The following is a 54,656-nucleotide window of genomic DNA, read 5'->3' as shown; positions in this document are numbered from 1 at the left end:
GGTGACGGCCGCCCTGGCACGAGGTTTGCCAACCGGTGTGCTGCCGCCGTACTCGGCAGCGGGCGCGGCCGCAGAAGAGACGGGATGCTGGTTGAACGTCGCCGACATCGACGACTTCGTGGTTGCCCAGCCGTGGTTGAAGGGAGTCGAACAGGCACATGCGGTGTCGAACCCGAACTCGCTGCGGATCGCCGCGCTTACGGTGGGTTGATGTCTGACAATTCCAAAGGCTCTACGTCTGCCAGATTTTCCACGTCTTCCAAATTCTCTAAGGTTCGCCGCATCGTACTGCTGACCCTCGGCTGGGAGGAGCTGCCGAAATCGGTTTCGGTCTACGGCGCTCCGCCCGACGAGCGGCTGCGGGAGCCGGTGCCCGGTGTGCTGCTCCAGACCGACGGCGGCTGGGTACTTCTCGACACCGGTTTCAACACTGCCTTGGTGCGAGACCCTGCGCTTCACCGCCGGTTCTTCCCGACCGTGGAGTACCGGCCCGTCCTGCCGGGATCCGGCGAACCGATCGAGGAATCGTTGGCCGAGATCGGTGTCGACATCGACGATATCCACGCGGTCGCGGTCAGCCATCTGCACCACGACCATGCCGGCGGTCTCAAGCTGTTCGCCGGCAACGTTCCGGTGCACGCTCAGCGCCGAGAGGTCGAGTACGGGCTGTCGAATCATCCTGAGCCCGAACACAACGCGATCGTGCGGGTGGACTTCGACGATCCGCGCATCGACTGGCATCTGGCCGACGGCGAGGCGGAGATCGGCCCGGGAATCACCGCGGTGCCCACGTATGGACACACGCCCGGCCACCAGAGCTTCGTCGTCGAGCTCGACGAGTCCGTCGGTGGGGGCGGATTCGTGTTCGCCTTCGACGCGGCGGATCTGACCGAGAACATCGAACACGAGCTTCCGATCGGGGGGTTCATCGGCGTCGAGCCGGAGGAGACCGTCGAACCGATTCGACGACTCAAGAAGCTGGCCAACGACAAGGGATACCTGTTGATACCGGGACACGACCCGCACGTCTGGCCCGAGATGACCCGCCACTTCCACGAGCGGTTCGATCCGGTGGCGGAGCGGTAGCACCGGTCATGGACCTGGTTGTCCGCGCCCGGCGCACGGTGATCGACGGACGGATCTGCCCCGCCGCGGGCATGTCGCGCTGTGGCCGACATGGCGGACGAGCGCATGACCGATGTGCTGATGTCCGAATGCGCCGGACTGTGGCGGCGCACATTGCTGATCGAGGCCGACGGGTCCCGCGACGCCGGCGGCAATGTGGGGTGGCTGCAGGGAATCAGCGCGTACGTGGATACACGCGGGTTCGCAGGTCGGTTGACCCAGCGCGACGACGTCTTCGAGTGGAGTCGGCAGATCGACGTCGAACCACCCGGTCCGCATCCGGATGCCGGCCGGATGCATTGGGAAAACGGCGCTTTGATCGAGGTCGGTGTCCACGCCGACTATGTCGAGCATTGGGTTCGCGACGACGCCCAGGCAGCACCGTCGTGGGCGCTGTTCCTGCGCTCCGGCGATCTCGGTGACGCGATCCTGCTTCGTGTGGGCGCCAAGTACGGCTGGGCCGACCGAAGCGGAGTGCGGGTGGACAACGTCGCCACACCCGAGTTCAGCAAGCTGAAGCCGGTTCGCCATAGAAATGAGCTCGAGGCCAACGGTGCCCAATGGAGCGTTGTGGATTACGAAGGAGATGTGGATCTATGAGTCGCGCAACGTCATTCAGGTTGATACCGGTGGTCGATATCACTGGCCTTCAGTCCCCCGCACGGGCGGACCGGGAACGGGTGGCCGACGAGATCGGCAAGGCGGCCCGTGACGTCGGCTTTCTCTACGTGAGCGGCGCAGGCGTCGATGACGCACTGTTCGAGCGCATGCTCGCGGCGACGAAGGAGTTCTTCGCGCTGCCGGTGGAAGAGAAGATGCGTTCGTACATCGGGCTGTCGACGTGTCACCGCGGTTATGTGCCGGTCGGGGAAGAAGGCGTCGAAACCGGAACACCGGACCTGAAGGAGGCTTTCGACACCGCACTGGATCTTCCCGACGACGACCCCGACTATCTCGCGGGGAATCCAATGCTGGGTCCCAACGTCTGGCCCGATCTGCCGGGTTTCGCCGATGCGGTCACCGCGTATTACCAGGTGGTGCTGGAAGTGGGTCAACGGCTCTTGCGGGCGTTCGCCTTGGCCCTCGGCGAGGACGACCCGGAAACGTTCGCCCGGCACGCCACCAAGACGCCCAGCTAGCTGCGGTTGGTGCACTACCCGTACAACCCGGACGCCGTCGACGGCCAGGGCATTGGGGCACATACCGACTACGAGCGCTTCACCCTCCTCAAGCCCACCGCACCCGGACTCGAGGTGATGAACGGCGCCGGCGAGTGGATCGGTGTTCCGCCGATTTCGGACACATTCGTTGTCAACATCGGCGACATGCTCGAACTTTGGACGAACGGGACGTTCGTGGCAACCAGCCATCGGGTTCGGAGGGTGAAGGAGGAGCGCTACTCGTTCCCGTTGTTCTTCAACGTCGACTATCACACCGAGGTGAAACCGCTCCCGCGGTTCGCCGATACCGGGGGCACGCAGCGACCCGCCTTACGCGCGGGTGAGCACCTGTTCGCCCAAACCGCTCAAACGTTCGCGTATCTGCGGAAGCGCCTCGGCAGCGGCGAACTGGTCCTTCCGGACGGGTCACTCGAGACCGGTCAGTTCGGGCAGCAGGCGCTGTACAACCGTGTCTGAACGGCTTACCAGACGCGCACGTAGTCGATGAGCATGTCGGCGGGGTAGGTCCCCGCCCCCGGATCGCCGCCGCCGGAGCCTGCGATCGCAAGGTCCATCACCGGAAACAGCTGGTAGCCGGGTGCGTTGAACTGCCAATCGGGCAGCGAGTTCGCCGGAACGTTGAAGTATGGTTGCGCGCCGTCGACGTAGTCCTTCCAGAACCGCATACCGGCGTCATCCCACTGGACTCGCCACGTATGCCAACCGCTGTCGACGGTGATCCCCTGGCTCACGTGTTCTCCGCCGTTCAGCTTCGCGTGGACCGCCGTTCCGGCCGCCCACTTGCCGTTGCCGTACCACTCCATGATGTCGACTTCGCCACCGTTGACCGGGCTGTTGTTGGCCAGATACCAGGCCGGCCATGCGCCGGGGGTCAGGCAGTTGCACTTGATCCGGGCTTCCCAGTTGTGGCCGATGCCGCCCCGCCACTTGCCGAAGACTTTGCCGCTGTAGTAGGTGTTGCCGTCTTTTGCGGCGTGAAAGACGAGGTTCGACTTGCCGTCGACGAACACGTTGCGGCGATCGTCGCGATACTGACCCACGTTTTCGGGAAGCTCCCAGAACGTCGGGTCCTCCATGTCTTCGCGGGCCAGCGCCACCTCCCACTTCGCCGGATCGGGGGCTGAACCGGCTGGTCCGTCGAATTCGTCCTGGAAGATGTACTGCCCATTGGGCGGCGGCGCGGCCGGCGGTGGTGCATCCAGCGGCGAGGCGTTAGCCCGGATCTCCGGGACGGTGATCGCGGCGGCGAACAGGCCGATCCCCGTTGTCAGCATCATTCGGCGACGATCCATTTCAGGCATGGTTACTCATGAAAGCCGCAACGTCCGGCCCGGCGCAAATCGACTGGGCCCACTTTCTCGAGAACAGACACCGCGCCGCCGCTCACGGGTCGTCTTCGTCATCATCGTCGGGGAGGTTCCCCGGGGTCGTCGGGTATGAGGTAGCGCTGGGGGTGGTGGTAGTTGTTGATCCGGGTTTGTCCGGTGTCCAGTTGTGGGGGTGGGAGCCATTCGGTGCGGCCGTCGTTGCGTTTGCGGGTGTTCCAGCCGCCGGGTTTGACGCGGCGGTTGTCCGGGCCGCAGGCCAGGGTGAGGTCGGTGATGTTGGTTTGGCCGCCCTGGCCCCAGTCGGCGGTGGCGTGGTGGACCTGGGAGTGGTAGGCGGGGGCGGTGCAGCCGGGGAAGGTGCAGCCGCGGTCCTTGCTGTAGAGCACGATCCGTTGAGCCTTCGACGCCAGGCGCCGGGCCCGGCCCAGATACAGCGGCTCTTCGGTGTGGTGGTCGAACACCGCCAGATAGTGGTGGGCGGCGCCGGCTTGGCGGATCACCTCCGACATCGGCAGCAGGCTGCCCCCGCCGGTCACCGCGTGCCCGGCCGCTGATTGCAGCTCTTGGAGGGTGGTGGAGATGACCAGGGTGACCGGCAGCCCGTGGTGGCTGCCCAGCTGCCCCGAGGCCAGCAGCGCCCGGCCCATCGCGGTCAGCGCGTCGTGGTTGCGTTGGCCTTGGGTGCGGGTATCGCCCTGGGTGGCCTCGATCGAGGGGGCCCCGTCCACACACGGGGTGTCGTCGTCGGGGTGGCACATGCCGGGGGCGCCCAGTTTGGCGATCACCGCATCCAGCACGGCGCGGCCCTGCGGGTCCAGGCGGCCGCGGACCTCGCTCATCCCGTCGGGCTGCTGCGGGCCCAGGTGCAGGTAGCGGCGCCGGGCCCGGTCGGCGTCGGACAGTGTGCCGTCCTGATCCAGCAGTGCCGCCAGCCGGTCGGCGGCCGCGCGGAGTTCGTCGGGGTTGACCTCGGCGGCGATGTCGGCCAGCTGCGCTTCGGCCAGGCCCCGGGTTTCGGGGTCGACGAAGGACGGCAGCGTGGTGAAGAACTTGCGAATCTTTTTGACGTGTTCGGCGCCGATGCGGCCCTGCTGCTGGGCGGCGGCCGTGGCCGGCAGCACCGGGGCCAACACCTCGCCGGTCAGGGTGTGCCGCGGCGCCAGATCCCGGGCCAGCCGGACCCGACCGGCGGCCTCGTCCTTGGTGATCCGCAACAACGTGGACAGCGCGGCCGCGGGCGTCGGCGCCCCCAACTCGGCGACCGGGGCCGCGGCCAGCACCGCCACCAGCCGATGCCCCAGGGCGGCTTGGCGGCGGACCAGGGTCTCCCACTGATACGTCAGGGCCAGCTGATCGGCGGTGCTGAGCATCTCCAGCGGCTCGGCCAACAACGCATCCAGCTCAGCGCTCATCGCCGCGATCCGCTTGGCCACCACCCCTGACCCCATACTTCGAACACTAGTACGAGCCACCGACAAATCCGGGCCCCACCGACCCCTGAAACCAAAGTGACACAAGTGAATTGATACTGGAGCACTAAGCTGACGTCGATGCCGAAACTCAGCGCGGGCCTGTTGCTGTACCGGATCACCGTGGACGGTGTCGAGGTGCTGATCGGACATCCTGGTGGCCCGTTCTGGGCACGCAAGGACGACGGCGCGTGGTCGATTCCCAAGGGTGAATATCTCGACGGCGAGGACCCGTGGACGGTGGCGCAGCGCGAGTTTCGCGAAGAGTTGGGCAAGATACCACCGGACGGCCCCCGCATCGACTTCGCACCGCTCAAGCAGCCCAGCGGGAAAGTCATCACGGCGTTCGCCGTCCGCGGCGATCTCGATCTCGAAGGCACCTTCAGCAACACCTTCGAACTCGAGTGGCCGAAGGGCTCGGGCAGGGTCATGGAATTCCCTGAAATCGACCGTGTCGCATGGTTTCCGGTGTCTCGAGCGGCCGAGAAGCTGCTCAAGGGCCAGCGCCCCCTGCTCGACTGTCTGTTGCGCGCCCTCGAAGGCGACGAACCGGCTGGGTCTCGATAGCGTTGATCGTCAGCGCGCGGCCATGTATGCGCCAACCCGTCCGCGTGCGCAGATATTCGTCGTCGTAGCGCAGGTGCCACACCAGGTCACTGATCGTCTGTCCGGCCACGGTCCAGTGATGGGCGATGCACGTGATGCGACCCAGTGCATAGTTCGCGTCGTCTCCAGCCGCGTAGACCTCGCCGACGATCGCATGCTCCGTTCGGGTAACCGTGGCCAATGTGGCCATGGCGGCCCGGACGCCGTCGCGGCCATGGTGGCGGCGAACCGGTTCCAATGAATGCGGCGGATCTGGCAACCGCAATTCCGCTGCATCGGTGAATAATTCGATCACATCATCGAAACGGCGGTCATCGACGGCCGAGGCGTACAGGTGCACCAGGTCGGTCAGCGCTAACCGGTCAGGCAGGTTGAGCCTCATAGTCGCGGACGACCGTTACTGCGCCGGATCGCCTCCCAGCACTGCAGCCGCGTCATCCCGGTCTGCTGCATGCAGACTCGCGTCGGCGACTCGTCCTCGGTGGGCAGCGGCGCGTCGGTCGCTTCGGTCGTCACCGTGGGGCTCGGGATGTCGCCCTGCTGCAATGACCAGACGGTCGTACCGCTGGGCTGCAATGCGGAGCAGTACGTGGTCGAACCACCTGCCGTGGTTCCTGTGCTGCCTTCCGGAGTGCAGTTGGCCCCGATCACCACCGTGGCCGCCGCGGCCGACGTGGTGGTCGCCGTCGTCGTCGGCGAGGGTGGGGGCTCGGGCGGCGGCGGTAGCGGGGTGACGCTCGCAGACGTGGCCGTCGGCGGTTTCGCCGTCGGCGTCGGTTGCGGCCGGTCGGCGCGACGAAATTCCTCGGCCGCAATGGCAATTGCGACCACGAGGAGCACCGCCAGAATTGCAGGCACGATGACAGCAGGCCGCATCAGCGTGGATCGCGGCGGCTGCTGGACCGGCGTGACAGCGGTCGCCAGCCGGGTGCCACCGTCGTCATCGAGCGCGGCGCTTACGCGGTGGGCGAAGGCCCGTGCGAAGTCGGCGCACCGTTCGTAGCGGTTTTTCGGGTCCTTCGCCATGGCCTTGGCCAGCACCGCGTCCAGGCCCGCGAGCTCGGGTCGTCGCTCGCCGACGGCGGGGGGCGCCGCCGACAGGTGCTGGCTGATGACCACGGCCGGGTTGGCGCTCGAGAACGGGGGCGAGCCCGTCAACAGATGAAACGTTGTCGCCGCCAGCGCGTATTGATCGGCGCGGCCGTCCAGAGGTTCACCCATCAGTTGCTCGGGCGCGGCGTAGGACACCGTACCGACGGTCATGTTGGTCGCCGTCAGACCGCTGATGTCGTTTACCCAACGGGCGATCCCGAAGTCGGCCAATAGGGTTCGCTGATCGCCGGAGTCTGGGTGGGCCAACAGGATGTTCGCCGGCTTGACATCGCGGTGAAGCAGGCCGCGTTCGTGCGCGTAGTCCAGCGCGTCGGCGACGGCGGCCACGATCCCGGCGACTTCCCGCTCCGGCAGCCCGTTGGGGCGTTCGCGCAACATCTGCGCAGCATCGGTGCCCTCGACGTAGTCCATCGAGATCCAGATCTGGCCGTCGCACTCGCCGCGATCATGCACGCCCACGATGTGGGGATGCCACAGCGTGGCCGCAATGTCGGCCTCGCGGTTGAACCGCTCGCGATACTCGTCATCGGCCGACACGGTCGCGGGCAGGACCTTGAGGGCATCGCGGCGGGGGAGACGGGGATGCTGCGCCAGATACACCTCGCCCATACCGCCTGCGCCGAGCAGTCGCACGATGGTGTAGCCCGCGAACGTCGCACCATCGGCCAACGGCATGGGCGAATAGTACAGACGCGGCTAGAGATCCAGAGTGAGACGCGAGCCCTCGACACCCCGGGAAGTGCAGATCAGCATCATTCCGCTGTCGCGCTCGGGGTCGGTGAGCAAGGTGTCACGGTGGTCGACGATGCCGTCGAGAACCCGGATTCGGCAGGTATCGCAGAATCCCTGCCGGCAGGAGTACGGCGCGCGCACCCCCGTGCGATTGAGCGCCGACAACAGCGTCTCGTCGGCGCTGACCGCGACCGTCTGGCCGGTGGAGGCGATAACCGCCGAGAACCTTCTCCCGTCGACGACGGGCGGCGCGGCGAACCGCTCGAAATGCAATTCGACGTTGTCCCGGCCGGCCAGTTCGGCCCGGATGGCGGTCAGCATCGGCGCGGGACCGCACGCGTACACGGCGGTACCGTCCGGACAGTCGCCGAGCAGCTCAGGCGCCGTAGGCAACCCGCTGACATCGTCCGTACGGATCGCGACGCGGCCGCCGAAACGCGCCACCTCGTCGATGAATGGCAGGCTGTCGTGGCTGCGCCCGGCGTAGACCATCGACCAGTCAACGCCCATCCGCTGGGCCGTGGCCAGCATCGGCAGTATCGGAGTGATGCCGATGCCGGCGGCGATGAACCTGAACCGCCGCGCCGGTGACCCGTAGCCGGGGACCGTCAACGGAAACGCGTTACGCGGGCCGTGCGTCGTCAGGCTCGCACCGATCCGAAGGGTGTCGTGTACTTCGACGGACCCGCCACCACCGTCGGGGATACGCCGCACGGCGATCCGATAGGTCGCCCGGCTGCGCGGGTCACCGCACAGCGAGTATTGCCGGATCAGACCGCTGGGCAGGTGCACATCGATGTGGGCACCGGGATGCCAACACGGCAACGGGCGCCCGTCCGACGCCGCCAGCGTGTAGGCGACGACGTCCTGATCGTGCGCCACCACGTCGCGGGCCGCCACTGTCAATGCGATCGGGTGGTCGCCGTCGGACGGCGCGGCCATCTTGCGCACCGCCCCGGACAACGCCCACATTCCGTTGAGTGCGACATCGGCGATGCCGAGTGTGACGTCGTGTTGAAAGCGCCCCGACGCACTGGGCGGCGCCTGGTGGTACCGGTCGAACAGTCCCATCAACGGAGGGCGGTCCGCGCCGCCGGAGAACTCGCGAGATAGGCGACGGCCTGAGCCGTGGAGCCCATCTCCTCAGGAGAGAACCCCGGCCGGAAGTACATGAACGTGTTCGCGCCGAAAAGCGTGCGGTACTTGGGCAACAGGCCGAGTTTCGAGTCGCGCATGCGGAGCCGGTTGAATCTCCACCAGCCGATGTCGGTGTTCGGATCGCTCTTGACCAGGTACCAGGCGGCCCGCTGGAAGAACACGAAGATCATCACCACCGCCGACGCCATCGCGCGGATCCGGTCGAGATAACTGTCGTGGAAGTAGACGGCCACGTCGTGGGCCACGGTGCGGTGCTCGACCTCCTCGCTGCCGTGCCAGCGGAACAGGTCGACCATCGTCGGCGCGGCGCCGTGGTCATCCCAAGCGCAGTTGAGCGCGAAATCGCCCATCACCGCGGTGTAATGCTCGATGGCCGCGATGAGCCACAACCGGTCGCACAAGTGGTTCAGCCGGCGGGTCGGATCGGCGGAGGTCGTTGGTGCGAGCACCTTTTCGAAGACGAACTCGATCTGGTCGAGAACCGGCGCGGGGTCGATGCCGTGCACGGTCATGAACTCGTGCAGCATCTGCTCGTGCACGTCGGCGTGAATGGTCTCCTGGCCGATGAAGCCACGCATGTCGTCGGCCAGCTTGGGGTCCTTGACCAACGGCAGGGCCTCGTTGAAGGTGTCGACGAACCACCGCTCGGCCGCCGGCAGCACGACGTTGAGCAGGCTCACCACGTTCGAGGCGACCGGGTGGCCGGGAATCCAGTGCAACGGGATGCCGGTGACGTCGAAGTGCACCTTGCGAGCCTGGATCTGTACCGGGCCCGGATCGATTTCCTGTTCGAAACGGTGCGGTCGCAACATCGCGGGCTCCCTCCGGAAGGAACGGTGGGCAGAAGTCTACGGGTAGTACGTGCGAACGCGGGTTTCAGATAGCCAGGGCGCGTCAATACGACCCGGCATGGCGGGCTTCGACGACGCGCTCGGTTGGGTCAAGCACCAGGTGGCGTCGCGTGTTCCCAAAGCCGATCTGGACCAGCGCGATCCGGACTACATCCGTGAGCAGTTGCCCGGCACCTGGCTGCTGGCGTCGCTCTACTTCCGTGCCGACGTCCGCGGCCTGGACCGGATTCCCGCCGAAGGTCCGGTGCTGCTGGTCGGCAACCACAGCGGTGGCAATGTTCCACCGGACACGTTCGTGTTCACGCTGGCGTTCTGTTCGTATTTCGGGGTCGAGCGGCCGTTCTACCAACTCGCCCACAACCTGGTCGTCTCCGCACCTCCGCTGGGATGGCTGCGCAAGTTCGGCACCGTGGCGGCCAGTCACGAAAATGCCAGGATGGCACTGGAATCCGGGGCCGCACTGCTGGTGTATCCCGGCGGCGACTATGAGGTTTTCCGGCCCTCCTGGGAGCGGCACAAGGTCGACTTCGGCGGTCGCAAGGGGTATGTCCGATTGGCCCGCGAAGCGGGAGTGCCGATCGTGCCGATCGCCAGTGTGGGCGGCCAGGAGACCGCGCTGTTCCTCGACCGGGGTCAGTGGCTGGCCAAGCTGCTGATGGTCGACAAGCTGCTGCGCCTGAAGAGCGTGCCGATCTCGCTGGCACTTCCGTGGGGACTGAACATCGGCGACCTGGGCGGCCACTTCCCGCTGCCGTCCAAGATCGTGGTGGAGGCTCTCGACCCCATCGATGTGGACGGCGACGACGACATCATCCACGAAAAGGTCGAGGCCAGCTTGCAGGCGGGCGTGGATGCACTGGCGGCCGAACGCCGGTTCCCGGTGATCGGCTGATGCGATGAGACTCGAGCGGCGCGTCGTCGTCGACGCCGATCGGGACGCCGTGTGGAAGCGGGTCAGCGACCCGGCCTGCTATCCCGAGTTCATGGCGAACATCGAACGCTGGGAGACGATCACCGATGGCCCGGTCACGGTGGGGTCGCGGTTCACCGTGCACTGGAAGGTCGGATCCGTACCGGTGGGCGGCACGGTCGAGATCGTCGAATTCGACCACGATCGTGACCTGGCGTTCAACGGCATCACCGGCGTGACCGTGCGCGGCCGATTCCGGTTGCGGGACACCGATGACGGGCGAACCAAGGTGGTGTTCCGGCTGGCGTACGAGGCGCCCGGCGGGTTGCTCGGGGTCGTGGCCGACTGGGTGGCGGCGCGCCAGGTCGGCCGCATCATGGAGACCACGCTGAAGAATCTGCGCGAACTGGTCGAGTCGTAGGCGAATCGCACCTTCCCGCAATTCGTTGATACCAGGCGATAGCAGGTGAACCGTCGCGTTTTCGAGCAGGAGTACGCAGATGCCGGAAATTTCCCACCCCGTTGCCAGCCACCACCTCGAGGTCATCGACAAAGGGCGCAGTACGGCCGAACACCCGGCACCGCTGCTGTTCGTCCACGGCGCATGGCACGCGGCGTGGTGCTGGGACGAATACTTCCTCGACTTCTTCGCGGACAGGGGTTATCGCGCGCTGGCCGTGAGCCTCCGCGGACACGGCAACAGCTCTGCCCCAACGCCTTTGAGCGCCTGCTCGGTGCGGGATTACGTGAGCGACGTGGCCTCTGTCGCGGCGAGCCTAGATACCGCCCCGGTGGTGCTCGGCCACTCGATGGGCGGGTTCGTCGTACAGAAGTACCTCGAATCTCACGACGCGCCTGCAGGCGTGCTGCTCGGATCCGCACCGCCGAAGGGCGCTCGCAGTTTCCTTGTCCGGCTGTTCACCCGCTACCCGCGACTGATGGTCAAAGTTACCTTCACCGGTAGCTCGCTAGCCCTGCTGAACAGCGCTGGGTTCGCCAAAGACAACTTTTTCAATGCCGAGACGGCCGAAGCGGACATCGCCCGATGGGTGGCGCGGCTGGGCGAGGAGAGCCGGCGTATCTCCGTCGACTCATTTCTGTTGGACCGGCCGAAACCTGCGCTCGTGACGGCTCCGATGCTCGTACTCGGGACGGAGCCGGACCACTGTGTCAGCGGCACGGAGTTGCGCGCGACGGCGCGCGCCTACCGGACCGAGCCGGAGGTGTTTCCCGGTATGGGTCACAACATGATGTTGGTGCCCGGATGGGCGGCGGTCGCCGAACGGATTCACGCTTGGCTGGGCGACCGAGGACTGTGACCGCGGGTTCTGAGTCAGTTGTAGGAGACGGGCGTCAGGCGGGGGGCGGCGTACCTGCGCCAGGAGCGCCCTGGATGGGCACCACCGGAGTCGGGGTCACCGTGGTGACACCGTTGGAACCGACCGTCGGCCCGCCGGACGGGGCTTGGTCCGCGATCTGGTCGGCGGCCTTCTGGCTGCAGTCCAGCATCAGCAGCATCCTGCCGCCGCCGGTGACCTTCTGCTGGTCGACGAGGCACGCGTTCTGCGGCAGCACACTGCCGAACGAGCCGCCGAAGTACGCCTTGACACCCTGGCTCTTCAGGATCTGCAGTGCCTTGCCGTACTGCTCGCCGACGACGTTGTACGAACTCATGTCCTGTCCGGGCTGAGACAGGGCGACACCGGCGCCGATCAAGGCCACCGAACCCGCCACGACAAGACCACCGCTGAGCACAACGAGCTTCTTCACGCCACTCTCCCCTTCGTCGGTGCGGTGCGAACATATCGCAGCCGTGACAAATGTGAAACCGGTGAAGACGGGCTGTGCGTTACATCGGGGGATTGACCTCCGCACGCATCGCGTCCGCCAGACGGACCGCACGGGGGTCCGAGAAGACGTCTTCGAGCAGCAGTTTTATACCGTCCGGGCCGCTCAGCGGGATCCGCCAATTCGGATATTCGTCGATGGTGCCCGGCTGGTTCTGGGTGCGGAGGTCGCCGACGGCATCAGCCAGCGACAAGGCCAGCAGCTTGGACGGTGTGCGGCCGAGATATCGATAGAGCGCCAGTACGATCTCGTCGTCATCGGTCTCCTCGGCACCCAGCAGCCCGACCCGCCGTAATTCGGCCAGCCATGCCGCCTGCTGCGCCTGGTCAGCGGCGAGTTCCTGGTCGGCGGGCCGGGTCAGCAGCCCGAGTTCCTCGCGCAGCCGGACATGCTCGCCGGCCAGATAGCCGGCGGTCGGCGGTAGGTCATGCGTGGTCACCGCCGACAGGCAGAACTCGCGCCACTTGTCGGCGGGCAGCGGACCGCCATCCCCGTCGCGATCCAACTCGAACCACAGGATCGAGGTGCCGAACAGTCCCCGATCCCGCAGATAGCGGCGCACCCACGGCTCGACGGTGCCGAGATCCTCGCCGACCACCACGGCGCCGGTCCGGTGTGCTTCGAGCGCGACGATGCCGATCATCGCCTCGTGGTCGTAGCGCACATAGGTGCCCTGCGTCGGCGGCATCCCCTTGGGGATCCACCACAGCCGGAACAGCCCGATGATGTGGTCGATACGGACGCCGCCCGCATGCCGAAGCACAGCGTTGACCAGAGCGCGGAATGGCGCGTAGGCCTGGTCGACGAGTTCGACGGGCCGCCATGGCGGTTGCGACCAGTCCTGGCCCAGCTGGTTGAACTCGTCGGGCGGGGCGCCGGCGGTCACGCCGAGCGCAAGGACGTCCTGCAGCGCCCAGGCATCCGCCCCGTTGGGATCCACACCGACCGCGAGGTCGTGCATGATGCCGAGATTCATCCCGGCCTGCACGGCGGTCGCCTGGGTCGCGGTCAGCTGGTCGTCGAGCTGCCACTGCAACCAGCGATGGAAGTCGACGGCATCGGAGTGTGCCGCCCTGAACTCGGCCACTGCATCAGTGCCCGGATGCCGCAACTCCTCGGGCCACTCGTGCCATTCGCTGCCGTATCTTTCGGCGAGCGCGCACCAGGTGGCGAAGTCGTCGAGGCTGCGGCCCTCCCGGTCGCGATAGGCGGCGTATGCCAGCTCGCGGCCGGCGGACCGCTCGACGCGGTACACCCTCTCGAGCGCGGCACGTTTGGTCTTCCAGACGGCATCGCGCTTGATCAGGTCGGCGCGGTCGGCTCGGGTCTGCGCCTCTGCTTGTAATTTTGCGATCCGGGTGCGATGCCGCATGTAGGCGAACTCGGGTATCGCCTCCACGCGCAGATACATCGGATTGACGAAGCGGCGCGACGTGGGCAGGTACGGAGACGGCTCCATCGGCGCGGTCGGAGCGGCGGCGTGCAACGGGTTGATCAGGATGAAGCCTGCGCCGTACCTGGCCGCCGACCATACGGCGAGGTCCGTCAGATCCGTCAGATCGCCGATGCCCCAGGATCTTTTGGACCGCACGCTGTAGAGCTGGGTGGCCAGACCCCAGGCGCGGTTCGAACCGAGTCGCGGCGGTAGCTCGAGCGAGGCGGGCGAGACGATGACGAGGGTGGAGGTGTCGAACGCGCCCACCTGCAGATGGAGTCGATGATAGCCCAGCGGCAGGTCGGCGGGCAGTTCAAAGGTGGCTTCACCTACCTGCCGATCGCCGAGATCGTAAGGGGGCCTGTTGTTTTCGAGCTGCCGCAACCCGGTCCTGAGGCCTCCGTCCTCCAGTCGGACCCACAGGCGGACAGGATCTCCGTGGGTGACGTGCACCCAGAACGGCGTCGCGACGCCGGCGCGGCCGACGATCGTGGGCGGCAGCGAGCGGGTCCAGTAGTCGCGGTCGTGAGCCGCCAGCGCGGCGTGTCGCTCGTCCTCGGCCGCCGCTGCCACGCCGAGTGCGTCCAGCACGGCGACGAGGGTGGATTCGGGGACGACCGAATGCCGTCCGGTCCAGTCCTGGTATTCGGTTGCGACGCCGTAGCGGGTCGCCAGTTCGACCAGCGACGCTGGCAGGTCACTCATGCCGCCAATCTTGCCTGCTGACTAGTCGACGTCGCGCACCAACAGGTCGTCCCACGTGTCGCGCCGCACCACCAGCCGGGCCGCTCCGCCGCGGGTGAACACCACCGGGACCCGTCGCGCGCCGTTGTATTGGTTGGACATCGTGTAGCAGTAGGCGCCCGTCACCGGCACGGCCAGCAGGTCACCCACGGCGGGGTCGCGCAGCGAAACACCGTTGACCAGTTCGTCGCCCGACTCGCAGTGCCTGCCCACCACGCTCACCGTCTCACCACCGCCGAGCCGGTCGGCGATCGTCGCCTCGAACCGCTGTCCGGTCAGCGAAACCTCGAGGTTGTCTCCCATCCCGCCGTCGACCGCGACGTGGACGACGACGCCACGTTTGATGGTCGTCACCCGGTAGACGGTGCAGGCGCTGTTGGCCACCATGCTGCGACCCGGCTCGACGATGATGCGACTGTCCTCTGGCAGCAGGGCGCGGGCCTGAGCGACCATCGCCTCCGCGTAGTCGTCGAGGCTCGGCGGACGCTCCTCATAGGTGTAGCGGACACCCAGCCCGCCGCCCAGGTCGTACACCTCGAATGTGCCGAGTCTGGCGATGGGCTCGACGGCGGCCGCGAGCTGTTCGACGTTGAGCAGTTGCGAGCCGACATGGGTGTGCACGCCGTCGAGGCGCATCTTCGCGCTGCGCTCGATCCTCATGATCGCCTCGCGGGCATCGCCGGGCATCAGGCCGAACTTCGATCCGGCATGTCCGGTGGCCTGCGAAGCGTGCGTGGCAGCCTCGACCCCGGGGATCACCCTGACCAGACATGGCTGCTGGTGACCGACGGGGACGATCCGTTCAAGGCGGTCGATGTCGTCGAAGTTGTCCACCACGACGAGCCCGACGCCTTTCTCGACCGCAAGCTCGAGTTCCTCGTCGCTCTTGGCGTTGCCGTGCAGAACCAGCCGGGCCGGATCGGCGCCGGCCTTGAGCGCGGTCAGGATCTCACCACCACCCGCGACGTCGAGGTGCAGGCCCTCCTCGACCATGACGCGCTGAACGCCGGTGCACGGGAACGACTTCGAAGCAAACGCCACGTCACACCGCGGCCATCGGCTTCGGAACGCGGCAAGATAGTCGCGGGCGCGCCGATGCAGCGCATCCTCGGAGACGACGATGGCCGGGGTGCCGAACTGCTCGGCGACATCGTCGAGCCGGCAGCCACCCACCACGAGGGTGCCGTCGGTGTCGAGCCGGGTGCCGGGCGGGAACAGGTCGATCAGCTCTGCGGCCGCGGCTTCTGGGTGGAGCGTCGCCTTGGTAGACATCCGTTCAGCGTCCCACCGGGGCGCCCGGCGTGAGCCCAGTGCGACAAAGTCGAGGAAAACCGACGAATGGCCACCCCGGACTAAACCGAGGCCGTCGGCGCGAACCAGTAGTCGAACTCGTCTTCGGCGCGCCAGCGGCCGTCCTCGTCGGCGATCGCCGTGTAGTGCCCGTGCCCCCTCAGACCTTCGAGTTGGTCTGTGCCGGAGCCGGATTGCACAACCCAGGCACCACTGACCTTTCCGGGTGCGATATCGCGGCCGTGCGCGGTCAGGATGAATGCGCCGCTTCGCCCGGCGACGGCGCCTTCTATGCGTTCGATACCCGTGGAGATACCGCTGCCGTCGGGATATATCAGTCGAAGGTGGTCGGCACGGCCGATCCCTTCGATCGCGCCGGTGAACCGCTCCGTCAAGACGGTCGAGATCAGCATGCTGCCGTCGTCATGACGGCTGATCTCGTACCGGTCGTAGGCGACGACCTCGATGCTGCTGCGTGCGTGTTCGGCGTCGGACGGCGGTGGCTGCAGCGCATCGCCGCTGTCTGTCAGTCCGCCCCATCGGAACGTCATGCTGTCCTCCTTCCGGGGTCGACCTCGTCGAGCTGGCTGCGGATCGCCGCGGCCGTGTTTTGCGGATCGGTCGCATACGGCATGTGGCCACCAGGTAAGTCCCGCAATGTGATGCCGAGGCGCTCGGCCAGTGTGGCCGCGGCACGAAACGGCGGCGTGCCCCGATTCTGTGGGTCCGCCATCACCGTGAACGGCAGATGATCCTCAGGCATCGCATCCAGCGCGCCTGTCAGTCGGTGCCGGTAGCCGGCAAGAGCCGGGATCTCGAAGTCGAGAAAGACTTCGGCGTTGGCGACCATCCGGGATTTGGACTCCGCGGCGAGGGTGTCGAACGAGCTGCCGACCGACTGGTGGACATGCTCGAGGAATCCTTCTGTCACCCGACGGCGGCGAATGGCGGACGCGGCCGACGCCACCAACCCACGAGCCAGTTCGTCACCGTCGGTGAGGGCACCGAACAAGGGCGGTTCCTGCACCATCGCCACGCGCACCAGGCCGGGGCGGCGAGCCAGAAGTTCCAGCAGGATCACCCCGCCGAGACTGCCTGCCACACCGCGCACGGCGCCAGCCCCACCGCTTCGATGAGACCCGCGGCGTCGTCTGCTTGTTCGGCGATGTCGGTGGCATGCCAGGTGGGTGGGCGCGGACTTCGCCCGTTACCCCGGCGGTCATAGGTCACCACGCGGAAGTCTCGGGAGAGGATATCGGCGACCGCGGCGTAATGCCATGCATCGACGCTGCCGCCGGGATGAAAAGCAGAGAAGGCCCCTCGCCACGCTCCTCGTAGTACAGCCTTGCGCCGTTGACGTCGGCTTTTCCAGTGTGAAGCTGCGGATCAACCGTGATGTCGGACATCTCGCCAAAGTATGCCTATGATAGGCGAATGTCAATGAAAGGCACTTCGGCGCATGCGGCTGCCCCGGCCGGCCTCCGCGAGCGCAAGAAGGCGATGACCCGCGCCACCATCGAGGCGACGGCACTGCAACGGTTTCTTGCCGACGGCTACGAACGTGTCCGCCTGGAGGATCTGTGCGCCGACTGCCTTGTCTCGACGCGCACGTTCTTCCGGTACTTCTCGTCGAAGGAGGACCTGGTTCTCGGCCGGTTGCAGAAACACCTCGGCGTCGCGGCGAACCTGCTGGCCGCCCGGCCCGTCCACGAGCCGCTGCTGACGTCCGTGCGGGAGGTGATCGTCGCGACTGTCGCGGATTACTCGGCCGAGCCCGAACGCGAACTGGCGCGCCTCCGGCTGGTCGCCATGACGCCGGCGCTGCAGCCGGCCCTGGCCCGCGTGTTTGCCGGCTTCGACGAACTCATCCGACGATTCGCCGGCGCCCGTGAGGACATCGAAAACCATGGCGCCGCAAAGCTTCTGGCGGTTGCGGCGGTGTCGGCGTTCAGGATCGGCCTGGAGGACTGGGTTGAGAATGACGCGCGTATCGACCTGGCCGGCGCCATCCTCGGAAACCTGGACCAACTCACCGCGGGGATCGCCGGCCTGGGAAGTGGCACTGTCCGTCTGTAGCAATCCTCGCAGTGATGGAGCGCGGCGCCGAGAGGTTCTTCGCGGCGATCCCGAGGGAAGGCAGCACCTCCCGGCGGCTGGAGGTGGCGGCGGCGTTGCAGTCACAGCACCCGGATTTCCTCCGGCTGTTCTACCTCCTGTCGCTCGAGCGCAGCGACGACCCAACAGTCGCCCCGGTGGTCCGCCGGGTCCGCGATACCGCCATCGAGCGCTTTCGCGATGCCATTGTCGACCTGATGCCGGGGATGCGCCACCATCGAGAGCCGAACGCGTCGTCGCCGAACTCACCGCAGTCGCCGTCGCGCTGTCGGGCGGCGTCTTCTTCGCGGAGCATCTCGAGCCCGATTCCACCAACGTCGAGCGCATGTATCGGCGGCTGTTTCAGGCCGTCGCGGCGCTGATCCTCATCCTCTTGGAAGAGAAGTGAACTCGAGAACCGCGATCATCACCGCCGCGAACACCGGTCTCGGGCTGGAGTGCGGCCGCGCCCTGTTGGCGAGCGATCCGTCATGGCATGTGATCCTTGCCGTGCGCAACCCGGCCCGCGGCACCGACGCCGTCACCGAACTCGATCGCCGACTCGGCCATGGCGCCCAGGGTGTTGCGGTCAACGCGTTCGATGCCGGCCTGATGCCGGGTTCGGGTCTGGCGCGCGACTACCCGTCGTGGCTCCGGATGGTCTGGCGCTCGACCACCGGGAGACCAGTGAAGGGCTTCTGACGCAACGAATCTGACGCGAGTCAGAGTCGCAGCAACAGGAGCACCACGATCACTGTCGCGAATACCGCCGTCGCCCCACCGATCAAATGGACCGCGACGGCGGGCGACGTTCGAAAGTGCCGAGCGCGATCTCGGCTGATCCACACCACCAGCAACGCCAGAAGGGTCGCCAGCACGGCCAGGCCGATTTTCCCGGGCTCCAGCGGGCCGCCGCTGCGTAACAGCGGAATCGCGCCCGACGCGAGAAAGCCGACCGCCGTTCGTTCCCACGACAACTGGGTGCGCTCGGCCTGCAGCCCAGGTCTTTCCTGCGGCCGTGACACGTCAATCGCCGCCGGGTGCGGTGACGAACAGAACGACGACCATCAGTAGCGCCATGACGAGGATGGCCGCTCCGAGCACCACCGGCATCGTGCTGGGCGGAAGGTCTCCTCCCCGCCGCATCGCCGTCTGAACTCTGCGCCAGCGCACCACCGCCAGCGCCGAAAGGATTCCGCCCGCGGCGCACAGCGCAATACCGAGGCCGTGGCGCAGTCCCGGATATCCGAAGGCGGGAACGAGCTGCACCACGACGACTCCGCCGGCGATCAGCGCGAGCCCCGTGCGAATCCAGGCAAGAAAGGTCCGCTCGTTGGCGAGGGTGAAGCGATAGTCCGGGTCCTGCTCGTCGGGCCCCATGGCAGACACACTAGACATCCGCCGTCCGCACCGATCGGTAGTGTCCCGAACATGGCGCCCGGACAGCTCGACGCAATCGAGACGCGGAACCGGCGGGCCCGCCTCGCCACCGCGGCGCTGTTCCTGACCAACGGCGCGATCTTCGCCAACCTGCTGCCCCGATACCCGGAAATCAAGTCCGACCTCGGACTGTCCAATGCGGTCTACGGCGCGGCGATCTCGGCGTTCTCCGGTGGCGCGCTGGTCGCCGGTCTGACCGCCGCCGCCCTGATCCGGCGGTACCGGTCCGCACGCGTCGCGGTGGTGAGCACGATCGCCCTGGCGGCGTTCGTCGTGGTCGCCGGACTGGCGACGACACCCCTGATGCTGGGGGCAGCGCTGTTCGTCGCTGGTGCGTCCGATTCGATCACCGACGTCGCGCAGAACGCACACGCCCTGCGGGTACAGCGCATCTACGGCCGGTCGATCATCAACTCGTTTCATGCGGTGTGGGCCGTCGGGGCGATCCTGGGCGGGTTGACGGGTGCGGCGGCGATCGCGCTGCACATCTCCCGCGGCGTGCATCTGGCGGTGGTGGGCGTCGTCTTCATCGCCGTCGTGTTGACCGCCTATCCGTATCTGCTCCGTGGCGACGACCACGAGGACCACCCGTCCGCACAGGCAACGGATCGGCAAAGTGCCGGCCTCGCCGTGTACGCCACTCTGCTGGCACTCGTGGTGATCGCGATCGCCGGCGCCACGGTCGAGGACGCCGGAAATTCATGGGCCACCCTGTATCTGCGTGACAGCCTGGGCGCACCGGCGGCGATCGCGGCGTTCGGCTATGTCGGCCTGGTCGGTTTCATGTTCGTCGGGCGGCTGATCGGGGACCGGCTTGTCGACCGCTTCGGCGAGCGGGCAGTGACGCGCACAGGCGGGATCATCACGGCGGCCGGGATGGGTGTCGCGCTGGCGTTCCCGAGCGTGCCGGCCACCATTGCCGGCTTCGCGGCCGCCGGCCTCGGTGTGGCCACCCTGATTCCGGCCGCGATGCACGGGGCGGATCAACTGCCCGGCATGCGGCCGGGGACCGGGCTGACGGTGTTGACGTGGCTGATGCGGGTCGGCTTCTTCGGCGCGCCGTTGATCGTGGGGGTGGTCGCCGACGCGACGAGTCTCCGCGTCGGGCTGCTCAGTGTCGTCGTCGCTGGATCGGCCGTGGTGGCACTGGCGGGGGCACTCAGTGGGCGGAACCGAGCATCTCGATCGTGAGCACGCCCGCGATGATCAACGCGATGCCCATGCCCATCAGCCACGTCAACGTTTCGGCGAACAGGAACCGCGCGATGACCGCAACCAGGGCGACACCACAAGCGGTCCATACCCCGTAGGCGATTCCGACGGGCAGGCCGAAGGACAGCGTCAACCACAGCAGATAAAACGCCGCGAGATAGCCCAGCACGACCGGAGCGATCCAAGCCTTTGTCCGGAATCCGTCCGACGCCCGCAGCGCCAGCGTCGCGAACACCTCGATGAGAATGGCGGCCGTCAGCGTCAACCACATCACGGTTCATCCACCGTCCGCGGGTGGGATCCGAACTCGACCAACAGGACACCGGCGATGATCAACGCGATGCCCGCGGCGATCGGCCAGGTGAAGGGATCCCGGAAGAGCGCCGCCGCCAGCACCGCCGTGGCCGCCGTGCCCGACGCTCCCCAGATGCCGTACGCGACCCCCACCGGCATGCCCGCCCGGAGAACCATCGTCAGCAACACGAAGGAAGCCAGATAACCCGCCACCACAAGCACCAGCCAGGCCGAGTGGTCCTGGGACGCCCGCATGGCGAGCGTTGCAGCGACCTCGACCGCTATGGCGGCGAACAACAGCGCCCATTTCTGCACGCCATCAAGCTATGCCACGGGCTCTTGACCGACGCGCTCGACCATCGGCGTCAACACCTCTGGGTGAAGCGGCGCAACTCGGCGTCGTTCCCGAGTTCGGGGTTCGGTGGGCGGAATCGTGAGGTTAGGTGGTGAAGAGCCCAATAGTTCGACATCTCCTGCACGCCGGCGATCACCGACGGCTGCAGGCTCTCCAGCACGATGGCCGGAAGACCCGCCTGTGACACCGCGGCGAGGTCGGCGTTGACCTCCCACGAGACGCTGCCCGGTCCGATCAGGCCCTGATCACCCCCCGGGCCGCCGTAAACGGCCGGGTCGTCGTGGCGACCGGACGTCTCCGGGAATCGTCCTGGACGCTGAGAGATTGCCGGCAATGTCGGAGAAGCGCCGAATATTGCCGGTGGTCGCGGGTGTCCGGGCAGTATGAGGTTCTGCGGCGGTATCTGGACCGGGACCGCTAGGTCTACTGTGTAGTTTGCCCGATGGGATCGGCTGAACATGCTGATCAGAGGGATCGTCTGCGGGCGTAGGTAGCGTGGTTGAGTTCGCCCCCATCTTGATCGAAGGAGTTCTCATGACGGATCCCCGGCGCACCCTCATCGCCGTCCTGCTCGACCGCTCCGGATCGATGGACACGATCAAGTCCGACACCGAAGGCGGTTTCAACGCGTTCATCGACCGGCAGCGCGCACAGTCCGGCGACACCCGGGTGACACTGGCCCAGTTCGACACCCACTTCGACATCGTCTATGCGGATCGGCCGATCGCCGAGGTGCCGCCGCTGGATCTGCAGCCGCGGGGGATGACCGCCCTGTACGACGCCGTCGGGCGGTTGATCACCGATGTGGGTGCCGATCTGGCCGCGAGGCCGGAGCACGAGCGGCCCGGCAGTGTGGTCGTCGTCGTGCTGACCGACGGCCATGAGAACTCCAGCAGGGAGTGGACCCACGACGCGGTGAGCGCCGCGATTCGCCGACAGGAACGCGAATACTCCTGGGACTTCGTGTTTCTCGGCGCCAACATGGACGCCGTCGCGATCGGGGAGAAGCTCGGCTTCTCCGCCGACAGGTCGATCACCTACGCGGCGTCGAGCGCCGGAGTGGCCGGGGTGTTCGCCTCCACCGCCGATTACGTGTCGCGCAAGATGGCCGCAGCGCCGGGTAGCACCGTCGCGGGCTTCTCCGACAAGGACCGGCGGGCGGCGAAGGGACAGCCGGCGTGACGGCGGAACCCAACACCCGGCGCGAAGCGGGCGATCCGCCCGTCGTCGACACCGCATACGGTCCGGTCCGCGGCATCGACGACGGAACGGTCAAAGTATGGAAGGGAATTCGTTATGCCGCCGCGCCCGTCGGCGAACTGCGCTGGCGGGCGCCCGAGGCGCCGCAACGCTGGTCGGAGCCGGCCGACGCGTCGCGGGTCGGGCCGGTCTGCCCGCAGCCGACCGATCCCAGAATTCCGATGGACCTCGGTGCACCCCAGGGCGACGACTGCCTGACGCTCAACGTGTGGGTGTCATCGGATACCGAGGCCGGCGCCGGTAAGCCGGTCATGGTCTGGATACACGGCGGGGCCTACGTGATCGGCGGCGGGAGCCAGCCGCTGTACCACGGTCGCGCCCTGGCCCGCGGCGGCGAAGCCGTGATCGTCACCGTGAACTACCGGCTGGGGCCCTTCGGCTTCCTCGATCTGTCGTCACTGGGCAGCGGCCGGGTGCGCTTCGACAGCAATGTCGGGCTCCGCGACGTCCTCTTCGCGCTGCGCTGGGTGCGCGACAACATCGCAGCATTCGGCGGTGACCCCGACCGCGTCACGGTGTTCGGCGAGTCCGCCGGCGCCGGGGTGATCACCACACTGCTGGCCAGTCCGGCTGCGGCCGGGCTGTTCTCCGGCGCTATCGCGCAGAGTTCGCCGGCGACGTCGATCTACGACACCGGCCGCGGCCGGCGCGTCGCCGAACGATTCCTCGGCCACCTCGGTGTCGCCGCCGAGGACGTCGACCGGCTGCCCGACGTCCCGGTCAATGCGATCCTGACCGCCGCCAAGCATGTCTTCGACGAGGTGCCCGTCGATACCCCGGGCACACTGGCTTTCGCACCGATCATGGACGGCGAGCTGGTTCCGGACTACCCGGTCAAACTCGCCCGCGCCGGCCGGACGCTACCGGTGCCGCTGATCATCGGAACCAATAAGCACGAGGCCGCCTTGTTCCGCTGGATGAAGTCTCCGCTGATGCCCATCACACCCGAGGCGATTCGGGCCATGTTCGCCGAAATCGCATCCGAGCAGCCGAGTTTGGCGCTTCCGAGCGAGGCTCAGATCGGCGCCGCCTACCGTGGGCGCGCCAAGGCCAAGGGGCTGGGTGTGGCGCGGGACCTCGGATTCCGGATGCCGTCGATCTGGTTCGCCGAAGGCCACAACACCGTGGCACCCGTCTACCTGTACCGTTTCGACTTCGCCACCCCGATGCTGCGGATGCTGCGGCTCGGCGGCGCGCACGCCACCGAGCTGCCCTTCGTATGGGGCAATCTCGTTGCTGGGCCGAAGGATCCGACGTTCAAGCTCGGCGGCATGAAGACCGGCCGGGCGGTGTCGGAGCGCATCCGCACCCGATGGATCGGCTTCGCCGTCACGGGCCGGCCCGCCGGTGTTGCGGGCCAACCCCAATGGCGGCCCTACCGTGCCGATGACCGCGCCACCCTGGTGATCGACCGGCAGGACAGCGTGGTCGCCGACCTCGACCGCGATGTGCGGGCGGCTTGGGGCGACGACATACTCAGTTTTCGGTAACGCCGTCAAACGGGGCCCGATCCGGCGCTAACCTCACGCCGTGACCGTTGACCGACGCTTGGACCGGTCGGTTTTCGGCGTCGTCTTCCTGCTGGTGTTCGTGTTCTCCTACAGCGAGGAGATCGTCACCGGATTCTTCGACACCATCGGTCAACCGGAGCACGATGCATGGCGGGTCGCCGTGATCGGCTTCGATCTGTTCATTCTCGCCGTGGCGGGCCGTCTCAAACGCAACATCGGGCGCGCCGACGGCGGCGAACCGAGGTTGTGGCGATGGTGGTGGGCGGGATTCGCGATCGTGATGGCCGTCGACATACTCCTGCTGTCGGTTGGCGAGTACGTCTGGCTCGACGTCATTGCCTCGACCCTGTACGTGACCGCCATGGCAATCCTGATGATGTCATCGCTGAACGCCGACCCACTTGTGCTGTTCCGCTCGGCCGAACGCGATGCGATGCCGACCGACTGGCGCCGCGCCCGCGCGGTGGTGCCTCTCATCGTCGGCACCTACGTCGCCTACATCGGCGCCACCGTATGGACCGACTTCTTCAACGTCGACGTCACCCGCACACTCGACGACGAACTCGCGGCCGAGGTCGGCCAGCTGTCGCTGTTCGAACGCGAAAGCGTGCTCCGGGAGATCTGCGACCCTGCGGTCGCGCCTGCATACTTCGAACATGTCGCGCAGGTGATACCGCTGCTGCTGATGACATTGGGCATCGAGTTCGGATTCTTCCGAGGCTCACTGCGCGAGCCCGCCCAACGTGCCGCGACCGCGGCGACCGTCGCGGTGATGTCGATCGCGTTGGTGTTCGCGCTGTCGACATTGCCGTGGGGAGGCGACGAGTGCGGCGAAATCCTGGTCGCCTGGCATGAATACCTGACGTTCGTCGTATCCCTGCAGGCCGTCGCGACCGGACTGGTTAGCCTGGTCTGGCTGCTCGTGGTCAATGTGCCTGAAGACGGCGAGGCCATGGCCGATAGCTAAAATAGCCGGCGAGACGTACCAGGAGGTGTCGAGTGGACTGGACGCGCGTATTCGCGGACGTGCTGCCCCCCTTGATGCACGATCCGGTGACGTTCGCGGTCCCGTTCTTCCTTGTGCTCCTCGTCATCGAGTGGGCGGCCGCTCGCAAGCTCGCACACGTCGAGGCCGACCGCGCACCGTCCGGGGCCTACCTGAGGCGAGACGCCTGGGCGAGCATCTGGATGGGCGTGGTGTCGATCGCGACCAGCGGGGTGCTCAACTTCGTGGCGCTGCTCGGCTACGCCGCGCTCTACGCCTACGTCGCGCCCTGGCACCTGCCGGCAAACCAGTGGTACACGTGGGCGATCGCCATCGTGGGCGTCGACCTGCTCTATTACTTCTACCACCGGATGGCTCACCGGGTCCGCCTGTTCTGGGCCACCCATCAGGCGCACCACTCCAGTCAGTACTTCAACTTCGCCACCGCGTTGCGCCAGAAGTGGAACATCAGCGGAGACGTCTTCCTGCGGGCGCTGCTGCCGCTCGTCGGAGTCCCGCCGTGGATGGTGTTCGCGAGCTTCTCGATCAACCTCATCTATCAGTTCTGGATCCACACCGAACGTATCGAAAGACTCTGGGGGCCAATTGAATTCGTCTTCAACACGCCTTCTCATCACCGGGTGCACCACGGCATGGACCAGCAGTACCTGGACAAGAACTACGGCGGCATCTTCATCCTGTGGGACCGGGTGTTCGGCAGTTTCGAAGCCGAAACCGTCCGGCCGCATTACGGGTTGACCAAGCAGGTCGACACCTACAACATCTGGAAGCTGCAGACGCACGAATACGTCGCGATCGCCCGCGACGTGCGCCACGCGGCACGGTGGCGTGACCGGTTGGGCTACCTGTTCGGTCCGCCCGGGTGGCAGCCGCGCCAGTCGGTTCAGCCGGACATCCCGGTGCCGACCATCGCTACTCCGTAGCGCGCCGGAACACCGGCGCCCGGCCCGAGACGGCGTCGCGAATCCACTGCAGAACGAGCCGACTCGTGTCGGCGGGGCTCAGGGGCGAGCTGTCGATGACGGTGATCTGCCAATCGTCCGTCGACATCTGGTTCAGACGAAGGGGACATGGTGGGGCAGAAGGCCCTCGGGATCGCCGCGGCGGCGCAGTCGGTCCCGCTGCGGATGGGCAGTGACATCGAGGAGGCAGACCGCGACGTCCACCGACGGCGCAGACGGCGCCAGCACCTCGCCCGGGGCGACCGGGTCGCCGGCGAGCAGCAGATGCCGCTGCTGCGCGGCCAGTTCCGCGGCGCGCGCCACCGCCCGTTCGGCCATCCGCTGTCGCCACGCGATGTCGGGATTGGCCGGGACACGGCCGAGATGACGCAGCTCGACCGCCTCGATGCCGTCACCGACGGCTCCTGAGATCCACTCGCGTACGGATGTCTTGCCGGCTCCGCTCGCGCCGGAGAGCAACAGCAGCACGGCTTCCATCCTCACCGTGGGGGCAACCGAATTATCACCGCACCGTCGCCCACAACGTAGTGTCCGAATGGTGCAAACAGTCTTCGATGCCAACGTGGATCCCGCTCTCGTCGAACGTTCGCTTGCGGCAAGCACCTTCGGCTCGATGTGGCTGGATATCCCGCGTCCGGCCTACCCGTCGCTGGCCGGACCCGCCGACTGCGACCTGCTGGTCGTCGGTGCCGGGTACACCGGCCTGTGGGCCGCGCTGCACGCCGCCCATCGCGATCCGGATCAGCGCATCATGCTCGTCGATGCGAACCGGATCGGCTGGGCCGCGTCGGGGCGCAACGGCGGCTTCGTCGACGCCAGCCTGACCCATGGTTCAGAGAACGGAAAGACCCGCTGGCCCAATGAAATCGACGCGCTCGATGCGATGGGCCGGGAGAACCTCGACGGGATGCAGGCCGACATCGAAAATCTGGGCCTGGACACCGAATGGCAGCGCACCGGCATGCTGGCGGTAGCCACCGAACCGCATCAGGTCGACTGGCTCAAGGAATCAGCCGAACAGGGGGAGGGCCGACTGCTCGGCGAGCTGGAGGTGCGCGCCGAGGTCGACTCACCGACCTATCTGGCCGGCCTGTACAGCCCCGACACCTGCGCGATCGTTCATCCCGCCAAGCTGGCTCTCGAACTCGCCCGCGCCTGCGACGAGAGCGGCGTGCGAATCCACGAGCACACGAACGCCAAGGAACTCGACTCCGCGGGTTCGGCGCTGCGCGTGCAGACCGGCGCGGGGACCATCACGTGCGCGCGTGCGGTGCTGGCGACCAACGTCTTTCCGAGCCTGTTGCTGCGCAACCGGCTCTACACCGTGCCCGTGTACGACTATGTGCTGGCCACCGAGCCGCTCTCCGATGCCCAGCTCGGCCGGATCGGCTGGCGCGGCAGGCAGGGAATCGGCGACTCCGCCAACCAGTTTCACTACTACCGGTTGACCATGGACAACCGGATCGTGTGGGGCGGCTATGACGCCGTCTACCACTTCGGCCGCCGGGTCGACCCCGGTTACGAGAACCGCCCGGCCACCTACCGACGGCTGGCGGCACATTTCTACCTCACCTTTCCGCAACTCGACGATGTCCGGTTCAGCCACCGCTGGGCAGGTGCCATCGACACCAACACCCGGTTCTGCGCGCACTGGGGGACGGCCCGCGACGGGCGCGTCGCCTATGTCAACGGGTTCACCGGACTCGGTGTGGGTGCGGCACGGTTTGCCGCCGACGTCTGCCTGGATCTCCTCGGCGGGGAACCGACACCGCGCACCGAGTTGGAAATGGTGCGCAAACGACCACTGCCCTTCCCGCCCGAACCGCTGGCCAGCATGGGTATCCAGGCGACCCGATGGTCGCTTGACCGCGCCGACCACAGCGCCGGCCGCCGCAACGTCCTGCTCCGCACCCTCGACGCGCTCGGGCTTGGCTTCGACTCCTAGGGCGGCTTGCTGCCAGGCAGTTGCCGTGTTCGCTGTAATGCCCTACGCAGCAGCCGGGATCCGTAGGCTCGGCCGAGCTGACATGGAAGGGGAACGACGTGGGAGACAGACTTCTCAAGGGTGAGAAACTCGAGCAGGGCCAATCGCTGACATCACGCAATGGGGCCTACACACTGACGTTGCAGGGCGACGGCAACCTGGTGTTGGACGCACGCGGACAGGCCGTGTGGGCGACGGGCACCGACGGCCAGGATGTGATGCGCGCCGAGGTGCAAACCGACGGCAACTTCGTGCTCTACACCTCCGACAAGCCGGTGTGGCACACCGACACCAAGGGCGCGAAGGACGTCCGGCTGCTTCTGCAGGACGACCGGAACCTCGTGCTGTACGGGTTCGACGGTCCGGCATGGGCCTCGAACACCCAGACCGACGAGGCGCCACCGCCGCCGGCCGCGGCCGAGGCGCCCGGGCCCGAGGTGGTACCGGCGGCCGTCGAGGAAGTCGCGTCCGCGCCGGAGGCCGAAGCGCCCGCGCCCCGAGCGCCCGCCGCACCGCCACCTCCGCCACCTCCGCCCGCCCCACGCACGTACACCGTCGTCTCCGGCGACACGCTGTGGGCCATCTCGGAGCGGTTCTACGGTGACGGGAGCAAGTACCAGGCGATCGCCGACGCCAGCGGAATCTCCAACCCGGACCTGATTCATCCCGGACAGGTGTTGACCATTCCCTAGCTCGGCTCGCTAGTTCGGTGACGGACTTCGTTGCACCGGAACGTAAATGGGTCACCCGCGGTTGGCCAGATGTTTCGATTGGGGCGAGCGGAAGCCGATACATACGGGGCCCCGGTTGAGTAGCGTTGGCAGCGTCGTGATAGTCGCCTTCAGGAAAGGGATGCCGGCATGGGAGACACACTTACCGAGGGTCAGAAGCTCGAGAAAGGCGGATCGCTGACCTCCGACAACGGCGCGTACACGCTGACGTTGCAGGAGGACGGCAACCTGGTGTTGGCCGCACGCGGACAGGCCGTGTGGGCGACGGGCACCGACGGCCAGGATGTGGTGCGCGCCGAGGTGCAGACCGACGGCAACTTCGTGCTCTACACCTCCGACAAGCCGGTGTGGCACACCGACACCAAGGGCAGCAAGGACGTCAAACTCGTGCTGCAGGACGACCGTAACCTGGTGCTGTACGCCTCCGGCGGACCGGCGTGGTCATCCAAGACCGACACGACCGAGGCGCCGCTAGCCGCACCCGAGGCCAAGGCGGAGGCCCCGGCACCCGAGGTGGTGCCCGCCGCCGTCGACGAAACGGCGACCGCGCCCGCCCCCGAACCCGCCGCGCCTGCGCCGCCGCCGCCTCCGCCGCCCGCTCCGAGGACGTACACGGTGGTTTCCGGCGACACGCTGTGGGCCATCTCGGAGCGGTTCTACGGTGACGGCAGCAAGTACCACGTGATCGCCGACGCCAGCGGCGTCTCCAACCCCGACCTGATCCATCCGGGTCAGGTACTGACCATCCCCTGACACCAGAGCGGCGATGGCCCGGGCCGAGATGTCCGGGCCATCACTGTTGGCAGGCACGGCAGGGGTCCGCCGCATGCATGATCAGCGGCCGAAGCGCCGCCTGTGTAACGTCTCCGTGATCTTCTTCGATGAGCAGGTGAACGTGCCGTTGTGGAGTGGTTTCCGTAGCGCCGATGCTCGCGTCGATTTGTTCGCTCGGGCATTGCGGTCCACAACACACCGGTAGCCTGGACCACCTCGACACCGAAGGATCGGAGGCGACAGTGCCCCGACGATGGAAATCGCTAGTCCCGGCTTCCGCGTGTGTGTTCGCCGCATTGGCACTGTCCACGGGGCCGGCCCACGCGGCCAACGGCTCGCTGGTCTATCCGGGGATGGAAGTTCGCCAAGGCACAAACCTCTGCACGGTCGGCTTCGTCGACCTTGGATCGCGCACGGGGTACACCGCCGGCCACTGCCGCGGCGGTGGCACCGTCGGCGACAAGGACGGCAACTACATCGGCACGGAGACGGCCTTCCGCGACAACACTCCCAACGGCGCGACTGTCGACACCAATCACCAGATCGCCGACTGGGAGGCATTCAGCGTGCCGCCGGAGATTCAGGTGAGCAACGTTCTTCCCAGCGGACGGCAATTGATTTCCGATCCGTCGGTGGTGCCGTCACCCGGCCTGCCGGTCTGCCATTTCGGTGTGGTCACGGGGGAGAGTTGCGGGACCGTCGAGGCGGTCAACAACGGCTGGTTCACGATGGCCAACGGCGTCGTGAGCCAGAAGGGCGATTCCGGCGGCCCGGTGTACATGGTGACCGCGGACGGTCGCGCGGCGATCGTCGGCATGTTCAACAGCACCTGGGGTCAGTACCCGGCGGCGGTCTCCTGGCAGGCGGCCAGCCAGCAGGCCGGCGAGGACGTCATCTCCGCGGCATCTGCACCGGCACCGGCGACGACTCCCTAGCGCAGGAGCTCGAAGACCGGGATCGTCGGGGCGACCTTACGGAGTTCGTCGTTGCTCGACTCCGGTGTCAGCCCGCCGACGTGCCCCTTCACCTCCCAGTACCAGCGGTCGAGGTAGCGCTTGAGAAGGTCCGGTTTGTCGTCGTCGGCGACCTCGGCCACGCGTACTTCACGAGACCGCCACCGCGGACCCGTCTGGACACTGCCGGCCGCCCTCGCGTTCCGCGCCCACTGCGTGTTACCGCGCGGGGAGACGACGTAGTCACGGTCGTCGACCGTGAGCAGGTTGACCACCACGCCATGGATCTTGCCGGTCTTGCGGCCCCGCACGCGTAAAGCTCGGGTGCCCGCGACGCTGATCCCGGCCTCGGCCAGCAGGCGGAACAGTTCGTTGACGGCTCGTGCCGCGACGTTCGGGGTGTCATATCGCACGGTCATCGAGGTCCTTTTCGATTCGATCGCTAAATGAGAGCGGTGCTCTCTATTCAGGTTCGCACGCCCGGCCCAATAAATCAAGAGCGGTGATCTCGTTTGTGTCACACTGGGCGTATGGGCAAGCGCCAGGACACCCGCGACCGCATCGAGGGGCAGATCATCGAACTCGGCCGCCGGCATCTGATCACCGAAGGCGCCGCCGGGCTGTCACTGCGCGCGATCGCCCGCGACATGGGCATGGTGTCGTCCGCGTTGTACCGCTACGTCGCCAGCCGCGACGACCTTCTGACCCTGTTGCTGGTCGACGCGTACTCCGCGCTCGGCGACGAGGTCGACCGGGCGCGCGACGAAACGGCGGGACCGTGGCGCGATCAACTGCTCGCGATGGCGCGCGCTGTCCGCGGATGGGCGGTCGAAAAACCCGCCAGTTGGGCGCTGCTGTACGGCAGTCCGGTGCCCGGGTACCAGGCGCCGCGGGACAGGACCATCGGCCCAGGCACCCGCGTGGTCGCGGCCGTGTTCGACGCGATCGCCACGGGCATTTCCACCGGCGATATTCCGCAGACGAATATCCCTGTGGCGCAACCATTGTCGTCTGATTTCGACCGGCTTCGCGAGGAGTTCGACTTCTCCGGCGACGACGCCGCGGTGGCGAAGTGCTTTCTGCTGTGGGCGGGACTGGTTGGCGCGATCAGCCTCGAGGTGTTCGGTCAGTACGGTGCCGACACGTTGAGCGAGCCCGCAGCGGTGTTCGACAGCCAGGTCGGGCTACTCATCGAGGCACTCACCGCCTGAGCGACGCACCGAGAACTACCCTGGAGCTCCGAGGCATCGATGAACCTGGCAGAGCTGCTGGTCTCGATCGTGGCCGCCGGCCCCGGTCGCGCATTTCCCTGGAACCTCGAGCGCTGAACGGCCGGCATTGTGGAATACCGCATCGATCCCGACGACCGCGCGAGATTCAAACGCTGCCGGAGACAGTGGGACTTCGCCTCGCCGAATCGCAGGGACCTCGAACCCGTACCCACGCGCGACGACGGGTTGCGCGCCGCCGCCAAGGATGCGCTCGCCGTGTACTACTACCCCGGCACCTGGGACTGGCAGCACGAGCTCAAGCAGTCCTTGGTGCGCAAATCACTCGAGCGCTCACTGGCCGACCGCGACGCGCTCCACACGGCCATTACGCTGCTCGACTGCTACGACGCGTGGGCGACCCTCGTCGACGACTTCGCTCCCCTCAAGATCGATCACGACGTGCGCGCCCTGGTTACCGATCCCCGCGACCCGGAACGGGGACTGATGAGTGCCAACGGGTCCGGCGTCAGCTACGAATGCCGGGTCGACCTGCTGGCGGTGGACGCGGCCGACGAGTACTGGGTCGTGCGCCACCTGCTCGTCGAGGACTGGCAGGACCCGCGGGCACTGCTGCGTGATGAAGCCACGATCGCGGCGTGCTGGGCGTGGGAGCAGGACTACATCGGCATGGAGATCACAGGCACCATGCACAACGAGGTGCGCATCGGCAGGGAGGCGGAACGTCCGCCGCCCGCCGCGTCGCCCACAGGTGCCCGGGTCGCCCAGCACGAACCCAGCGGCGGCGGACGGTCAATCCCGCAGCACCGGCGAGCGTCGGCGCGGGCGGCTGACGGCGTCGCCGCGAACAGGGTGGAAGTGCAAACGGCGGGGGTTCTGCGGCGCACCCGCGTCCGGCGTACCAGGGCGGAGATCGACGCGGCCGCCGGATTGATCGCGGCCGAGGCGCTCGACATGACAACCGGACCCGCCGTGTACCCGAACCCCGCCGCGCACTGTTCGGACTGCGCATTCACCCGACCGTGCCTGGCCCTCTTCGCGGGAGCGGATCCGGAACCGTTGTTGGCGGCGGATTTTCGCACGCGGCCCGAGATGGTCGAACCCGCGCCCAGGCTCGGTCAGCAGACCTGGGGATTCGGCAGGGGAGCTGCACCGCCCCGAGGCTGAGGCCGCGTATTAAAGATTTGACTTATATAAGTGTGGAGTTTAATTTGAGTTGGTGCACGCCTTCGACGTCCTCGGGGATCCGGTACGGCGTCGCATCATCGAATTGCTCGCCGGCGGCGAGATGTCGGCTGGCGAAATCGGCGCCACCATCCAGGGCGAGTTCGGGATCAGCCAGCCGGCGGTGTCCCAGCACCTCAAGGTGCTGCGGGACAATGGCTTCGCGTCGGTGCGACCGGCCGGTCAACGGCGGCTCTACGCGGTGGACACCAGCGCGTTGCGCGATGTCGACGCGTGGCTCGACGGCTTCCGCCGATTCTGGACGCCACATCTGGATGCACTGGCCACCGAAGTGGCGCGCGGCAAGCGTCAACGACGAAGAGAGGCAACGTGATCGAGATCGACGTTGATCATCAGATCCGGGCGGTACGGCGCAACGTCGGGACCCGCACGGCCGAGACGGGGGAGGCGCACGTCGTGACGGTCACCCAGTCCTACGACACGGACCCCGCCGACCTCTGGGATGCGGTCACGAATATCGAGCGCATCCCACGGTGGTTCCTGCCGATCTCGGGTGATCTGGAGGTGGGCGGTTCCTACCAGTTGGAGGGCCAGGCCAACGGAACGATCCTCACGTGTGACCCGCCGGAGAACTTCACCGCGACTTGGGAATACGGCGGCAACGTCAGCTGGATCGACGTCAGCATCACCGGCGACGGCCCCGACCGGTCCCGTTTGGTCCTTGAACACACCATCGGCGCCGACGACGAGATCTGGGGCGAGTTCGGGCCGGGGGCCGTCGGCATCGGCTGGGATTCCATGGTGCTCGGGCTCGCCATCCACCTGGCGACCGGCGAGAGCATCGACCCGTCGTTCGGGCCGCAGTGGACGGGCACCGCGGAAGGACGTCGCTTTCTCACGCTGTCGGGGGAGGGCTGGCACAGGGCGAACGTCACCAGCGGCGAGGATCCCTCGCGGGCGCGAGCCTTGACCGACCGGTGCATACATGCATATCTCGGCGACGAGCTGAACTAGAACACGTTCTAGCCATGGGCCCGGAGCGGGGATATCCTCATGGCGATGGCCGACCAGACACCTGTCCAGATCGCCTGGGTGGCGCGCCGCCTCGACGCCACCGAAAGGGCGCTGACCACGCTTTTAGGTGCCAAGAAGTGGGTGCGCATTCCCGGGGTGTATCTCGCACCGGAGACTTGCACCTTCCGCGGGCGGCCCGCGGACTTCGTCGCCGACATCTCGTTCAGCTATGCCGGCGAGATGCAGCTCGAGCTGATAGCGCCCGTCTCGGGGGAGAGCATCTACTCCGAATTCCTCGAACGCAACGGACCGGGGCTTCACCACATCTGTATCGAGGTCGGCGACGTCGACGCGTTCGACTCCGCGCTGCGGAACGCCGAGAGCCAGGGGTCCACCGTGGTGCAGCAGGGCGCCATGCCCGGCGGCATGCGGTTCGGCTATCTGTCCGCCGAGCACGCCGGGGTGCCCTACATCGAGATTGCCCACATCTCGCCCGGAATCCGGGCGTTCTTCGACTACGTGAAACAGGAGCAGCAGTGAGCACGGAGATTCCCGAGACGGTCGACGCCGCGGACGTGACCAGCTGGTCCGACGAGGTCGACGTCCTGGTGATCGGCTTTGGCATCGCAGGCGGATGTGCAGCCGTCAGCGCGGCCGCGGCAGGCGCCCGGGTGCTCGTGCTCGAACGTGCCGCCGCGGCGGGCGGTACCACCTCGATGGCGGGCGGGCATTTCTACCTCGGTGGCGGCACCGCCGTCCAGGAGGCGACCGGTCACGCCGACAGCGCCGCGGAAATGTACAAGTATCTGGTGGCAGTGTCGCGTGAACCCGAACACGACAAGATCCGCGCATACTGCGAAGGCAGCGTCGAGCACTTCAACTGGCTGGAGGACTTGGGTTTTCAATTCGAGCGCAGCTTCTACCCGGGAAAGATCGTCGTCCCGCCGGGCACCGAGGGCCTGTCGTATACGGGCAACGAGAAAGTGTGGCCGTTCACCGAGCAGGCGACACCCGCGCCTCGGGGCCACTCCGTACCGGTCCCCGGCGAGTTGGGCGGCGCCGCGATGGTCATCGACCTGCTCGTCAAGCGGGCCGACGAGTTGGGTGTCGAGGTCCGGTACGAGACCGCCGCAACCAACCTGATCATCTCGAGCGGCAGCCGCGACGATCGCGTGGTCGGCGTGAACTGGAAGCACTTCACCGACACCGGCGCAGTCAAGGCCTCAGCCGTCATCGTCGCCGCGGGCGGGTTCGCGATGAACCCCGAGATGGTCGCGGAACACACACCCGCGCTGGGTCAGAAGCGACGCACCAAGCACCACGGCGAAGTGGAGCCCTACATTCTCGGCAATCCCAACGACGACGGCTTCGGCATCCGAATGGGCGTCTCAGCGGGCGGCGTGACCCGCAATCTCGACCAGATGTTCATCACGGCGGCGGCCTATCCGCCTGAGATCCTGCTCACCGGCGTCATCGTCAACAACCAGGGTCAGCGGTTCGTGGCCGAGGACTCCTACCACTCGCGCACATCGGCCTTCGTGCTGGAGCAGCCCGACCAGGCCGCATACCTGATCGTCGACGAGGCGCACACGGAGATGCCCGCGATGCCGCTGATCCGGTTCATCGATGGCTGGGAAACCGTCGAAGAGATGGAACGCGCGCTCGGCATTCCCGACGGCAAGCTGGCGGCCACCCTTGACCGCTACAACGAGAATGCCGCTCGCGGCGAGGATCCCGACTTTCACAAGCAGCCGGAATACCTTGCCGCACAAGACAGCGGCCCGTGGGCGGCATTCGACATGTCGCTGGGTCGGGCGATGTACTCCGGGTTCACGATGGGCGGATTGGCGGTGACGCTCGACGGCGAGGTGCGGCGCGAGGACGGCTCGACGGTTCCCGGGCTGTACGCCGCGGGCGCGTGTGCGTCCAACATCGCCCAGGACGGCAAGGGGTATTCGAGCGGTACCCAACTCGGCGAAGGCTCGTTTTTCGGTCGGCGCGCCGGCAGGCATGCGGCACAGGCCAGGCGGCCTTAGACGGCCGCGAGCCGCCAGGCCCCGCCGCCGAGCAACTCGAGCCGACGATCATGGTGCTGTTCGAGCGAGGGGCGATGACTGACGCTGACCACGATGCAGTCCGGCAGCCGGGTGCGCAACGCCCGGTACAGCGCGAACTCCTGCCCCTCGTCGAGTGCGGAGGTCGATTCGTCGAGGAAGACCGCCTTCGGCTTGTTCAGCAGTACTCGGGCGAAAGCGACGCGCTGCTGCTCGCCGGGCGACAGGATCTTGGCCCAGTCGGCCATCTCGTCGAGGCGTTCACCGAGGTGCCCGAGCGACACGGTGTCGAGCGCGGAGCCGATCTCGCCATCGGAGTGGACGCCTTCCTCTGCGGGATAGGAGATCACCGCGCGCAGGTCGCCCAGCGGCACGTACGGAAGTTGGGACAGGAACAAGGTGACGTCCTGCGGGCGGCGCAGCGTGCCCGAGGTGAACGGCCACAGCTGTGCCAGGCTGCGCAGCAGCGTGGTCTTGCCGGTGCCGGAGCCGCCGGTGATCACCAACGACTCACCCGGGCCGAGACGCACGTCGAGCGGGTCGAGGAGCCGCGCCCCGGCCGGCGTCCGCACCTCGACGTCGTCGAGCTGAAGCGAACCGTCGGTGCTCGGCAGGGCGGTCAATGACGGTAGATCCCTTGCCGTTTCGTTGGCGGTGATCAGCCCGTCGAGGCGGATGATCGAAGCCCGCCAGCTGGCGAACGCGTCGTAGACGGAACGGAAGAACGACAGGGATCCTTGCAGCTGGACGAACGCGCTCGAGGACTGGGTGACATCGCCGAATGAGATTTGACCGTCGAACATCCGGGGCGCCTGAATGACCGTCGGCAGCGGATCGACGATCTGGTTCATCGACCTGTTCCAGCCGATGAATGCGACGCCCCAGCGGACGAAGGCCCGGTAGTTGGTGATGACTGCTGCGAACCTTGTCATCAGCTGCCTGCGTTCGGCGCGTTCGCCTCGATAGAGGCCGATGGCCTCGCCGGCATCGCGGAGTCGAATCAGGGCGTAGCGGAACGCTGCATTGGTGGCCTCGTTGCGGAAGGACAGCCGGATCAGTGGGTGACCGATCCAGAACGCCACGACCGTCGTGAACAACACGTACAGGAGTGCCATCCAGAACAGCGCCTTCGGCACGGTCACCCCGAAGACTGTCAGCGGTCCCGCCAGACCCCACAGAATCGGGGTGAACGAGATCACGTTGACGATGGCAAAGACCGTGCCGAACGCCAACGTCTGGGCGGTCCCGACGTCGGGTGTGTTGGTCTCTGGGCGGCCGGTGCCGGTGGTGAAGACGTCGATGTCCTGCTGGATGCGCTGGTCCGGATTGTCGATCGGGTCGTCGACGAACCGGCCGCGGTAATACGCGTCGCCGGTCAGCCAGTCGGCGGTGAGTCGGTGAGTCAGCCACACCCGCCAGCGGATGATGAACCGCTGCATCAGGTACGTGTCGAGCACCGTGCGAACGATGTCGACGATGATCAGACCGGCGAGGATCAGCATTGACGCCCAAAAGCCGCTAATGGCAGTGTCTTTCGCGGATCCTTCGTCATCGAAAGCGGCCTGCAGTGCCGAGAACTGGTCGTTGGACTGGTAACTGAACAGCACGCCGAGCCGCACATCGACCATCACCGAGAGCAGAAGCACGCCCAGCAGTGTCCACGCCGGAATGCTCTGGCGGCCCTTGAAATAGTCACCGGTGATGCGCCAGAACTGCCTGCCCCACCCGGTGGAGCGGGCTAGCACGGCCAGCACCACCACCATGCCGACGGCGGCGATCGCCCACGCCCGCCCCACCCATAGGATCGACGTGACGAGCTCGGTGCCCCAGTCGAGTGAGGGCGTGAACGTCTCCATGCCGGGAAGCTACCCCGGACCTGCGCGCCGGCGCGGCTAGACGGTGACCGGGTCCTCCTCCACGCGTCCCAGTCGCCACTCGCCGTTGCCGAGGAGTTCGAGTTGGTGCGTGTGATGCTGCTCGACCGTCGAGCGGTGGCTGACGCTGACCAGGATGGTGTCCGGCAACTCGGTGCGCACGAGTTGGTAGCAGGTGTATTCCAGGCCTTCGTCCAACGCGGAGGAGGCCTCGTCGAGGAACACCACCTTCGGCTTGGTCAGCAGGATGCGCGCGAACGCGATCCGCTGCTGTTCACCGGGGGAGAGTACCTTGGCCCAATCCTGGACCTCGTCGAGGCGGTCGCCCAGGTGCGGAAGCGCCACCTTCGACAGCACCCGGCGCAGCGCCGAGTCATCCAGTGTGCCCACCTGGTTCGGGTACGAGACGACGGTGCGGAAGTCGCCCAGCGGCACGTAGGGCATCTGCGACAGGAACATCGTCTCGTTCGGGCCGCAGGGTCGGGTCAGCGTGCCCGAGGTGAACGGCCACAACTCACCGAGGCTGCGCAACAGCGTCGTCTTGCCGCTGCCGGACGGGCCGGTGATCACCAAGGTGTCGCCGATCTCCAGGCGCATGTCGAGAGGCTTGATGAGCTGGCGCCCGTCGGGTGTGCGGACCTCGACGTTCTCGAGCTCGACGGTGCCGTCGACACACGCCGCGGTCGTCACTTCGGGCAGCGCCCTGGCCTCTTCGTTGGCGATGACCAGACCGTGAAGACGGATGATCGCGGCGCGGTAGCCGGCGAACTGGTCGTAGGCGTTACGGAAGAAGGACAGACCGTCCTGGATGCTGCCGAACGCCGATGCGGACTGGCTCATGTCGCCGAGGGTGATCTCGCCGTTGTAGAACCGCCGGAACTGCAGCACATACGGCGCCACGACGATGATCTGGCTCATCGACAGGTTCCAGCCGTAGAACCCCATCATCCGGTTGATGTACCGCTTGTAGTTGCCGACGACGGGGGCGAAGAGCCGCCGCAGCCCCGACCGCTCCGCCACCTCACCCCGGTAGAACGCGACCGCCTCGGCCGCGTCCCGCAGCCGCACCAGCGCGTAGCGGAACGCCGCGTTGAACTTTTCGTTGTTGAACGACAGCCAGATGATCGGCTTCCCGATCCAGAACGCGATGACGCTGGCGAAGAGCACGTAGACCAGGCCGATCCAGAACAGCGCCCGGGGAAGGTCGACACCGATGATCGGCACGGTGAGGGTGCCCGACAGATTCCACAGGATCGCGGTGAACGAGATCATCGACGTGATCGAGGACACCGCACCGAACAGCAGCGTGGCTGCCGAGGTGTTGTTGGGCGTGTTGGGCAGCGGCCCGACACCGGCGGTGAAGATGTCGATGTCGAATTGGATGCGCTGATCCGGGTTGTCGATCGTGTCGTCGATGAAGCGCGACCGGTAGTAGGCCTTGCCGTCCAGCCAGTCACCGGTGAGCCGGTCGGTCAGCCAGGCTCGCCATCTGAGCATGAACCGCTGCATCAGGAAAAGGTCAAGCATGACGCGGCCGACGTGGATCGCAGCGAGGACGCAGAAGATCAGCATCGAGGTCCAGAAGCCGTGCGCTCCGGAGCTTTTGACAGCTTCGTCGCCGCCGTTGCCGATGCCGGCCGCCACGACCTGGAAGCTGGTCATCATGTCGTTGCCCTGGAAGCTGAGCAGCACGTCGATGCGTACGCCCGCGATCACCGACAGCAACAGCACCGCCAGCCAGACCCAGACCTTGACGCTTTCCGGGCCGGTGAAGTAGGCGCCGGTGATCCGCCAATACTGCCTACCCCAGGTGGTGTACCGGGCGATCAGCACCAAGATCAGCATGGTGGCAATGGCCGCGATCGCCCATCCCTTGGCGATCCACACCAGCGATGTCAGCAGCTCATCGCCCCAGTCGAGGGTGGGGTGGAACATTTCGTCCATCCCGGCAAGGTACCCCGACAACCTGCTGTGAGCCTCGCGGACTACCTCAACCCGACGTGATCAAGCGGTCGAGCCGCCATTCACCACCGCCGACAAGCTCCAGTTGACGGGTGTGGAACTGCTCGACAGTGGCGCGGTGACTCACGCTGACCAGAATGGTGGCCGGGAGCGCTGCCCGGATCAGCTCGTAGAGCATCAGTTCCAGACCTTCGTCCATCGCCGACGTCGATTCGTCGAGGAACACCGCACGCGGCCGGCTGAGCAGAATGCGGGCGAAGGCGATGCGCTGCTGTTCGCCGACCGACAGCGTCTTGCCCCAATCCCGGACATCGTTGAGCCTGATCGCGAGGTGCGACAGGGCGACCTTGACCAGGGCCTGCTGGATTTGCGTATCGCCGAGCGCACCCGCTTCGTGGGGATAGGACACCACGGCACGCAGATCGCCGAGCGGAATGTAGGGCAGCTGCGGCACGAACATCACCTCATGCCGACCGGACGGCACACGGATGCTGCCCGACACGAAGGGCCACAGCCCCGCGAGGCTCTGCAACAGGACGGTCTTGCCGATACCCGACGGACCACTGATCAACAGCGTGTCGCCCGCCTCGAGCCGCACATCGAGGGCGCGCACCAGGATGTCGCCGCCGGGAGTGCGGACTTCGACGCCGTCGACCTCGAGGCTGCCGTCCGCAGCGCCGGCCATCGTGATCGCAGTGAACCTACCGGCGCGGGAGTTCTCGTCGATCAGTCCGTCGAGCCGGATGATGGCCGCCCGGTAGCTCGCGAACGCGTCGTAGGAGTTGCGGAAGAACGACAGCGAATCATGGATATGGCCGAAGGCGGTGCCGGACTGCATGACATCGCCGAGTGAGATCTGCTGGGCGAAGAGTCGTTGCGCCTGAACGATGAACGGCAATGGGTTGATCGCCTGGCTCATGGACAGGTTCCAACCGGTGAACAGCATCGTGCGATTCAGCCAGTGGCCGTAATTGTCCATCACCGCCGAGAGCCGGCCGGTCAGCTGTTTGCGCTCGGCGTCCTCGCCGCGGTAGAGCCCTACGGCGGCGCCGGCATCGCGCAACCGCACCAACGCGTAGCGGAAGCCCGCGTTGAGGAGTTCGTTCAGGAAGCTCAATCGGATCAGCGGGCGTCCGATCCAGAATGCGATGACGGTGGCGGCGAGTACGTAGACGATGACGATCCAGAACAGGGCCCTGGGCACCGTGATACCGCCCAATGACAGTGGCCCGGAAAGGTTCCAGAGGATCGCACCGAACGCGAACACCGACAGCACGGACTCGACCGCGCCGAACAGCAGTGTGTAGCTCGAGTTGTAGGCGGGGTTGTTGGGCTCGGCGCCCCTGCCGGTGGTGAAGATGTCGATGTCGAGCTGGATGCGTTGGTCCGGGTTGTCGATCGGATGCCTCGAGAACTGGTTGCGGAAGTAGGCGTAGTCGGTGAGCCAATCACCGATCAGGCGACGGCTCAACCAGGTTCGCCATCGCATGATGAATCGCTGCATGACATACAGGTCGACGAGCAAGCGCGCGACGTAGCAGCAGGCCAGGACCCCGAACACCAGCATCGTCGCCCAGAAAGCGGATTCTCCTGTCCCGCCCTGGAAGGCGACTTGAAGCGACGTGAACAGGTCGTTGGCGTAGTAACTCAGCAACACGGCGATCCGAACGGAGGTGACCGTCGACAACAGCAGCACCGCGAACATCGCCCACACCGGCATGCTCTGCCTACCGGTGAAATAGTCGCCGGTGATGCGCCAGAACTGGCGTCCCCATTCGGTTGTCCGCGCGATCACGACGAGCACCACCAGCAAGGCGAACGCGGTGATGACGAACGTCTCGAGCACCCAGAGAACCGAGTTAGGAAACTCGTTGCTCCAGTCGATCGACGGCCTGAACGTCGTGTCCATCCGGCGGCACCTCCCCAGGGCGTGGGCCACCCTGCGGCGAAGTTACCGCAGCGTGAAGGTGCCGGCGGGGATGTCCTCGTCGCGCTTAGCCGAATGTTGCGCGCAGGTGCGCGACCAACGCGTCGGCGTCGATGCCCGCGGAGGCGACGCCCAGATAGCCGTCGGGCCGCACGATGTATGCCGACGAACGTGCGGCCGAATACGTCTGGGCCAACTCGCCGTCGCGGTTCCGGATCAGAGGCAGCACGCTGTGCTCGGGCCCTCCCACCAGCGAGTACAGCCGCAGCGGGCCGGTCACCGCGGCCCGGGTGAGGCCGGTGGCGTCGGGTGCCGATGCCCTCCCTGGCGCTGCGCACGGCGTCGTAGCTGTCGAGCAGGTCGGGTGCTGGCGTGGTCGTGGAGCGTGAGCGCAGCTTCCAGGCCAGGTTGTGGGCGCCCTGGATACCGGTGTTCATGCCCTGCGCCCCGGTCGGCGGGTGGATGTGGGCGGCGTCACCGGCGATGAACACCCGCCCCCGGCCGTAGGCGTCGACGATCCGGTGGCTGATCCGGAACACCGATGACCAGCGCAGATTTCCGGCGGTGGTGGGTGCGGGGGCCAGGCGGTCCACCTCGACATCGCCGAGCACGTACTGCTCCTCGAAGGTCAGGCCGAGCCCCTTGCGGACGGTGCTGTGCGCGCCGTCGGCACCGATCAGGTAGTTCGCCCGGATCGTCTGCTCGCCGTCGGGACCCGACGGGGTCGCGGTGACGCCGTCACCGTCCTGGTCGAACCCGCCAGCCGCACACCGCGTTCCACCCGCCCTCCGTGCATCGCCAGTTCCTCGCGGAGGATGCGTTCGGTTTCGTACTGAGGGATGGCGATGAGGCCGAACGGCACGTCGGCGGGCGCGGGAACTCCATCACCGCGACCTGCCCGCCGTTGACATAGACGAGTTGGCCGAGCATCTGTATGGACGCGTCGAGGATTCATCGCAGCACGCCCATGCCCTCGAAACACCTCGAGCGTTCGTGGTTGTACGCCAACGGGTTTCGCGTACCGCGGTGGTTGGAGCAGCGGATCGACGATCCGGCAGGCAACGCCTCGGCGAGCCAGCTCTATCGCGGCGGTCAACCCGATGGGCCCGGCACCCGCGATGAGTGCCTGGGTCTGTGCGGGCATCGCTACCTCCTGGTTATGCTGCGGCGATGAGCACCGATGCTCCGATTGGTAGCACAGTCACCGCCGGACATCTCGTTGCCCGCAGGCTGAAGGCCGCCGGTGTCGACACGATCTTCACCTTGTCCGGCGGCCATCTCTTCTCGATCTACGACGGGTGCCGGGCCGAGAACATCCGGCTGATCGACACCCGGCACGAGCAGACGGCGGCGTTCGCCGCCGAGGGATGGTCGAAGGTGACCCGGGTGCCCGGGGTCGCCGCCTTGACGGCCGGACCCGGGGTCACCAACGGCATGAGTGCGATGGCCGCTGCGCAGCAGAATCAGTCACCGCTGGTGGTGCTGGGCGGCCGGGCGCCCGCGCTGCGCTGGGGTCAGGGATCGCTGCAGGAGATCGATCACCTGCCGTTCGTCGCGCCGCTCGCGCTGTTCGCCGCGACGGCACAGTCGGCCGGCGCGGTGAGCGGTCTTGTCGACGAGGCGCTCAGGGCGGCGGCCGGGGCGACGGGAGGGCCGACGGGCGTGGCCTTCGTCGACTTCCCGATGGATCATGTGTTCAGCAAGGCGCCCGACACCGGCGGACCCGGTGCCCTGACGGACCGGCAGGAACCGGCGCAGGCCGACGGCAACGCGCTCGACGCCGCCACCGCGCTGCTTGCCGGGGCCAGGCGACCGGTGATCATGGCCGGCACCAACGTGTGGTGGGGTCGTGGCGAATCCGCTCTGCTCGGACTGGCCGAGGCGCTGCGTATCCCGGTCCTGATGAACGGGATGGCACGTGGCACCGTGCCGGCCGATCACGAGCTGGCGTTCTCGCGGGCCCGGTCAAAAGCGCTGGAGCAGGCCGATGTCGCGCTCGTGGTCGGAGTGCCGATGGATTTCCGGCTCGGCTTCGGCGGCGTGTTCGGCGCACAGACCAAACTGATCACCGCCGATCGCGTGGCGCCTGACAGACCGCATCCGCGCGAGGTCGCCGCGGGCCTGTACGGCGACCTGACGGCCACCCTGTCGGCGCTCGCCGGAGCCGCGACGTCCGAGCACGAGGACTGGATCGGTGAGCTGCGGGCGGTGGAGAACGTGGGCCGGGCCGCCGAGGCGGCCGAACTCGCCGATGACCGGACTCCGCTGCACCCGATGCGGCTGTACGCCGAGCTGGCCGGTCTGCTGGACCGCGACGCGATCGTCGTCATCGACGCCGGCGACTTCGGCTCGTATGCCGGGCGGGTCATCGACAGCTACGTGCCCGGCGCATGGCTGGACAGCGGGCCGTTCGGCTGCCTGGGTTCGGGGCCCGGCTACGCACTGGCCGCCAAGCTGGCCCGGCCGGACCGGCAGGTCGTGCTGTTGCAGGGCGACGGCGCGTTCGGGTTCTCCGGAATGGAGTGGGACACGTTGGTGCGTCACGGCGTTCAGGTGGTGTCGGTGATCGGCAACAACGGGATCTGGGCGCTCGAAAAGCACCCCATGGAGCTCCTGTACGGCTACTCGGTGGTCGCCGACCTGCGACCGGGCACCCGTTACGACCAGGTGGTCGCTGCGCTCGGCGGGCACGGCGAGCTGGTGTCGACGCCATCGGAGCTCCGGCCCGCCCTCGATCGCGCCTTCTGCTCCGGCCTGCCCGCGGTGGTCAATGCACTGACCGATCCCGCGGTGGTCTATCCCCGCCGCTCCAACCTGGCCTGACACCGGGGTCCCCGTCACCCTCCCTCGCTCCCTCCCTCCCTGCCGCGAGCGAGCGTGTCTGGGGCCGACACGCCGGGATTTCGCCACAAAAGCGCACGCTCGTCGGCGGCTCCGCTCGAAATTCGGTGGACGCGTTGAATGCTCGTCTCCATTCTGGGGTGGTGGAAGCACGACTACATCACTCGCTCGACGAATTTCGCGCGGTCGCCTGGCCGCTGTATCGCCGCGACGCCGTCGTCAACACCATCGAGCTGACCCTGCTGCTCCGGGACACCTGGCCGGATGACTCGCTTCTGCTCACCGTGTGGGATGGCGCCGAGCCCGTCGGTGCGGCGATTCAAACTCCGCCATACCCGTTGTTGTGCAATGGAATACCCGTTGACGCCCATCACCTGGTGGCGACACACCTGGCGGGCATTCGTCCGGATCTGTGCGGAGTGCGTGGTCGCCTCGACTCTGCCCTCGGCTTCGCCGAGGCGTGGCGCTCGGTCACCGGCGGGACCGGCACCATGGCGACCAATGAACGGCTCTATCGTCTCGGGACGTTGCGCCCACCGCTGCGCGTATCGGGCGGCGCGGCCCGCGAGGCCACCGGCGTCGACCGCAGCGTGCTGGTCGACTGGGTGGAGTGCTTTTTCGTCGAGACGCTCGGCCATAAACGCGACGAACCGGCCGGCGAGGCATTCGTCGACACCGCCGGCGCGGTCGGCGACGGGTTCATCCTGTGGGTCGTGGACGGCGTCCCCGTCAGCATGGCGATGCTGCGCGCCCCCGCAGCAGACGTCTCGCGGATCGGCCCGGTGTTCACGCCGCGCGATCGCCGTGGGCGCGGTTACGGTTCGGCGGTGACCGCGGCGGCGGTCGAATCAGCGCACCGCACCGGTGTCCAGGACGTCGTGCTCTTCGCCGACCTGGCGAACCCGACCTCGAACGGCGTGTATCAGCGCATCGGATTCGACGCGGTCTGCGATTCGGTGCGAATCGAGTTCGCTGCACCGTCGTCCGACTGAGCGCCCCGTCGCCGACGGCCGACCAGCCTCCGGTAGAGCCACGTGCTCAGTCCGGTGACAAGGAGCATCAGCGGCGCGAGACCCAGGATGAACCACAGGACCCGCCAGTAGGGCCGACCGCGTGCCCGTAGTGCAGTGCGGGTTGCGCCCATTCATCGGCGATCGCATTCGACACCGTTTGTGACGGACCGAGGAACACGCGCACATTGGCGAGGGAGCGCATCGACACCGACCGAGCGGTTGCCGCGGCAGACCGCGTTGTGCGCCCACAGGTCGGGACCGCCGTCGATGAGGTCGATCGAATAGAAGCCGTCCTCACTCTCGGGCAGCCCCACCCACGTCGCACTCGCACCGGGAAATCGCCGTTCCGCCACGGTGAACGCCTCGTCGAGGCCCACCGGCGGTCCCGATGCTCCGACGGCTCCATCGTGTAGTTGTCCTCCGGAGGCGCCTCGCCACCTGTCGCCGAAACCGGGTATCTCGAAGTTCAGCCCGGTCAAGCCCCAGATCAGCAGAGGCACCACGGCGACGATGCCGATGACATTGTGCAGGTCGAGATCCCGGGCGTAGCGCCCACGACGCCAGCGCAGCCGAAAGGCGTTGCGCCACTTTCGCAGACCCGGCCCCCAGATGAAAGGCGCGCCGACCGCCAGGAACACCAGCGCCAGGGCCGCTACGGCGAGAAGTGCTGCACCCCAGGTGATTTCGCTGAATAGCGGGCTCCGGCCAGCGGTGAAGGCGCCGCCAGCCACGGTACGTAGCCCGCGAATTCCTCACAGGTCAGTGCGCAGTCGTGCAGATTCTCCAGAAATCCGACGACACCGCCGTAGAGGTTGTTCTGCCCGTTGACCGCGCCGGATCCCGCATCGACAAAATTAGGTCGAACCATCGCCGTCGGCCGACGTGACCAGATAGACACCGTCCTTGAGTGATACGTCGCCAGCGCTGAACCCCCAGGTCGACAGCGGCGACGGCGTCCATGGCCGCACCGAACCCCACGGGTGCGCCGTCCACGGTGGTGTCCAGGGTGGTGTGGAACAACTCGGCGTTCGACGCGCGGGGCATCTCGGGCTCGCAGACGATCAGTGCGCCGCTGGGCTGACCACCACTAGCAGCAGACCCAGCGTCAGCGCGATCCAGCGGTGCATGAGGACCAGTGCGCGTCGGGGCCTGCGCGGCACCTGCGCCGGCGGGCGGCGTGTGTCGTTCGGCATGTCAGCGGCGAAAGGCGAATCGTCGGGCACCGGGCGAGACGTTAGATTAGCTACCCTTATGATGCGGCCCCGCAACGGCGTGAGCGCGCGTGAACTTCCCCCACGAACGGCGTGTCGTTCCTCTGACACGCACGTTCGCGCACAAGAAACCACCGCGTACCGTAATTGTGTGGCCAAGACGAAAACCCGCGCCTCAGGTCGCGTCGGTAACCGGTTCTGGAAATTGCTCGGCGCCAGCACCGACAAGGATCAGAATCGCTCCACAACACAAGTGGACGCCGCGTCGGAGTTCGACGAGAAGGCGAAAGGGCTCGACGACGAGCGGCTGCGCAAGGCTGCCGAACTGCTGAATCTCGAGGATCTCGCCGACTCCGCCGATGTCCCGCAGTTCCTGGCGATCGCCCGGGAGGCCTCCGAACGGGCCACCGCATTGCGGCCGTTCGACGTCCAGTTGCAAGGTGCACTGCGCATGCTGGCCGGCGATGTCGTCGAGATGGCCACCGGTGAGGGCAAGACGCTGTCGGGCGCGATCGCCGCCGCGGGCTATGCGCTCGGCGGCCGCAACGTGCACGTCATCACCATCAACGACTACCTGGCCCGGCGCGACGCGGAATGGATGGGCCCGTTGCTGGAGGCGCTGGGGCTCACGGTCGGCTGGATCACCGCGGATTCCACCGCCGAGGAGCGTCGCGACGCGTACAAGTGCGACGTCACCTACGCCTCGGTCAACGAGATCGGGTTCGACGTACTCCGCGACCAGCTGGTCACCGATGTGGCCGACCTGGTGTCACCGAACCCGGACGTGGCGCTGATCGACGAGGCCGATTCGGTGCTCGTGGATGAGGCGCTGGTCCCGCTGGTGCTGGCCGGCACCTCACACCGGGAGACTCCGCGGGTCGAGATCATCCGGATGGTCGGCGAGCTGACCGCGGGCGAGGACTTCGACACCGACGAGGACAGCCGCAACGTGCACCTCACCGAAGCCGGGGCGCAGAAGATCGAGGCCAGGCTCGGCGGAATCGACCTCTACTCCGAGGAGCACGTCGGCACCACCCTGACCGAGATCAACGTGGCGCTGCACGCACACGTGCTGCTGCACCGGGACGTGCACTACATCGTGCGGGACGACGCCGTGCACCTGATCAACTCCTCGCGCGGCCGCATCGCTCAACTGCAGCGCTGGCCCGACGGCCTGCAGGCCGCGGTCGAGGCCAAGGAGGGCATCGAAACCACCGAGACCGGCGAGGTACTCGACACCATCACCGTGCAGGCGTTGATCAACAGGTATCCGACGGTATGCGGGATGACCGGCACCGCGCTGGCCGCAGGCGAGCAGCTGCGGCAGTTCTACAAACTCGGCGTCTCGCCGATTCCACCGAATACTCCCAATATTCGCGAAGACGAGCCCGACCGGGTGTACATCACCGTCGCCGCCAAAAACGACGCGGTGGTCGAGCACATCGCCGCGGTGCACCAGACCCGGCAGCCCGTCCTCGTCGGCACGCGCGACGTCGCGGAGTCCGAGGAACTGCACGAGCGGCTGGTCAAGGCCGGCATCCCGGCCGTGGTCCTCAACGCCAAGAACGACGCCGAAGAGGCGGCGGTCATCGCCGAAGCCGGCACACTCGGGAAGGTGACGGTGTCCACCCAGATGGCCGGCCGCGGGACCGACATCCGGCTCGGCGGGTCCGATGAGGCCGACCACGATGAGGTGGCCGAGCTCGGCGGACTGCACGTCATCGGCACCGGAAGGCACAACACCCAGCGGCTCGACAACCAGCTGCGTGGCCGCGCGGGGCGCCAGGGTGACCCGGGTTCGTCGGTGTTCTTCTCCAGCTGGGAAGACGACGTGGTGGTGTCGCACCTCGAACCCAACAAGTTGCCACTGCAGACCGAGGAGGGCGGCCGCATCGCGAGCCCCAAGGCGGCCAGCCTGCTCGACCACGCCCAGCGGGTCGCCGAGGGACGCCTGCTCGACGTGCACGCCAATACGTGGCGTTACAACCAGCTGACCGCCCAGCAGCGCGCCATCCTCGTCGAACGCCGAGACACCCTGCTGCGCACACCTACCGCGCGCGAAGAGCTCGAGGAGCTGTCGCCGAAGCGCTACGAGGAAGTGCTCGACGAACTCGGTGAGGAGAAGCTGGAGAAGATCTGCCGGCTGATCATGCTGTATCACCTCGACCGCGGCTGGGCCGATCACCTGGCCTATCTCGCCGACATCCGCGAGAGCATCCATCTGCGCGCACTCGGCAGGCAGAATCCGCTGGACGAGTTCCACCGGATGGCCGTCGATGCGTTCGCGTCGCTGGCCGCCGACGCCATCGAGGCCGCGCAGCAGACGTTCGAGACCGCTCCCTCGATCGAGGAGGAGCCCGGCGTCGACCTGTCCAAACTCGCCCGGCCGACATCGACGTGGACGTACATGGTGCACGACAACCCGCTGGCGGACGACACCATGTCGGCCCTGAGTCTGCCTGGGGTTTTCCGCTAGGTTTACACGCATGGACCGCACGCCCGGGGAAGTGCGTGATCGGGTGCTGACGGTGCCCAATGCGTTGTCCGTGCTGCGCCTGCTGCTGGTTCCGGTTTTCCTGTACCTGCTGTTCGGGATCCACGCGAACGTGTGGGCCGTGGCGGTGCTGATGTTCAGCGGGTTCTCCGATTGGGCGGACGGCAAGATCGCCCGGTTGGTGCCCAACCAGTCGTCGCGGCTGGGGGAGTTGCTGGATCCAGCCGTCGACCGCATCTACATGGTCACCGTGCCGCTGGCGCTGGCCTTCCACGGCTCCGTGCCGTGGTGGATCGTGCTCACCCTGATCGGCCGTGACGCCGTGCTGGCCGCCACATTGCCGATCCTGCGCACCCGCGGGCTCACGGCGCTGCCGGTCACCTATATCGGCAAGGCGGCGACGTTCGCTCTGATGTCGGGTTTCCCACTGATCCTGCTCGGCCAGTGGGACGCGTTGTGGAGCCGCGTCATCCTGTGCTGCGGGTGGGCGTTCCTGATCTGGGGGCTGGCGATGTACCTGTGGTCCGGCGTGCTGTACCTGATCCAGGTGACGCTGGTGGTGCGGCGGATGCCCAAGCGCAGAGCAGAGAGATGACGTTTCTGGGTGGCTACGACCCGGAGGCCGGACGCAACGCACACGAGGTGAACAAGCCGACGTTGATCCCGGTGCCTTCGCTCCTGCGTTCGTTGCTGTCCGAACACCTCGACCCGGGCTACGCGGCGGCGGCCCAGGCGAAAGCCGCCCGGACACAAGGCCGCACGTCGGGGCGGGCCTGGGCGTGGCAGATTGCAGGCGCACTGCTGATCGCCGCGGTCATCGCGGCGGCCGTCGCGCAGGCGCGCTCGGTGGCTCCCGGCGTGAAGGAGACGCAGCAGGTGCTGGCAAGCAGTGTCCGGTCCGCCGAGGCCGGCACCAACGGGCTCGCCTCGAAGCGGGATGCGCTGGCGGCGGAGGTGGACGCCGAGCGGCGCACGCGACTGGAGGGTGACGAGCGCGGTCAGCAGCTGCTGCGCGCACTCGATCAGGCCGACTTCGCCGCGGCGGCCACTCCCGTGATCGGCCCCGGGCTGTCGATCACCATCACCGATCCCGGGGTGTCCAAGGACCTCAGCGACGTGTCGAAGCAGCGGGTCGAGGGCAGCAGACAGGTGATCCTGGACCGCGATCTGCAGCTGGTGGTGAATTCGCTGTGGGTCAGCAACGCCGAGGCTATCTCGGTCGGAGGAGTGCGAATCGGCCCGAACGTGACCATCCGCCAGGCAGGCGGTGGCATCCTGGTCGACAATCAACCGATCAGCAGCCCATACGTCATTCAGGCGGTCGGGCCGCCGCACGCGATGCAGGATGTCTTCGACCGCAGTTCCGGTCTGCAGCGCCTCCGGCTGCTCGAGACGAGCTACGGCGTCGTGGTGAACGTGAGCGCCGGCGACAGCCTGACGCTGCCCGCCGGTTCCATCCGAGACATCAACTTCGCCAAGCAGATCGGGCCCTAACGACGCCGATGAACGGACATACATGATCGGAATCGCCGCGCTCCTCATCGGCATCGTCCTCGGCCTGGTGTTCCACCCCAGCGTTCCCGAGGTCATTCAGCCCTATCTGCCGATTGCGGTGGTGGCCGCCCTCGACGCGGTCTTCGGCGGACTGCGGGCCTATCTCGAGCGCATCTTCGACTCGAAGGTGTTCGTGGTCAGCTTCGTGTTCAACGTGTTGGTTGCCGCGCTGATCGTCTACGTCGGCGACCAACTCGGCGTCGGCACCCAGCTGTCCACGGCGATCATCGTGGTGCTCGGTATCCGGATCTTCGGCAACGCAGCCGCCCTGCGGCGCAGATTGTTCGGCGCATGAGGCTTGAGGCATGAGGCATAGGCATGAGTGAGCAACCGCCCCAGCACGGCCGCCACGAGCTGCCACCCGACGAGCCGATCCCGAAGCTCGGTGAACTGCAATCCGGCGGGGTCTACCACGGCGTGGTGCGGCGGGGTCGGTCGCAGATCGCCTTCGGGGCGCTGGCGGTGTTGCTCTGCGTCGTGCTCGGCATCGCGATCGTCACGCAGGTGCGCCAGACCGAATCCGGCGATTCGCTGGAGACGGCCCGGCCCGCCGATCTGCTGGTGTTGCTCGATTCGCTGCAGCAACGAGAGGCGGCGCTCAATACCGAAGTCTCCGACCTGCAACGCACCATGGCACAGCTGCAGGCATCCGGAAGCAGCGACCAGGCGGCGATCGAGAACGCGCAGGCCAGGCTCGCCGCGCTGTCGATCCTGATCGGCACCGTGGCCGCAACCGGTCCTGGCGTGACGCTGACCATCCAGGACACCGCGCCGGGCGTGCCTGCCGAAACCATGCTCGACGTGATCAACGAGCTGCGCGCGGCCGGCGCCGAGGCCATGGAGATCCGCGGCGGGCAGGCGGCCATTCGGGTCGGGGTGGACACCTGGGTGGTCGGCAACCCCGGAGCGCTGATGGTCGACAGCACGACGCTGAACCCGCCCTATTCGGTTCTGGCCGTTGGTGATCCGCCAACCCTGGCCGCAGCAATGAACATCCCCGGCGGCGCCATGGACAGCATCGAACGCGTCGGCGGCACGATGGAGATACAACAAACCGATCGGGTTGACGTGACCGCCTTGCGGCAACCGAAACCCCGCCAATACGCTCAGCCAGTCAAATGAGCGTCGTCCGCAACTCAGCAGGACACCCTGGACACCGAGGAGCGTCGTGAGCGAGATCCCAGCCGAGCTGTACTACACCGAGGAACACGAGTGGGTGCAGCGCATTGCCGATGACACCGTACGGGTCGGCATCACCGACTACGCGCAATCGGCGCTCGGCGACGTGGTGTTCGTGCAGCTACCCGACGTCGGCGCCGAGGTGACCGCGGCCGAATCCTTCGGCGAGGTCGAGTCGACCAAGTCCGTGTCGGACCTTTACGCGCCCGTCAGCGCGAAAGTCGTTGCGGTCAATGGTGATCTGGAGAGCAATCCGCAGCTGGTGAACTCCGATCCCTACGGCGAGGGATGGTTGCTGGAACTGCAGGCTGAACCTGCGTCGCTGGATGAGGCACTGCACGGCTTGTTCGATGCGGACGCCTACCGCACCCACGTGGCCGAATGACTAGTTGTTAGGGTTCTGCAGACCGGATGTCGACAAGGGCGGATCCGGCGGTGGTGGACACAACGGGGTCCACTGCGCGGTACGGTCGACACCAGACGCATGACGGCTGGGCGCCCGGCCGGATATCGCCACAGCAGCCAGTGAGGAGCAGCGGGTGACGGACAACGACACGAACTCTGGGGCTGACCAGTCGTCTGACGAGGTCACTGTCGAGACGACGTCGGTTTTCCGGGCGGACTTCCTCAACGAATTGGACGCCCCGCCCGCGGCCGGTGCCGAGGGTGCGGTCTCCGGTGTCGAGGGGCTACCCGTGGGGTCGGCCCTGCTCGTCGTCAAGCGCGGCCCCAACGCGGGGTCGCGCTTCCTACTCGACCAGCCCACCACGTCGGCGGGCCGGCATCCCGACAGCGACATCTTCCTCGACGATGTCACCGTCAGCCGTCGCCATGCCGAATTCCGGCTGGAGACCGGAGAGTTTCAGGTGGTCGACGTCGGCAGCCTGAACGGCACCTACGTCAACCGTGAACCGGTCGACTCCGCGGTGCTGGCCAATGGCGACGAGGTGCAGATCGGCAAGTTCCGCCTGGTCTTTCTGACCGGGCCCAAGGGCGATGACAGCGGCGGGGCCAGCTAATGACCGATGAGCGCTCGCGCGAGGAGTAAATGAGCCAGCCCGACACCCCCGCGCTCACCGGGATGTCGATCGGAGCGGTCCTCGATCTGCTGCGACCGGACTTCCCGGACGTGACCATCTCCAAGATCAGGTTCTTGGAGGCCGAAGGGCTGGTCACGCCGGAGCGCACGGCGTCGGGATACCGGCGGTTCACCGCCTACGATTGCGCACGCCTGCGGTTCATCCTGACCGCGCAGCGCGATCAGTACCTGCCGCTGAAGGTCATCAAGGCCGAACTCGACGCCCAACCGAACGGGGAGCTGCCGCAGGCCCGATCCGCTTACGGCGTACCGCGTTTGGTGTCGGTGCCGGCGGACCTGGCGGGCGACCCGGCTGGTTTGTCCGGCGTCGCACCCACCCAGGTGCGGCTGTCCCGCGAAGATCTGCTGGCCCGCTCGGAGGTGGATGAGGAACTGCTGTCCGCACTGGTCAAGGCCGGCGTGATCACCACCGGCCCGGGCGGCTTCTTCGACGAACACGCGGTGGTGATCGCACGGTGCGCACGCGCATTGTCGGACTACGGTGTCGAACCGCGGCATCTGCGGGCGTTCCGCTCGGCGGCCGACCGCCAGTCCGATCTGATCGCCCAGATCGCCGGACCGGTGGTCAAGGCGGGCAAGACGGGGGCGCGCGACCGCGCCGACGACCTCGCGCGCGAGGTGGCAGCGCTGGCCATCACGTTGCACACGTCGCTGATCAAGTCGGCGGTGCGCGACGTTCTCGACCGCTGAGGATTAGACTCGATTTCAAGGCTTCTTGGCAGGCTTATCTCGCGCGGAGGGCAGACACAGATGGGTGAGGTTCGTGTGGTCGGCATTCGCGTGGAACAACCCCAGAACCAGCCGGTCCTGCTGCTCCGGGAGTCCAACGGTGACCGCTACCTCCCGATCTGGATCGGCCAGTCCGAGGCCGCGGCGATCGCGCTGGAACAGCAGGGTGTGGAACCGGCCCGGCCGCTGACGCACGACCTGATCCGAGATCTCATTGCCGCGCTTGGGCATTCGCTGAAGGAGGTCCGCATCGTCGACCTTCAGGAAGGCACCTTCTACGCGGACCTGATCTTCGACCGCGACATCAAGGTTTCGGCGCGACCCTCGGACTCAGTGGCCATCGCGCTGCGCGTGGGTGTGCCGATCTATGTCGAGGAGGCGGTGCTCGCCGAGGCGGGCTTGCTGATTCCCGACGAGAACGATGACGAGGCGGCCGGTGCAGTCCGCGAGGACGAGGTCGAGAAGTTCAAAGAGTTTCTCGACAGCGTGTCGCCCGACGATTTCAAGGCGACTTAGACAGAAACCCGAGACGCTGGGGTCCTCGTGCGCGGCTCAGCCAGCGGATTTGTCACGGAATCGTCTCGTCGTTCTCGACACGCGGCGCGCGTTTCTTTCAACTACGTTCGGGGCAGCCATACTTTGATCGCGACGAGCAGTAATGGCTCCGCGGGAAGCGTATGCTCGACACATTCGAGCTTGGCAAACGTGCGCCCATGCAGGTCACAGACGCGAGTTCGATCGGCGAGAGGATTCGAGAGTGGGAGACACGCCACGACAGGAGCAGCTGGATCTGTCCGCCACCAGCGGCCCCACAGAACCGGCCGCCAGTTCGCCCAGCGAACCCGTGCAGGGCGGCCTGTTCCCCGACAACTCGGTGCCGGATGAACTGGTCGGCTACCGCGGGCCCAGCGCCTGTCAGATCGCC

General features: G+C 66.9%; 62 protein-coding genes and 4 pseudogenes (2 of these 66 only partly in view). 39 read left to right on the top strand and 27 right to left on the bottom strand.

Annotated features, from left to right (window positions below):
- The 4 genes and pseudogenes from ACVWWN_RS23710 to ACVWWN_RS23695 form a co-directional block, all read left to right on the top strand.
- Positions 1-211, top strand: partial view of an ABC transporter substrate-binding protein gene (locus ACVWWN_RS23710; protein ID WP_457146030.1) — the 3' end only. The gene continues 1,382 nt to the left of window position 1, outside the view; only the last 211 of its 1,593 coding nucleotides appear in the window; its start codon lies off the left edge, out of view; its stop codon occupies positions 209-211.
- Positions 211-1,086, top strand: coding sequence for an N-acyl homoserine lactonase family protein (locus ACVWWN_RS23705; protein ID WP_457146029.1), 876 nt, complete (start codon positions 211-213; stop codon positions 1,084-1,086). The genes ACVWWN_RS23710 and ACVWWN_RS23705 overlap by 1 nt, the downstream gene beginning before the upstream one ends.
- A gap of 90 nt (positions 1,087-1,176) precedes the next feature.
- Positions 1,177-1,725 (top strand): hypothetical protein, encoded by a 549-nt coding sequence (locus ACVWWN_RS23700; protein ID WP_457146028.1) that lies wholly within the window; start codon positions 1,177-1,179, stop codon positions 1,723-1,725.
- A pseudogene (locus tag ACVWWN_RS23695) lies at positions 1,722-2,762 on the top strand (isopenicillin N synthase family dioxygenase). Before ACVWWN_RS23700 ends, ACVWWN_RS23695 begins: the two are co-directional and overlap by 4 nt.
- Positions 2,763-2,767: 5 nt before the next feature.
- Here the strand turns inward: ACVWWN_RS23695 and ACVWWN_RS23690 are convergent.
- Positions 2,768-3,607, bottom strand: coding sequence for a glycoside hydrolase family 16 protein (locus ACVWWN_RS23690; RefSeq protein ID WP_457146027.1), 840 nt, complete (start codon positions 3,605-3,607; stop codon positions 2,768-2,770).
- 101 nt (positions 3,608-3,708) lie between these two features.
- Positions 3,709-5,082, bottom strand: a complete 1,374-nt coding sequence (locus tag ACVWWN_RS23685; RefSeq protein ID WP_457146026.1) for an HNH endonuclease signature motif containing protein — start codon at positions 5,080-5,082, stop codon at positions 3,709-3,711.
- 102 nt (positions 5,083-5,184) lie between these two features.
- On the opposite strand from ACVWWN_RS23685, the gene ACVWWN_RS23680 reads away from it, so the two are divergent.
- Positions 5,185-5,670 carry an NUDIX domain-containing protein gene (locus ACVWWN_RS23680; RefSeq protein WP_457146025.1) on the top strand — a complete coding sequence of 162 codons (486 nt, stop codon included), beginning with the start codon at positions 5,185-5,187 and terminating at the stop codon, positions 5,668-5,670.
- Here the strand turns inward: ACVWWN_RS23680 and ACVWWN_RS23675 are convergent.
- From ACVWWN_RS23675 to ACVWWN_RS23660, 4 genes are read right to left on the bottom strand one after another with little or no spacing between them, the layout of a single operon-like run.
- Entirely contained in the window at positions 5,597-6,091 is a 495-nt protein-coding gene (locus ACVWWN_RS23675) for a nuclear transport factor 2 family protein (protein WP_457146024.1), read from the bottom strand. The genes ACVWWN_RS23680 and ACVWWN_RS23675 overlap by 74 nt on opposite strands.
- Positions 6,088-7,497 (bottom strand): serine/threonine-protein kinase, encoded by a 1,410-nt coding sequence (locus ACVWWN_RS23670; RefSeq protein WP_457146023.1) that lies wholly within the window; start codon positions 7,495-7,497, stop codon positions 6,088-6,090. Before ACVWWN_RS23670 ends, ACVWWN_RS23675 begins: the two co-directional genes overlap by 4 nt.
- 21 nt (positions 7,498-7,518) lie before the next feature.
- On the bottom strand, positions 7,519-8,625 hold the full coding sequence (locus ACVWWN_RS23665) for a PDR/VanB family oxidoreductase (protein ID WP_457146022.1): 1,107 nt from the start codon (positions 8,623-8,625) through the stop codon (positions 7,519-7,521).
- Positions 8,625-9,524 (bottom strand): metal-dependent hydrolase, encoded by a 900-nt coding sequence (locus tag ACVWWN_RS23660; RefSeq protein ID WP_457146021.1) that lies wholly within the window; start codon positions 9,522-9,524, stop codon positions 8,625-8,627. The genes ACVWWN_RS23665 and ACVWWN_RS23660 overlap by 1 nt, the downstream gene beginning before the upstream one ends.
- Positions 9,525-9,621: 97 nt before the next feature.
- Between ACVWWN_RS23660 and ACVWWN_RS23655 the strand changes: the two genes are divergently transcribed.
- The 3 genes from ACVWWN_RS23655 to ACVWWN_RS23645 all read left to right on the top strand — a co-directional run bounded on the left by ACVWWN_RS23655 (position 9,622) and on the right by ACVWWN_RS23645 (position 11,792).
- Positions 9,622-10,455: a lysophospholipid acyltransferase family protein gene (locus tag ACVWWN_RS23655; protein ID WP_457146020.1), complete on the top strand. Its 834-nt coding sequence runs from the start codon at positions 9,622-9,624 to the stop codon at positions 10,453-10,455.
- Positions 10,456-10,459: 4 nt separating this feature from the next.
- A complete protein-coding gene (locus tag ACVWWN_RS23650) occupies positions 10,460-10,894 on the top strand; it encodes an SRPBCC family protein (RefSeq protein WP_457146019.1) in 435 nt (144 codons plus the stop codon).
- 79 nt (positions 10,895-10,973) lie between these two features.
- Positions 10,974-11,792 (top strand): alpha/beta hydrolase, encoded by an 819-nt coding sequence (locus tag ACVWWN_RS23645; protein WP_457146018.1) that lies wholly within the window; start codon positions 10,974-10,976, stop codon positions 11,790-11,792.
- Between the two features lie 34 nt (positions 11,793-11,826).
- On the opposite strand, the gene ACVWWN_RS23640 is transcribed toward ACVWWN_RS23645, so the two are convergent.
- The 7 genes from ACVWWN_RS23640 to ACVWWN_RS23610 form a co-directional block, all read right to left on the bottom strand.
- On the bottom strand, positions 11,827-12,243 hold the full coding sequence (locus tag ACVWWN_RS23640) for a hypothetical protein (RefSeq protein ID WP_457146017.1): 417 nt from the start codon (positions 12,241-12,243) through the stop codon (positions 11,827-11,829).
- Between the two features lie 79 nt (positions 12,244-12,322).
- Complete coding sequence (gene malQ / locus ACVWWN_RS23635; protein WP_457146016.1) at positions 12,323-14,461, bottom strand: 4-alpha-glucanotransferase; 2,139 nt, start codon at positions 14,459-14,461, stop codon at positions 12,323-12,325.
- Between the two features lie 21 nt (positions 14,462-14,482).
- Positions 14,483-15,772, bottom strand: coding sequence for a diaminopimelate decarboxylase (gene lysA, locus ACVWWN_RS23630; protein WP_457146015.1), 1,290 nt, complete (start codon positions 15,770-15,772; stop codon positions 14,483-14,485).
- An 80-nt stretch (positions 15,773-15,852) separates the two neighbouring features.
- A complete protein-coding gene (locus ACVWWN_RS23625) occupies positions 15,853-16,341 on the bottom strand; it encodes a DUF3224 domain-containing protein (protein ID WP_457146014.1) in 489 nt (162 codons plus the stop codon).
- Complete coding sequence (locus ACVWWN_RS23620) at positions 16,338-16,892, bottom strand: hypothetical protein (RefSeq protein WP_457146013.1); 555 nt, start codon at positions 16,890-16,892, stop codon at positions 16,338-16,340. The genes ACVWWN_RS23625 and ACVWWN_RS23620 overlap by 4 nt, the downstream gene beginning before the upstream one ends.
- Complete coding sequence (locus tag ACVWWN_RS23615) at positions 16,868-17,044, bottom strand: alpha/beta fold hydrolase (RefSeq protein ID WP_457149250.1); 177 nt, start codon at positions 17,042-17,044, stop codon at positions 16,868-16,870. Before ACVWWN_RS23615 ends, ACVWWN_RS23620 begins: the two co-directional genes overlap by 25 nt.
- The gene (locus ACVWWN_RS23610; RefSeq protein ID WP_457146012.1) at positions 17,017-17,196 is read right to left on the bottom strand and encodes a hypothetical protein; all 180 of its coding nucleotides are present in this window, start codon (positions 17,194-17,196) and stop codon (positions 17,017-17,019) included. The genes ACVWWN_RS23615 and ACVWWN_RS23610 overlap by 28 nt, the downstream gene beginning before the upstream one ends.
- Here ACVWWN_RS23610 and ACVWWN_RS23605 point away from each other — a divergent pair.
- The 3 genes and pseudogenes from ACVWWN_RS23605 to ACVWWN_RS23595 form a co-directional block, all read left to right on the top strand.
- Positions 17,186-17,866 (top strand): acyl-CoA-like ligand-binding transcription factor, encoded by a 681-nt coding sequence (locus tag ACVWWN_RS23605; RefSeq protein WP_457146011.1) that lies wholly within the window; start codon positions 17,186-17,188, stop codon positions 17,864-17,866. The genes ACVWWN_RS23610 and ACVWWN_RS23605 overlap by 11 nt on opposite strands.
- A pseudogene (locus ACVWWN_RS23600) lies at positions 17,848-18,293 on the top strand (TetR/AcrR family transcriptional regulator); the annotation flags it as partial. The gene ACVWWN_RS23605 and the pseudogene ACVWWN_RS23600, both read left to right, overlap by 19 nt.
- Positions 18,290-18,553: pseudogene (locus tag ACVWWN_RS23595) on the top strand (hypothetical protein); the annotation flags it as partial. The pseudogenes ACVWWN_RS23600 and ACVWWN_RS23595, both read left to right, overlap by 4 nt.
- 53 nt (positions 18,554-18,606) lie before the next feature.
- Here the strand turns inward: ACVWWN_RS23595 and ACVWWN_RS23590 are convergent.
- Together ACVWWN_RS23590 and ACVWWN_RS23585 are read right to left on the bottom strand one after the other, a co-directional pair.
- Positions 18,607-18,909, bottom strand: a complete 303-nt coding sequence (locus ACVWWN_RS23590; protein WP_457146010.1) for a DUF202 domain-containing protein — start codon at positions 18,907-18,909, stop codon at positions 18,607-18,609.
- A gap of 1 nt (position 18,910) precedes the next feature.
- A complete protein-coding gene (locus ACVWWN_RS23585) occupies positions 18,911-19,264 on the bottom strand; it encodes a YidH family protein (protein ID WP_457149249.1) in 354 nt (117 codons plus the stop codon).
- 51 nt (positions 19,265-19,315) lie between these two features.
- Here ACVWWN_RS23585 and ACVWWN_RS23580 point away from each other — a divergent pair, with 51 nt between their 5' ends.
- Entirely contained in the window at positions 19,316-20,515 is a 1,200-nt protein-coding gene (locus ACVWWN_RS23580; RefSeq protein ID WP_457146009.1) for an MFS transporter, read from the top strand.
- Here ACVWWN_RS23580 and ACVWWN_RS23575 read toward each other — a convergent pair.
- Genes ACVWWN_RS23575 through ACVWWN_RS23565 form a run of 3 tightly spaced genes read right to left on the bottom strand, consistent with a single transcriptional unit; the run spans position 20,484 to position 21,519 of the window.
- Positions 20,484-20,807 (bottom strand): DMT family transporter, encoded by a 324-nt coding sequence (locus tag ACVWWN_RS23575; RefSeq protein ID WP_457146008.1) that lies wholly within the window; start codon positions 20,805-20,807, stop codon positions 20,484-20,486. The two genes, ACVWWN_RS23580 and ACVWWN_RS23575, sit on opposite strands and share 32 nt — an antisense overlap.
- Positions 20,807-21,145 carry a DMT family transporter gene (locus ACVWWN_RS23570; protein WP_457146007.1) on the bottom strand — a complete coding sequence of 113 codons (339 nt, stop codon included), beginning with the start codon at positions 21,143-21,145 and terminating at the stop codon, positions 20,807-20,809. The genes ACVWWN_RS23575 and ACVWWN_RS23570 overlap by 1 nt, the downstream gene beginning before the upstream one ends.
- A gap of 50 nt (positions 21,146-21,195) precedes the next feature.
- Positions 21,196-21,519 (bottom strand): hypothetical protein, encoded by a 324-nt coding sequence (locus ACVWWN_RS23565; protein ID WP_457146006.1) that lies wholly within the window; start codon positions 21,517-21,519, stop codon positions 21,196-21,198.
- Between the two features lie 200 nt (positions 21,520-21,719).
- On the opposite strand from ACVWWN_RS23565, the gene ACVWWN_RS23560 reads away from it, so the two are divergent.
- The 4 genes from ACVWWN_RS23560 to ACVWWN_RS23545 all read left to right on the top strand — a co-directional run bounded on the left by ACVWWN_RS23560 (position 21,720) and on the right by ACVWWN_RS23545 (position 25,885).
- Complete coding sequence (locus tag ACVWWN_RS23560; protein WP_457146005.1) at positions 21,720-22,367, top strand: vWA domain-containing protein; 648 nt, start codon at positions 21,720-21,722, stop codon at positions 22,365-22,367.
- The gene (locus ACVWWN_RS23555) at positions 22,364-23,935 is read left to right on the top strand and encodes a carboxylesterase/lipase family protein (protein ID WP_457146004.1); all 1,572 of its coding nucleotides are present in this window, start codon (positions 22,364-22,366) and stop codon (positions 23,933-23,935) included. The genes ACVWWN_RS23560 and ACVWWN_RS23555 overlap by 4 nt, the downstream gene beginning before the upstream one ends.
- A gap of 40 nt (positions 23,936-23,975) precedes the next feature.
- The gene (locus ACVWWN_RS23550) at positions 23,976-24,923 is read left to right on the top strand and encodes a hypothetical protein (RefSeq protein ID WP_457146003.1); all 948 of its coding nucleotides are present in this window, start codon (positions 23,976-23,978) and stop codon (positions 24,921-24,923) included.
- Positions 24,924-24,997: 74 nt separating this feature from the next.
- The gene (locus ACVWWN_RS23545) at positions 24,998-25,885 is read left to right on the top strand and encodes a sterol desaturase family protein (protein ID WP_457149248.1); all 888 of its coding nucleotides are present in this window, start codon (positions 24,998-25,000) and stop codon (positions 25,883-25,885) included.
- On the opposite strand, the gene ACVWWN_RS23540 is transcribed toward ACVWWN_RS23545, so the two are convergent.
- Positions 25,875-26,012 carry a hypothetical protein gene (locus ACVWWN_RS23540; protein ID WP_457146002.1) on the bottom strand — a complete coding sequence of 46 codons (138 nt, stop codon included), beginning with the start codon at positions 26,010-26,012 and terminating at the stop codon, positions 25,875-25,877. The two genes, ACVWWN_RS23545 and ACVWWN_RS23540, sit on opposite strands and share 11 nt — an antisense overlap.
- Before the next feature lie 5 nt (positions 26,013-26,017).
- Positions 26,018-26,401, bottom strand: a complete 384-nt coding sequence (locus ACVWWN_RS23535) for a hypothetical protein (protein WP_457146001.1) — start codon at positions 26,399-26,401, stop codon at positions 26,018-26,020.
- Positions 26,402-26,462: 61 nt separating this feature from the next.
- On the opposite strand from ACVWWN_RS23535, the gene ACVWWN_RS23530 reads away from it, so the two are divergent.
- The 4 genes from ACVWWN_RS23530 to ACVWWN_RS23515 all read left to right on the top strand — a co-directional run bounded on the left by ACVWWN_RS23530 (position 26,463) and on the right by ACVWWN_RS23515 (position 30,348).
- The gene (locus ACVWWN_RS23530) at positions 26,463-27,869 is read left to right on the top strand and encodes an NAD(P)/FAD-dependent oxidoreductase (protein ID WP_457149247.1); all 1,407 of its coding nucleotides are present in this window, start codon (positions 26,463-26,465) and stop codon (positions 27,867-27,869) included.
- Positions 27,870-27,967: 98 nt separating this feature from the next.
- Positions 27,968-28,600 carry a LysM peptidoglycan-binding domain-containing protein gene (locus ACVWWN_RS23525; RefSeq protein WP_457146000.1) on the top strand — a complete coding sequence of 211 codons (633 nt, stop codon included), beginning with the start codon at positions 27,968-27,970 and terminating at the stop codon, positions 28,598-28,600.
- 168 nt (positions 28,601-28,768) lie between these two features.
- Positions 28,769-29,392 (top strand): LysM peptidoglycan-binding domain-containing protein, encoded by a 624-nt coding sequence (locus ACVWWN_RS23520; RefSeq protein ID WP_457145999.1) that lies wholly within the window; start codon positions 28,769-28,771, stop codon positions 29,390-29,392.
- A gap of 263 nt (positions 29,393-29,655) precedes the next feature.
- Positions 29,656-30,348 carry an Rv1815 family serine proteinase gene (locus ACVWWN_RS23515; RefSeq protein ID WP_457145998.1) on the top strand — a complete coding sequence of 231 codons (693 nt, stop codon included), beginning with the start codon at positions 29,656-29,658 and terminating at the stop codon, positions 30,346-30,348.
- Here ACVWWN_RS23515 and ACVWWN_RS23510 read toward each other — a convergent pair.
- Positions 30,345-30,785, bottom strand: a complete 441-nt coding sequence (locus ACVWWN_RS23510) for a nitroreductase/quinone reductase family protein (protein ID WP_457145997.1) — start codon at positions 30,783-30,785, stop codon at positions 30,345-30,347. The genes ACVWWN_RS23515 and ACVWWN_RS23510 overlap by 4 nt on opposite strands.
- 111 nt (positions 30,786-30,896) lie before the next feature.
- Here ACVWWN_RS23510 and ACVWWN_RS23505 point away from each other — a divergent pair, with 111 nt between their 5' ends.
- The 6 genes from ACVWWN_RS23505 to ACVWWN_RS23480 all read left to right on the top strand — a co-directional run bounded on the left by ACVWWN_RS23505 (position 30,897) and on the right by ACVWWN_RS23480 (position 35,830).
- The gene (locus tag ACVWWN_RS23505; RefSeq protein ID WP_457145996.1) at positions 30,897-31,577 is read left to right on the top strand and encodes a TetR/AcrR family transcriptional regulator; all 681 of its coding nucleotides are present in this window, start codon (positions 30,897-30,899) and stop codon (positions 31,575-31,577) included.
- A 129-nt stretch (positions 31,578-31,706) separates the two neighbouring features.
- The gene (locus ACVWWN_RS23500; RefSeq protein WP_457145995.1) at positions 31,707-32,762 is read left to right on the top strand and encodes a hypothetical protein; all 1,056 of its coding nucleotides are present in this window, start codon (positions 31,707-31,709) and stop codon (positions 32,760-32,762) included.
- A gap of 52 nt (positions 32,763-32,814) precedes the next feature.
- Positions 32,815-33,153, top strand: coding sequence for an ArsR/SmtB family transcription factor (locus ACVWWN_RS23495; protein WP_457145994.1), 339 nt, complete (start codon positions 32,815-32,817; stop codon positions 33,151-33,153).
- On the top strand, positions 33,150-33,794 hold the full coding sequence (locus ACVWWN_RS23490; RefSeq protein ID WP_457145993.1) for an SRPBCC family protein: 645 nt from the start codon (positions 33,150-33,152) through the stop codon (positions 33,792-33,794). The genes ACVWWN_RS23495 and ACVWWN_RS23490 overlap by 4 nt, the downstream gene beginning before the upstream one ends.
- 45 nt (positions 33,795-33,839) lie before the next feature.
- Positions 33,840-34,334 (top strand): VOC family protein, encoded by a 495-nt coding sequence (locus tag ACVWWN_RS23485; RefSeq protein ID WP_457145992.1) that lies wholly within the window; start codon positions 33,840-33,842, stop codon positions 34,332-34,334.
- Entirely contained in the window at positions 34,331-35,830 is a 1,500-nt protein-coding gene (locus tag ACVWWN_RS23480; protein WP_457145991.1) for an FAD-binding protein, read from the top strand. Before ACVWWN_RS23485 ends, ACVWWN_RS23480 begins: the two co-directional genes overlap by 4 nt.
- Here the strand turns inward: ACVWWN_RS23480 and ACVWWN_RS23475 are convergent.
- The 5 genes and pseudogenes from ACVWWN_RS23475 to ACVWWN_RS23455 all read right to left on the bottom strand — a co-directional run.
- The gene (locus tag ACVWWN_RS23475) at positions 35,827-37,704 is read right to left on the bottom strand and encodes an ABC transporter ATP-binding protein/permease (RefSeq protein ID WP_457145990.1); all 1,878 of its coding nucleotides are present in this window, start codon (positions 37,702-37,704) and stop codon (positions 35,827-35,829) included. The two genes, ACVWWN_RS23480 and ACVWWN_RS23475, sit on opposite strands and share 4 nt — an antisense overlap.
- A gap of 36 nt (positions 37,705-37,740) precedes the next feature.
- Entirely contained in the window at positions 37,741-39,657 is a 1,917-nt protein-coding gene (locus ACVWWN_RS23470) for an ABC transporter ATP-binding protein/permease (RefSeq protein WP_457149246.1), read from the bottom strand.
- Between the two features lie 55 nt (positions 39,658-39,712).
- Entirely contained in the window at positions 39,713-41,593 is a 1,881-nt protein-coding gene (locus ACVWWN_RS23465; protein WP_457145989.1) for an ABC transporter ATP-binding protein/permease, read from the bottom strand.
- A gap of 85 nt (positions 41,594-41,678) precedes the next feature.
- On the bottom strand, positions 41,679-41,891 hold the full coding sequence (locus tag ACVWWN_RS23460; protein ID WP_457149489.1) for a hypothetical protein: 213 nt from the start codon (positions 41,889-41,891) through the stop codon (positions 41,679-41,681).
- 103 nt (positions 41,892-41,994) lie between these two features.
- Positions 41,995-42,755: pseudogene (locus tag ACVWWN_RS23455) on the bottom strand (FAD-dependent monooxygenase); the annotation flags it as partial.
- A gap of 26 nt (positions 42,756-42,781) precedes the next feature.
- Here ACVWWN_RS23455 and ACVWWN_RS23450 point away from each other — a divergent pair.
- Together ACVWWN_RS23450 and ACVWWN_RS23445 are read left to right on the top strand one after the other, a co-directional pair.
- A complete protein-coding gene (locus ACVWWN_RS23450) occupies positions 42,782-44,434 on the top strand; it encodes an acetolactate synthase (protein ID WP_457145988.1) in 1,653 nt (550 codons plus the stop codon).
- Between the two features lie 161 nt (positions 44,435-44,595).
- Positions 44,596-45,444, top strand: a complete 849-nt coding sequence (locus tag ACVWWN_RS23445; RefSeq protein ID WP_457145987.1) for a GNAT family N-acetyltransferase — start codon at positions 44,596-44,598, stop codon at positions 45,442-45,444.
- A 152-nt stretch (positions 45,445-45,596) separates the two neighbouring features.
- Here the strand turns inward: ACVWWN_RS23445 and ACVWWN_RS23440 are convergent, their stop codons facing one another.
- Entirely contained in the window at positions 45,597-46,196 is a 600-nt protein-coding gene (locus ACVWWN_RS23440; RefSeq protein ID WP_457145986.1) for a PepSY domain-containing protein, read from the bottom strand.
- Positions 46,197-46,423: 227 nt separating this feature from the next.
- Between ACVWWN_RS23440 and ACVWWN_RS23435 the strand changes: the two genes are divergently transcribed.
- The 11 genes from ACVWWN_RS23435 to ACVWWN_RS23385 form a co-directional block, all read left to right on the top strand.
- A complete protein-coding gene (locus tag ACVWWN_RS23435) occupies positions 46,424-46,546 on the top strand; it encodes a hypothetical protein (protein WP_457145985.1) in 123 nt (40 codons plus the stop codon).
- A 281-nt stretch (positions 46,547-46,827) separates the two neighbouring features.
- Positions 46,828-49,152 carry an accessory Sec system translocase SecA2 gene (gene secA2 / locus ACVWWN_RS23430; RefSeq protein WP_457145984.1) on the top strand — a complete coding sequence of 775 codons (2,325 nt, stop codon included), beginning with the start codon at positions 46,828-46,830 and terminating at the stop codon, positions 49,150-49,152.
- Positions 49,153-49,162: 10 nt separating this feature from the next.
- Positions 49,163-49,765, top strand: coding sequence for a CDP-alcohol phosphatidyltransferase family protein (locus ACVWWN_RS23425; protein WP_457145983.1), 603 nt, complete (start codon positions 49,163-49,165; stop codon positions 49,763-49,765).
- Positions 49,762-50,664 carry a DUF881 domain-containing protein gene (locus tag ACVWWN_RS23420; protein WP_457145982.1) on the top strand — a complete coding sequence of 301 codons (903 nt, stop codon included), beginning with the start codon at positions 49,762-49,764 and terminating at the stop codon, positions 50,662-50,664. The genes ACVWWN_RS23425 and ACVWWN_RS23420 overlap by 4 nt, the downstream gene beginning before the upstream one ends.
- A gap of 22 nt (positions 50,665-50,686) precedes the next feature.
- Positions 50,687-51,019, top strand: a complete 333-nt coding sequence (locus tag ACVWWN_RS23415) for a small basic family protein (RefSeq protein WP_457145981.1) — start codon at positions 50,687-50,689, stop codon at positions 51,017-51,019.
- Between the two features lie 23 nt (positions 51,020-51,042).
- The gene (locus ACVWWN_RS23410) at positions 51,043-51,846 is read left to right on the top strand and encodes a DUF881 domain-containing protein (RefSeq protein ID WP_457145980.1); all 804 of its coding nucleotides are present in this window, start codon (positions 51,043-51,045) and stop codon (positions 51,844-51,846) included.
- Positions 51,847-51,892: 46 nt separating this feature from the next.
- Positions 51,893-52,288 (top strand): glycine cleavage system protein GcvH, encoded by a 396-nt coding sequence (gcvH, locus tag ACVWWN_RS23405; protein ID WP_457145979.1) that lies wholly within the window; start codon positions 51,893-51,895, stop codon positions 52,286-52,288.
- Positions 52,289-52,442: 154 nt separating this feature from the next.
- Positions 52,443-52,922 carry a glycogen accumulation regulator GarA gene (gene garA / locus ACVWWN_RS23400; protein ID WP_457145978.1) on the top strand — a complete coding sequence of 160 codons (480 nt, stop codon included), beginning with the start codon at positions 52,443-52,445 and terminating at the stop codon, positions 52,920-52,922.
- Between the two features lie 29 nt (positions 52,923-52,951).
- On the top strand, positions 52,952-53,692 hold the full coding sequence (ftsR, locus tag ACVWWN_RS23395; protein WP_457145977.1) for a transcriptional regulator FtsR: 741 nt from the start codon (positions 52,952-52,954) through the stop codon (positions 53,690-53,692).
- 60 nt (positions 53,693-53,752) lie between these two features.
- Entirely contained in the window at positions 53,753-54,247 is a 495-nt protein-coding gene (locus ACVWWN_RS23390) for a bifunctional nuclease family protein (RefSeq protein ID WP_067072841.1), read from the top strand.
- A 241-nt stretch (positions 54,248-54,488) separates the two neighbouring features.
- Positions 54,489-54,656, top strand: the 5' end (the start) of a protein-coding gene (locus tag ACVWWN_RS23385) for a MerR family transcriptional regulator (RefSeq protein WP_457145976.1). 456 nt of this gene lie beyond the right edge of the window; the window shows 168 of its 624 coding nt (coding positions 1-168); the start codon lies at positions 54,489-54,491; the stop codon falls past the right edge of the window.

This window comes from Mycobacterium sp. URHB0021, from assembly GCF_054057895.1.
Note: the sequence above shows the minus strand (reverse complement) of the source record. Positions and strands in the feature narration are given on the sequence as shown.

Coding starts and splice junctions, on each gene's coding strand:
- ACVWWN_RS23705 (WP_457146029.1), top strand. CDS start 211: ATGTCTGACAATTCCAAAGGCTCTACGTCTGCCAGATTTTCCACGTCT.
- ACVWWN_RS23700 (WP_457146028.1), top strand. CDS start 1,177: ATGGCGGACGAGCGCATGACCGATGTGCTGATGTCCGAATGCGCCGGA.
- ACVWWN_RS23690 (WP_457146027.1), bottom strand. CDS start 3,607: ATGCCTGAAATGGATCGTCGCCGAATGATGCTGACAACGGGGATCGGC.
- ACVWWN_RS23685 (WP_457146026.1), bottom strand. CDS start 5,082: ATGGGGTCAGGGGTGGTGGCCAAGCGGATCGCGGCGATGAGCGCTGAG.
- ACVWWN_RS23680 (WP_457146025.1), top strand. CDS start 5,185: ATGCCGAAACTCAGCGCGGGCCTGTTGCTGTACCGGATCACCGTGGAC.
- ACVWWN_RS23675 (WP_457146024.1), bottom strand. CDS start 6,091: ATGAGGCTCAACCTGCCTGACCGGTTAGCGCTGACCGACCTGGTGCAC.
- ACVWWN_RS23670 (WP_457146023.1), bottom strand. CDS start 7,497: ATGCCGTTGGCCGATGGTGCGACGTTCGCGGGCTACACCATCGTGCGA.
- ACVWWN_RS23665 (WP_457146022.1), bottom strand. CDS start 8,625: ATGGGACTGTTCGACCGGTACCACCAGGCGCCGCCCAGTGCGTCGGGG.
- ACVWWN_RS23660 (WP_457146021.1), bottom strand. CDS start 9,524: ATGTTGCGACCGCACCGTTTCGAACAGGAAATCGATCCGGGCCCGGTA.
- ACVWWN_RS23655 (WP_457146020.1), top strand. CDS start 9,622: ATGGCGGGCTTCGACGACGCGCTCGGTTGGGTCAAGCACCAGGTGGCG.
- ACVWWN_RS23650 (WP_457146019.1), top strand. CDS start 10,460: ATGAGACTCGAGCGGCGCGTCGTCGTCGACGCCGATCGGGACGCCGTG.
- ACVWWN_RS23645 (WP_457146018.1), top strand. CDS start 10,974: ATGCCGGAAATTTCCCACCCCGTTGCCAGCCACCACCTCGAGGTCATC.
- malQ (WP_457146016.1), bottom strand. CDS start 14,461: ATGAGTGACCTGCCAGCGTCGCTGGTCGAACTGGCGACCCGCTACGGC.
- lysA (WP_457146015.1), bottom strand. CDS start 15,772: ATGTCTACCAAGGCGACGCTCCACCCAGAAGCCGCGGCCGCAGAGCTG.
- ACVWWN_RS23625 (WP_457146014.1), bottom strand. CDS start 16,341: ATGACGTTCCGATGGGGCGGACTGACAGACAGCGGCGATGCGCTGCAG.
- ACVWWN_RS23605 (WP_457146011.1), top strand. CDS start 17,186: ATGTCGGACATCTCGCCAAAGTATGCCTATGATAGGCGAATGTCAATG.
- ACVWWN_RS23610 (WP_457146012.1), bottom strand. CDS start 17,196: ATGTCCGACATCACGGTTGATCCGCAGCTTCACACTGGAAAAGCCGAC.
- ACVWWN_RS23585 (WP_457149249.1), bottom strand. CDS start 19,264: ATGGGGCCCGACGAGCAGGACCCGGACTATCGCTTCACCCTCGCCAAC.
- ACVWWN_RS23580 (WP_457146009.1), top strand. CDS start 19,316: ATGGCGCCCGGACAGCTCGACGCAATCGAGACGCGGAACCGGCGGGCC.
- ACVWWN_RS23575 (WP_457146008.1), bottom strand. CDS start 20,807: ATGTGGTTGACGCTGACGGCCGCCATTCTCATCGAGGTGTTCGCGACG.
- ACVWWN_RS23560 (WP_457146005.1), top strand. CDS start 21,720: ATGACGGATCCCCGGCGCACCCTCATCGCCGTCCTGCTCGACCGCTCC.
- ACVWWN_RS23545 (WP_457149248.1), top strand. CDS start 24,998: ATGCACGATCCGGTGACGTTCGCGGTCCCGTTCTTCCTTGTGCTCCTC.
- ACVWWN_RS23540 (WP_457146002.1), bottom strand. CDS start 26,012: ATGTCGACGGACGATTGGCAGATCACCGTCATCGACAGCTCGCCCCTG.
- ACVWWN_RS23535 (WP_457146001.1), bottom strand. CDS start 26,401: ATGGAAGCCGTGCTGCTGTTGCTCTCCGGCGCGAGCGGAGCCGGCAAG.
- ACVWWN_RS23520 (WP_457145999.1), top strand. CDS start 28,769: ATGGGAGACACACTTACCGAGGGTCAGAAGCTCGAGAAAGGCGGATCG.
- ACVWWN_RS23510 (WP_457145997.1), bottom strand. CDS start 30,785: ATGACCGTGCGATATGACACCCCGAACGTCGCGGCACGAGCCGTCAAC.
- ACVWWN_RS23505 (WP_457145996.1), top strand. CDS start 30,897: ATGGGCAAGCGCCAGGACACCCGCGACCGCATCGAGGGGCAGATCATC.
- ACVWWN_RS23485 (WP_457145992.1), top strand. CDS start 33,840: ATGGCCGACCAGACACCTGTCCAGATCGCCTGGGTGGCGCGCCGCCTC.
- ACVWWN_RS23475 (WP_457145990.1), bottom strand. CDS start 37,704: ATGGAGACGTTCACGCCCTCACTCGACTGGGGCACCGAGCTCGTCACG.
- ACVWWN_RS23470 (WP_457149246.1), bottom strand. CDS start 39,657: ATGTTCCACCCCACCCTCGACTGGGGCGATGAGCTGCTGACATCGCTG.
- ACVWWN_RS23465 (WP_457145989.1), bottom strand. CDS start 41,593: ATGGACACGACGTTCAGGCCGTCGATCGACTGGAGCAACGAGTTTCCT.
- ACVWWN_RS23450 (WP_457145988.1), top strand. CDS start 42,782: ATGAGCACCGATGCTCCGATTGGTAGCACAGTCACCGCCGGACATCTC.
- ACVWWN_RS23435 (WP_457145985.1), top strand. CDS start 46,424: ATGGCCGCACCGAACCCCACGGGTGCGCCGTCCACGGTGGTGTCCAGG.
- ACVWWN_RS23425 (WP_457145983.1), top strand. CDS start 49,163: ATGGACCGCACGCCCGGGGAAGTGCGTGATCGGGTGCTGACGGTGCCC.
- ACVWWN_RS23420 (WP_457145982.1), top strand. CDS start 49,762: ATGACGTTTCTGGGTGGCTACGACCCGGAGGCCGGACGCAACGCACAC.
- ACVWWN_RS23415 (WP_457145981.1), top strand. CDS start 50,687: ATGATCGGAATCGCCGCGCTCCTCATCGGCATCGTCCTCGGCCTGGTG.
- ACVWWN_RS23410 (WP_457145980.1), top strand. CDS start 51,043: ATGAGTGAGCAACCGCCCCAGCACGGCCGCCACGAGCTGCCACCCGAC.
- ftsR (WP_457145977.1), top strand. CDS start 52,952: ATGAGCCAGCCCGACACCCCCGCGCTCACCGGGATGTCGATCGGAGCG.
- ACVWWN_RS23390 (WP_067072841.1), top strand. CDS start 53,753: ATGGGTGAGGTTCGTGTGGTCGGCATTCGCGTGGAACAACCCCAGAAC.